44 protein-coding genes and 1 pseudogene are annotated in these 57,102 nt (G+C 64.6%); 33 read left to right on the plus strand and 12 right to left on the minus strand.

What is annotated here, in order from left to right:
* The 5 genes and pseudogenes from OXS49_RS12270 to OXS49_RS12290 all read left to right on the plus strand — a co-directional run.
* Nucleotides 1-347, plus strand: a pseudogene (locus OXS49_RS12270) (prolyl oligopeptidase family serine peptidase); the annotation flags it as partial.
* 138 nt (nucleotides 348-485) lie between these two features.
* Nucleotides 486-1,958, plus strand: coding sequence for a carotenoid oxygenase family protein (locus OXS49_RS12275; protein WP_267424445.1), 1,473 nt, complete (start codon nucleotides 486-488; stop codon nucleotides 1,956-1,958).
* A 291-nt stretch (nucleotides 1,959-2,249) separates the two neighbouring features.
* A complete protein-coding gene (locus tag OXS49_RS12280) occupies nucleotides 2,250-2,768 on the plus strand; it encodes a DUF1993 domain-containing protein (RefSeq protein WP_243999594.1) in 519 nt (172 codons plus the stop codon).
* Between the two features lie 1,081 nt (nucleotides 2,769-3,849).
* The gene (locus OXS49_RS12285) at nucleotides 3,850-5,538 is read left to right on the plus strand and encodes a CHASE3 domain-containing protein (protein ID WP_267424447.1); all 1,689 of its coding nucleotides are present in this window, start codon (nucleotides 3,850-3,852) and stop codon (nucleotides 5,536-5,538) included.
* Between the two features lie 159 nt (nucleotides 5,539-5,697).
* Complete coding sequence (locus tag OXS49_RS12290) at nucleotides 5,698-6,750, plus strand: HD domain-containing phosphohydrolase (RefSeq protein ID WP_267424449.1); 1,053 nt, start codon at nucleotides 5,698-5,700, stop codon at nucleotides 6,748-6,750.
* 408 nt (nucleotides 6,751-7,158) lie between these two features.
* On the opposite strand, the gene OXS49_RS12295 is transcribed toward OXS49_RS12290, so the two are convergent.
* Nucleotides 7,159-7,551, minus strand: coding sequence for a helix-turn-helix domain-containing protein (locus OXS49_RS12295; protein ID WP_267424451.1), 393 nt, complete (start codon nucleotides 7,549-7,551; stop codon nucleotides 7,159-7,161).
* Nucleotides 7,552-7,633: 82 nt separating this feature from the next.
* Between OXS49_RS12295 and OXS49_RS12300 the strand changes: the two genes are divergently transcribed.
* Nucleotides 7,634-8,365, plus strand: a complete 732-nt coding sequence (locus OXS49_RS12300) for an SDR family oxidoreductase (RefSeq protein ID WP_267424452.1) — start codon at nucleotides 7,634-7,636, stop codon at nucleotides 8,363-8,365.
* Nucleotides 8,366-8,508: 143 nt separating this feature from the next.
* Here OXS49_RS12300 and OXS49_RS12305 read toward each other — a convergent pair whose 3' ends face one another.
* The 3 genes from OXS49_RS12305 to OXS49_RS33630 form a co-directional block, all read right to left on the minus strand.
* A complete protein-coding gene (locus tag OXS49_RS12305; RefSeq protein ID WP_267424454.1) occupies nucleotides 8,509-9,456 on the minus strand; it encodes a helix-turn-helix domain-containing protein in 948 nt (315 codons plus the stop codon).
* A 374-nt stretch (nucleotides 9,457-9,830) separates the two neighbouring features.
* Entirely contained in the window at nucleotides 9,831-10,991 is a 1,161-nt protein-coding gene (locus OXS49_RS12310; protein WP_267424456.1) for a PqqD family peptide modification chaperone, read from the minus strand.
* 19 nt (nucleotides 10,992-11,010) lie between these two features.
* The gene (locus OXS49_RS33630; RefSeq protein WP_267424458.1) at nucleotides 11,011-11,220 is read right to left on the minus strand and encodes a hypothetical protein; all 210 of its coding nucleotides are present in this window, start codon (nucleotides 11,218-11,220) and stop codon (nucleotides 11,011-11,013) included.
* 178 nt (nucleotides 11,221-11,398) lie between these two features.
* On the opposite strand from OXS49_RS33630, the gene OXS49_RS12320 reads away from it, so the two are divergent.
* Nucleotides 11,399-11,755 (plus strand): PqqD family protein, encoded by a 357-nt coding sequence (locus OXS49_RS12320; protein WP_267424460.1) that lies wholly within the window; start codon nucleotides 11,399-11,401, stop codon nucleotides 11,753-11,755.
* Between the two features lie 47 nt (nucleotides 11,756-11,802).
* Nucleotides 11,803-12,792 carry a nucleotidyltransferase family protein gene (locus OXS49_RS12325; RefSeq protein ID WP_267424462.1) on the plus strand — a complete coding sequence of 330 codons (990 nt, stop codon included), beginning with the start codon at nucleotides 11,803-11,805 and terminating at the stop codon, nucleotides 12,790-12,792.
* A 117-nt stretch (nucleotides 12,793-12,909) separates the two neighbouring features.
* On the opposite strand, the gene OXS49_RS12330 is transcribed toward OXS49_RS12325, so the two are convergent.
* Nucleotides 12,910-13,161 carry a hypothetical protein gene (locus OXS49_RS12330; RefSeq protein ID WP_267424464.1) on the minus strand — a complete coding sequence of 84 codons (252 nt, stop codon included), beginning with the start codon at nucleotides 13,159-13,161 and terminating at the stop codon, nucleotides 12,910-12,912.
* A gap of 1,415 nt (nucleotides 13,162-14,576) precedes the next feature.
* Between OXS49_RS12330 and OXS49_RS12335 the strand changes: the two genes are divergently transcribed.
* From OXS49_RS12335 to OXS49_RS12345, 3 genes are all read left to right on the plus strand, one after another.
* The gene (locus tag OXS49_RS12335; RefSeq protein WP_267424465.1) at nucleotides 14,577-16,253 is read left to right on the plus strand and encodes a methyl-accepting chemotaxis protein; all 1,677 of its coding nucleotides are present in this window, start codon (nucleotides 14,577-14,579) and stop codon (nucleotides 16,251-16,253) included.
* A gap of 154 nt (nucleotides 16,254-16,407) precedes the next feature.
* Nucleotides 16,408-18,765, plus strand: coding sequence for an EAL domain-containing protein (locus OXS49_RS12340; protein WP_267424466.1), 2,358 nt, complete (start codon nucleotides 16,408-16,410; stop codon nucleotides 18,763-18,765).
* Entirely contained in the window at nucleotides 18,762-19,229 is a 468-nt protein-coding gene (locus tag OXS49_RS12345) for a BLUF domain-containing protein (RefSeq protein WP_244001028.1), read from the plus strand. Before OXS49_RS12340 ends, OXS49_RS12345 begins: the two co-directional genes overlap by 4 nt.
* 1,020 nt (nucleotides 19,230-20,249) lie before the next feature.
* Here the strand turns inward: OXS49_RS12345 and OXS49_RS12350 are convergent.
* Nucleotides 20,250-21,977: a sensor domain-containing diguanylate cyclase gene (locus OXS49_RS12350; RefSeq protein WP_267424467.1), complete on the minus strand. Its 1,728-nt coding sequence runs from the start codon at nucleotides 21,975-21,977 to the stop codon at nucleotides 20,250-20,252.
* Between the two features lie 500 nt (nucleotides 21,978-22,477).
* Between OXS49_RS12350 and OXS49_RS12355 the strand changes: the two genes are divergently transcribed.
* From OXS49_RS12355 to OXS49_RS12370, 4 genes are all read left to right on the plus strand, one after another.
* The gene (locus OXS49_RS12355) at nucleotides 22,478-23,287 is read left to right on the plus strand and encodes an EAL domain-containing protein (protein WP_244001032.1); all 810 of its coding nucleotides are present in this window, start codon (nucleotides 22,478-22,480) and stop codon (nucleotides 23,285-23,287) included.
* Between the two features lie 30 nt (nucleotides 23,288-23,317).
* Complete coding sequence (locus OXS49_RS12360; protein ID WP_267424468.1) at nucleotides 23,318-23,674, plus strand: hypothetical protein; 357 nt, start codon at nucleotides 23,318-23,320, stop codon at nucleotides 23,672-23,674.
* Between the two features lie 11 nt (nucleotides 23,675-23,685).
* Nucleotides 23,686-24,972, plus strand: coding sequence for a sensor domain-containing diguanylate cyclase (locus OXS49_RS12365; protein WP_267424469.1), 1,287 nt, complete (start codon nucleotides 23,686-23,688; stop codon nucleotides 24,970-24,972).
* Between the two features lie 206 nt (nucleotides 24,973-25,178).
* Entirely contained in the window at nucleotides 25,179-26,198 is a 1,020-nt protein-coding gene (locus OXS49_RS12370; RefSeq protein ID WP_244001038.1) for an AMP-binding protein, read from the plus strand.
* A gap of 661 nt (nucleotides 26,199-26,859) precedes the next feature.
* On the opposite strand, the gene OXS49_RS12375 is transcribed toward OXS49_RS12370, so the two are convergent.
* Nucleotides 26,860-27,783 carry a LysR family transcriptional regulator gene (locus OXS49_RS12375; RefSeq protein ID WP_267424470.1) on the minus strand — a complete coding sequence of 308 codons (924 nt, stop codon included), beginning with the start codon at nucleotides 27,781-27,783 and terminating at the stop codon, nucleotides 26,860-26,862.
* A 122-nt stretch (nucleotides 27,784-27,905) separates the two neighbouring features.
* On the opposite strand from OXS49_RS12375, the gene OXS49_RS12380 reads away from it, so the two are divergent.
* From OXS49_RS12380 to solA, 7 genes are all read left to right on the plus strand, one after another.
* Nucleotides 27,906-28,610, plus strand: coding sequence for an isochorismatase family protein (locus tag OXS49_RS12380; RefSeq protein ID WP_267424471.1), 705 nt, complete (start codon nucleotides 27,906-27,908; stop codon nucleotides 28,608-28,610).
* A gap of 67 nt (nucleotides 28,611-28,677) precedes the next feature.
* Nucleotides 28,678-29,742, plus strand: a complete 1,065-nt coding sequence (locus OXS49_RS12385) for an extracellular solute-binding protein (protein ID WP_267424472.1) — start codon at nucleotides 28,678-28,680, stop codon at nucleotides 29,740-29,742.
* Between the two features lie 4 nt (nucleotides 29,743-29,746).
* On the plus strand, nucleotides 29,747-30,652 hold the full coding sequence (locus OXS49_RS12390) for an ABC transporter permease (protein ID WP_244001046.1): 906 nt from the start codon (nucleotides 29,747-29,749) through the stop codon (nucleotides 30,650-30,652).
* A 4-nt stretch (nucleotides 30,653-30,656) separates the two neighbouring features.
* Nucleotides 30,657-31,463: an ABC transporter permease gene (locus tag OXS49_RS12395; RefSeq protein WP_244001048.1), complete on the plus strand. Its 807-nt coding sequence runs from the start codon at nucleotides 30,657-30,659 to the stop codon at nucleotides 31,461-31,463.
* 31 nt (nucleotides 31,464-31,494) lie between these two features.
* Entirely contained in the window at nucleotides 31,495-32,568 is a 1,074-nt protein-coding gene (locus OXS49_RS12400) for an ABC transporter ATP-binding protein (RefSeq protein ID WP_267424473.1), read from the plus strand.
* Nucleotides 32,569-32,579: 11 nt separating this feature from the next.
* The gene (locus tag OXS49_RS12405; protein ID WP_244001052.1) at nucleotides 32,580-33,551 is read left to right on the plus strand and encodes a dipeptidase; all 972 of its coding nucleotides are present in this window, start codon (nucleotides 32,580-32,582) and stop codon (nucleotides 33,549-33,551) included.
* A gap of 31 nt (nucleotides 33,552-33,582) precedes the next feature.
* Nucleotides 33,583-34,752 (plus strand): N-methyl-L-tryptophan oxidase, encoded by a 1,170-nt coding sequence (solA, locus tag OXS49_RS12410; protein WP_267424474.1) that lies wholly within the window; start codon nucleotides 33,583-33,585, stop codon nucleotides 34,750-34,752.
* 269 nt (nucleotides 34,753-35,021) lie between these two features.
* On the opposite strand, the gene OXS49_RS12415 is transcribed toward solA, so the two are convergent.
* Nucleotides 35,022-35,837: a DUF3658 domain-containing protein gene (locus tag OXS49_RS12415; protein WP_267424475.1), complete on the minus strand. Its 816-nt coding sequence runs from the start codon at nucleotides 35,835-35,837 to the stop codon at nucleotides 35,022-35,024.
* A 1,044-nt stretch (nucleotides 35,838-36,881) separates the two neighbouring features.
* Between OXS49_RS12415 and OXS49_RS12420 the strand changes: the two genes are divergently transcribed.
* Nucleotides 36,882-39,155, plus strand: coding sequence for an EAL domain-containing protein (locus tag OXS49_RS12420; RefSeq protein ID WP_267424476.1), 2,274 nt, complete (start codon nucleotides 36,882-36,884; stop codon nucleotides 39,153-39,155).
* Between the two features lie 565 nt (nucleotides 39,156-39,720).
* Here the strand turns inward: OXS49_RS12420 and OXS49_RS12425 are convergent.
* Nucleotides 39,721-41,262 carry an amidohydrolase family protein gene (locus OXS49_RS12425; protein ID WP_267424477.1) on the minus strand — a complete coding sequence of 514 codons (1,542 nt, stop codon included), beginning with the start codon at nucleotides 41,260-41,262 and terminating at the stop codon, nucleotides 39,721-39,723.
* Between the two features lie 28 nt (nucleotides 41,263-41,290).
* Here OXS49_RS12425 and OXS49_RS12430 point away from each other — a divergent pair, with 28 nt between their 5' ends.
* Nucleotides 41,291-42,223 (plus strand): TAXI family TRAP transporter solute-binding subunit, encoded by a 933-nt coding sequence (locus OXS49_RS12430; RefSeq protein WP_267424488.1) that lies wholly within the window; start codon nucleotides 41,291-41,293, stop codon nucleotides 42,221-42,223.
* Between the two features lie 98 nt (nucleotides 42,224-42,321).
* A complete protein-coding gene (locus OXS49_RS12435) occupies nucleotides 42,322-43,461 on the plus strand; it encodes a peptidyl-alpha-hydroxyglycine alpha-amidating lyase family protein (protein WP_267424478.1) in 1,140 nt (379 codons plus the stop codon).
* A gap of 311 nt (nucleotides 43,462-43,772) precedes the next feature.
* Here the strand turns inward: OXS49_RS12435 and OXS49_RS12440 are convergent, their stop codons facing one another.
* The 3 genes from OXS49_RS12440 to OXS49_RS12450 all read right to left on the minus strand — a co-directional run bounded on the left by OXS49_RS12440 (nucleotide 43,773) and on the right by OXS49_RS12450 (nucleotide 46,628).
* Nucleotides 43,773-44,600, minus strand: coding sequence for an aldo/keto reductase (locus OXS49_RS12440; RefSeq protein ID WP_267424479.1), 828 nt, complete (start codon nucleotides 44,598-44,600; stop codon nucleotides 43,773-43,775).
* A gap of 97 nt (nucleotides 44,601-44,697) precedes the next feature.
* Nucleotides 44,698-45,732: an alpha/beta fold hydrolase gene (locus OXS49_RS12445; protein ID WP_267424480.1), complete on the minus strand. Its 1,035-nt coding sequence runs from the start codon at nucleotides 45,730-45,732 to the stop codon at nucleotides 44,698-44,700.
* Nucleotides 45,729-46,628 carry a fatty acid desaturase gene (locus tag OXS49_RS12450; RefSeq protein ID WP_267424481.1) on the minus strand — a complete coding sequence of 300 codons (900 nt, stop codon included), beginning with the start codon at nucleotides 46,626-46,628 and terminating at the stop codon, nucleotides 45,729-45,731. The genes OXS49_RS12445 and OXS49_RS12450 overlap by 4 nt, the downstream gene beginning before the upstream one ends.
* A 139-nt stretch (nucleotides 46,629-46,767) precedes the next feature.
* On the opposite strand from OXS49_RS12450, the gene OXS49_RS12455 reads away from it, so the two are divergent.
* The 8 genes from OXS49_RS12455 to OXS49_RS12490 all read left to right on the plus strand — a co-directional run bounded on the left by OXS49_RS12455 (nucleotide 46,768) and on the right by OXS49_RS12490 (nucleotide 56,940).
* Nucleotides 46,768-48,327 (plus strand): ABC transporter substrate-binding protein, encoded by a 1,560-nt coding sequence (locus OXS49_RS12455; RefSeq protein ID WP_267424482.1) that lies wholly within the window; start codon nucleotides 46,768-46,770, stop codon nucleotides 48,325-48,327.
* On the plus strand, nucleotides 48,324-49,907 hold the full coding sequence (locus tag OXS49_RS12460) for a GMC family oxidoreductase (protein WP_244001089.1): 1,584 nt from the start codon (nucleotides 48,324-48,326) through the stop codon (nucleotides 49,905-49,907). The genes OXS49_RS12455 and OXS49_RS12460 overlap by 4 nt, the downstream gene beginning before the upstream one ends.
* Before the next feature lie 417 nt (nucleotides 49,908-50,324).
* Entirely contained in the window at nucleotides 50,325-51,944 is a 1,620-nt protein-coding gene (locus OXS49_RS12465) for an ABC transporter substrate-binding protein (protein WP_267424483.1), read from the plus strand.
* A gap of 4 nt (nucleotides 51,945-51,948) precedes the next feature.
* Nucleotides 51,949-52,920, plus strand: a complete 972-nt coding sequence (locus OXS49_RS12470; RefSeq protein WP_267424484.1) for an ABC transporter permease — start codon at nucleotides 51,949-51,951, stop codon at nucleotides 52,918-52,920.
* Between the two features lie 2 nt (nucleotides 52,921-52,922).
* A complete protein-coding gene (locus OXS49_RS12475; protein ID WP_244001095.1) occupies nucleotides 52,923-53,750 on the plus strand; it encodes an ABC transporter permease in 828 nt (275 codons plus the stop codon).
* Nucleotides 53,747-55,363, plus strand: coding sequence for an ABC transporter ATP-binding protein (locus tag OXS49_RS12480; RefSeq protein ID WP_267424485.1), 1,617 nt, complete (start codon nucleotides 53,747-53,749; stop codon nucleotides 55,361-55,363). Before OXS49_RS12475 ends, OXS49_RS12480 begins: the two co-directional genes overlap by 4 nt.
* On the plus strand, nucleotides 55,360-56,541 hold the full coding sequence (locus OXS49_RS12485; RefSeq protein ID WP_267424486.1) for an amidase: 1,182 nt from the start codon (nucleotides 55,360-55,362) through the stop codon (nucleotides 56,539-56,541). Before OXS49_RS12480 ends, OXS49_RS12485 begins: the two co-directional genes overlap by 4 nt.
* Nucleotides 56,542-56,940, plus strand: coding sequence for an AtzH-like domain-containing protein (locus OXS49_RS12490; RefSeq protein WP_267424487.1), 399 nt, complete (start codon nucleotides 56,542-56,544; stop codon nucleotides 56,938-56,940).
* Nucleotides 56,941-57,102: the final 162 nt, after the last annotated feature.

Consider the following 57,102-nt stretch of genomic DNA (forward strand, 5'->3'; position numbering starts at 1 on the left):
GTCTGGCGGGAGCGAGCTGGATCGCGGAGTACGGCGATCCATCCGATCCGGCCGACTGAGCCTACCTCGCCGGTATCTCGGCCTATCACGTTGCGGAGGAGGGGCGTCCCTATCCGCCGATCCTGCTGGCCACGAGCCGCCGCGACGATCGGGTCCATCCCGGTCACGCACGCAAAATGGCGGCGAAGCTACACGCACTGGGATACGCGGCGTCGTTCTACGAGCCTGCGGCCGGGGGGCACGGCTATAGCAAGGACAACGCCGAGACGGCTGCGTTCATGGCGTTGGGTTTGAACTTCCTGAGGGGGTCGATCGGCTGGGGCGAGCTGGATGCAGTGGAAATCTGAACGACAGCTCGCTGTTAGGCGGGGGCGATGTTCCGGCTGCGATCCAAGACGGTCACTGCCGAAGGATGTAGGCATCCTTCGGAACGGGTTCGCTGCGATAACGTCTTCGCCCGCCATCTGATCTTTGGAGTGCTGCTAATGCCGAACCGGGTCAAGTCGGCCATCCGCGCGGCGGCCGAGGCCGGCGTCGGCTTGTGGGCGGCCTGCAACCGGCTGCGCTTACCCAGCACGGTGAACCCCTTCGTCGTCGGCGTCCATGAGCCGATGCGGGAGGAGTTGGCACTGGAGAACTTGCCGGTCACCGGATCGATCCCGCCGGGGCTCGACGGCCTTTACCTCAAGATGGGCGCCAATCCCGTCCGCCCGGCGACGCGGGGTCACGACTGGTTCCTCGGCGACGGGATGGTGCACGGCCTCGCAATCGAGGCCGGTAAGGCGCTTTGGTACCGCAACCGCTGGATCGATTCACGCTCGGCTGCCGCGACGCTCAAGCGCCCTGCGGCGCCGGGGCCGCGGCGGGGCGGCAACGACACCGTCAACACCAACGTCGTCGCGATCGGCGGCCGGATCTTCGCCGTCGTGGAGGCCGGCAGCTTCCCCGTCGAACTGTCACGGACGCTGGATGAGCAGCGCTACAACCCGTTCGACGGCACGCTCACCGGGTCCTTCACCGGACACCCGCACCACGATCCGCTGACCGGCGAGACCCACGCGATCGCCTACGACGGCCGCGTCTGGGACAGCGTCCGCCACGTCGTCGTCGCGCCGACCGGACGGGTCGTGCGGGACGTTCCGATTGCGGTCGAGCACGGGCCCTGTATTCACGACTGCGCGTTCACGGCGCGCTTCGTGATCGTGCTCGACCTGCCCGTCACGTTCTCGTTCGCGGCGATCCTCGCCGGCTACCGATTCCCGTTCCGCTGGAATGACAGCCACAGGGCTCGGGTGGGCCTCCTCCCCCGACAGGGCGACGGCGGCGACATCCTCTGGTGCGAGGTCGAGCCCTGCTTCGTGTTCCACGTCGCCAACGCCTACGACGACTCAGACGGGCGCGTGACCCTCGATGTCATCGCCTATGAGACGGTGTTCGCCTCGGTCGGAGGCGGCCTCGACCGTCCAGGTCAGCTCGAACGCTGGACGGTCGATTACGCGACGCGGCGGGTCGTGCGGCGGGTGCTCGACCCCGGGGCGCAGGAGTTCCCCCGCATCGATGAGCGGCTTCTCGGACAGCGCCACCGCTACCTCTACACCGTCAGCGTCCCCGCCGACGGCAACACCCAGCTTGCTGGTGCGACGCAGCTCTACAAGCACGACTTGGAGACGGGCGAGCGCCACGTGCACGAGTTCGGCCCCGACCGTATCCCTGGGGAGTTCGTCTTCGTACCGGCGTGCCTCGGAGCAGGCGAGGACGAAGGCTGGCTCGTCGGGCTCGTCATCGACACCGCGCGTGACACGACGGACTTCGCCATCCTCGACGCGCGATCGTTTGCAGCGCCACCCATCGCCACGGTCCATCTCGGGCATCGGATCCCGCCGGGCTTCCACGGCAACTGGTTCCCGGCGTGCGACTTGAGCGAGACAGGCAGGGATGGCGCCGATTCAACATCGTGATGCGCGAGCTGTCGCCAGGGCGATCAGCCTCTGCGCTTCCGCGCGAGTCCTTTGTCGCATTCGACCGCCGCCGAGCACGTCGGACCTCGGCGATCCGCCCGATCACCGTTGTCTCGGAACTGCCGGGAATGCGGATGTTCTGCTGACGACCCAACCCAGCCGCCCGAACCGCTCCCGTCGCTTCTCCAAAGCGGATGTTCGTCCGCGGTTTGGCAACTCCGTTCGACGCAGCCTTAGACGGTGTGCGCTTTCGCACCGTGTCTTTGAAAGCAGGTGCTTTAGCCAGCTCAGATGAGCATCAGCATCCACGACGTCAGCGTCCCCGTCTTCGTCAACGCGCTTCGCAACATGAGCACGTGGCTCGACAAGGCGGCATCGGAAAAGCCGGAGGCCGAGTTGCTCATCCGGCGGCTGGCTCCGGACATGAGGCCACTGCCTGCCCAGTACCAAATGGCGTCCGACAGCGCGAAGAACGCGGTGGCACGGCTCGCTGGGATCGAAGCGCCCTCGATGCCCGACGTCGAGGCGACCTTCGCTGAACTCAAGGAGCGCTGTGCCAGGACGATTACCTTCGTTGAAGGCATTGATCCGGCGGCGTTGGCCTCAGGCGCGGAGCGGGAAATCGAGCTGAAGTTTCCGAACGGCATGGGATACCGCTTCAACGGGCAGGCCTATCTCACCGGCTTCGCGCTTCCGAACTTCTTCTTCCACGTGACCACAGCCTACGGGATCCTCCGCGGCGCTGGAGTGAGCCTCGGCAAGCCGGATTTTCTGCAGCATCTCGGGCCGCCGAACATTCACGCCGCGTAGTAGTCGCTCCGGCTCCCCCCAAGTCCAAAGCCGACCTGCCGGATCAGGTGAACGCGCGCATGACGCCTTCGCCGCGGCAGTTTCTATGTCGTGGACCGAGCCAAACCGCTGCAGGTGCGTCCTGGGTGCGGCTGAGTGTGACCAAGTAAATGATGCAGGATCTCGCCGTCCGCTCTCATGCCTCAGTTTCGCGCAAGCAGACGGTCAGAGATCCACCCATCTCAGGCGCTCACGCGGGCCCTGAGCGGTGACCAGGATTGGCCGAAAGCAATCGGTCCGTTTCGGAGCAGGGCCGCCGGAAAAGCGGACAGGCTCCTACCGACCCAACCCAGAAACCCGGACCGCAATCGGCAGTTCTCCAAAGCGGCCGTTCGTCAGCCCTCCGGCAACTTCGGCTCGGGGCGGGGAGCAAAAGTCGCTCATTCGCCTCGAAGCAGATGTTCCGCACCCGACCCAGCCCAGTCGTTTTAAAATCTTATTGCGATGCCAGAAGACAGATATTGCTCAAATCACCCTTTGAGGACTGCAGCCCATCCGCTTCAAAGCAGGAACATCGAAAAAACACATTGAACCCGACGCACACAAACTAGTTGCCTTCGAGAATTTACTGGCCTGTTAAGCGACCGATCCGCTTGCAGATACCATTCGTCCCCGTTCGACGGCAAAGCCTTGTCCGACATAAATCCGAATCTTGACCATCGCTAATTTTGATCCCGGCCATATATCCCTGAAAGGACAATTCCCATACCAAGCATGTTCGGAATTAGCGACCTATACAACCATAAATATGCGCCATATGTCGCAATCGATATGCAGTGCTTAGGAGCACAGGCTGCACCGGTTGGGCGCACCAATGGATTTTGACGAGCGGTTTATCTGCGAAAAACTGGCTCGGCACCCAGATTTACAGCTATTTGGCTCGCGGTGAAAATCTGCACGCAGCATGTACCAGTGGTTGTATTTTATTCAGAAGCTAATCCAGATTATATTTTCCAAAGACCGCTTTCGCCGATTTTAACTGATCATATGACAATTTAGCTCAATTCAAGACGCACATTGCGCTTTGCAAAGGGTCGACGAAATGCGCTTTATTGCTGATCTCAAGATTACGACTAAGATGACGGCCGCCTTTATGTCGCTTGCCGCGGTCACGCTTGGTATCAGCGCGCTGGGCTACGGCCGGCTTAAAGCGATCGATGCAAACATCCAAATGACCGAACACACGTTTCATGTCTTACGGTCGCTCGATGCTGTAACGAACGCCATGGTCAACCAAGAGACCGGTGTGCGCGGCTATTTGATCTCAGGCGATCCCAAGTTCCTGGCGCCCTATAAAACAGGTCAGGCTGAGTTCCGCGAGAGTTTTGAACGTATTAGGCAACTCACCTCGGACAATCCCAACCAACAGAGCCGGCTCGCTACTCTGAAACAGGCCGCTGACGCATGGTCGGACGGTGTTGCTGCCCGGGAGATCGCCAACGTAGAAGCTGGGCATCTCGACAAAGCCCGGGAGATCGAGGTGAGCGGAGCCGGCAAGGCTTCTATGGATGCCCTACGCGTGCGTGCTGCGGAGATCGCACAGACGGAACAAGACCTCCTGGCCCACCGAAGTGCCGAACAGCGGCAAGCGTTCGACACGGCGTATTTCACGAGCATCGCCGGCAGCATCGCCAGCGTCGTAATTGCGCTGCTGTTGTCGGTCCTGGTCTTCGGCTTGATCGCCCGGCCGTTGAGCCGTCTCGTGTCAGTTTTGCAGCGGATGGCGCAGGGAGAGACCGATGCGCCCATCGTCGAAGCCCAGCGCGGTGACGAGATCGGCGCGGTAGGTAAAGCCGTTGAAGGCATCAAAGCCATGGTCGCCAAGACCGCATCCGAGCAGGCCGACCTGCAACGCAGCGCTGACGCGGCGGCGGCGGCGGAACGACGCCGGACGATGATCGAACTCGCCGACAGCTTCGATCGCGCCGTGGGGGGCATCGTCGGAATGGTTTCGTCGTCCGCGACCGAACTGCAGGCCACCGCACAATCGATGACTGCGACGGCCACGGAAACCGCAAACCAGTCGACGACGGTAGCGGCAGCGGCGGAGGAAGCGGCGTCGAACGTCAATACGGTTGCCGCGGCAGCGGAAGAACTCGGCTCATCGGTACAGGAGATTGGACGTCAGGTGAACGGATCGGCCGAACTTGCGCGTCTGGCAGTAGGGGAAGCGGATCAGACCGGCATGCTCGTCCGTGAACTGAGCACGTCGGTGGGCGAGATCGGCGATGTCGTCGGCCTGATTTCGAGTATCGCCAGCCAAACCAACCTCCTGGCGCTCAATGCGACGATCGAGGCGGCACGGGCGGGTGTCGCCGGCAAGGGCTTCGCCGTCGTCGCATCCGAGGTCAAAGCACTCGCTGAGCAGACCGCCAAGGCGACGCGCGACATATCCGGGCAGATCACGAAGATCCAAAACTCGACGGGTCAGGCCGTTGCGTCGATCGGCGAGATCACGGGCCGGATCCGCGAGATCAGCGGCGTCGCAACCTCAATCGCCGCCGCCGTCGAGGAACAGGGGGCTGCGACGCAGGAAATCGTTCGCAACGTCAGCCAAGCCTCCGCGGGGACTGCAGAGGTGACAAGCAACATCAGCGGCGTCGCTGGCGCCGCCGAGGAAACCGGCGCGGCGGCCAGTCAGGTCTTGAACGCGGCCTCAGAGTTGTCTCGTCAGTCCGAGAGTCTAAACGCCGAGGTCACCCGCTTTCTCTCTACCGTACGTGCGGCATGATGGATCATGGGAGAAATCATTTTTCTCCCATTTGGACCGTGTTGCTTGGGGCAGTGGTTTTGGCTCCCAGCAGATCTGGCTGACGCAGCACGGGGCCTCCGCACAAGATCTGAGCGTACTGACGCTCATACATCAGACATGAGAACATTGGAGGGCAGCTTGCACAGGCTGTTGTTGATCTCCGACGATCTGTCTCGGACCAAACGTCTCGAGCGATCCCTCGGCGCGACCCGGATCTATGCGATCCATGATCTCTATGACAGCGCCGTGCCGCTGGACCCGCCCGACCTAATTGTGGGCGATGTCGCCCATCTCACTTCGGAGGCCATTGTGCGTCTGCGGCGGATATTGGAACCGCTCCGTGCTGCCGGCGCCCCTTTCCTGTTCCTGACCCACGGTAACACCGCTCGTGCCGAGGCGCAGGCCCGCCTCCTCGATCCGACCGAAACGCTTCCTGCCCAATCGGCGCGTGATCGACTCCTCGACCGTATCGAATGGCTCCAAGAAGCCGGCGGCTCCGCTGCTACAGCCAAGATAGCCGAGGAAGCCCGGCGGTTTTTCGTCCAGACTGTTTTATCCCCCCATACGGTTACCCCCGAGTGTGCGGACATCGGGACAGTTCTGATCGCCCGGGCTGTGCAGCAGTGTGGTGTCCGTGACTGGATCCGCGCCGTGCAACGCTTTGATGAAGCCACACATCGGCACTGTCTATTGGTTACGGGCTTAGCAGCGGCGTTCGCAACCAAGCTCGGCCTTGCCGGTCTCGACAGCTATCGATTGACGAAAGCGGCGCTGTTGCACGACGTTGGCAAAATCCAGGTACCACCAGCGATTTTGAATAAACCCGGCAAGCTCACCGACCCAGAGATGGCGGTCATGCGCACCCATGCAGCGCTGGGATACGACATGCTGTTGGGCGGCGGTTTCTCAGAGGATGTACTGCAGGTCGTGCGCTCGCACCACGAGATGCTGGATGGATCCGGCTATCCAGACGGTCTGCAGGCTGCTGAAATCCCCGATCTGGTGCGGCTGGTGACGATCTGTGACATCTACGGTGCGTTGATTGAGCGGAGGCCGTATCGAGCACCCATGACAGGTGTAAAAGCTTATAGCGTCCTGCGCTCCATGACCAGCCGTCTGGACGCCGATCTTACCGAAGCGTTTCGCCCAATTATGATCGCGTTTGATCCGGCCGGCGCTAGTCCAGCCTAACTGACGGGTCCCAAGTGGGGCCGTTTGCCAGGAGTTCGCCGTAGCTGCCAATGGCAAGTCCTGACCATTTAGAAGACATTTTCATGAACGGATATGATGATCTTTGCGAACAGGCTGCCCCAGAGCAGGCCCCTGCAAGCGAATGGATGCTAGTAAAAGTGGTAGTTAGCTCTGATTTGGTGTGTCGCATGCTCTGAAGCAGACCGTCCGACACACAATCAGCCTAGACGTGATCCATCCTCGACCTTTCGTTGCGAAGCGGACCTTCAAGGGGTCCAAGAAGGGTCGTGAGCGGGCGCGGTGGTGATGTCTGCTCTTATGCATGGCCGCCCGAAAGCGGACCGGCGGAAATCCACCCTGCTGAGACACAACGGTTCAACATTTGGCGAACCGAAAGCTGACGCGCTCTCACAGCTTCGTCTTGAGGTTGTCATGCTTCTGATTGGCTGCCTCGATCGCCGCACCGTTGGTGAGCGCCCAAGCGCAGAGCGCCTCGAAGGGCTGTCGCAGCGAATGCCCGAGCGGGGTGATCGCATATTCGACACCGATCGGTGCGGTCGGCAGCACTGTTCGGGTCACCAGTCCGTTGCGCTCCAGCCGCTTCAACGCGTCCGCCAGCGCCTTGTGCGTGATGCCGTCGAGCCGGCGCTTGATCGCGTTGAACCGTGAAGGCCGCGGGCAGAGCACCGTGAGGATTAGGACCGTCCACTTGTCGGCGATCTTGTCCAGCACCGGGCGGACCCGCGCCATGTGGGCGAGCGCGCACTCGGACGCGGCATCGAGATCGGTATCGTCAGCCATATCTAGGCTATCCTAGGTGCGTTCTTGATAGCAGATATACGATCTGTACCTTCGGAGCCATCGTGGTTGAAGGGAAGCTTCGATGGCTCGCATGATGGACAAGGTTGCGCTCGTGGTCGGCGGGGCGAAAGGCATCGGCCTTGCGGTCGCCGAGCGGCTGGCGGTCGAGGGGGCAACGGTCGTCTTCACCGGACGGCGCACCGACGAGGTCGAGGCCGCCGCTGCGAAGATCGGGCGCGGTGTGCAGGGGCTCGTCGCGGACGCAGCTCGACAGGAGGATCTGCACCGCGTCGTGGCGACGGTGCGGGAGACGCATGGCCGGATCGACGCGCTGGTCCTCAACGCGGGTATCTCGGAACCGGCGACCCTGCGCCAGGGGACACCCGAGCATTTCGACCGGCACTTTGCGATCAACGTCCGTGGGGCTGTCTTTGGGTTGCAGGCAGCTCTTGGCGCGATGGGGCACGGTGGGGCCGTCGTGCTGATGGGGTCGATCGCCGACGTCATGGGGGTGACGCCCTACGGAACCTACGCTGCTACGAAGGCGGCGCTGCGTTCCTACGCGCGCACATGGACAGCGGAACTGGCGCCCCAGGGCATCCGCGTGAACGTGGTGGCCCCCGGCCCGACCGATACCGCCATGATGGCGAGCGTGCCGGAGGAGGGGCGAGCCGCGTTGATCGCGCCGATCCCGCTTGGCCGCATGGCGCGTCCGGAGGAAGTGGCTGCGGCCACGCTGTTCCTGCTGAGCGACGAGGCGAGCTTCGTCGCGGGTGCCGAACTGTGCGTCGACGGCGGAATGCGGCAGGTCTGAATTCGCGACGAGCGGTCGGTACCTCAGATCAGGACGCAAGACCATGTGCGCGATGTGTTGCCGCTCCTCCCAGGCGACGCGGCGTTCTGGCCCGGCCGGTGACGCGGTTGGCAGCCGCCCCAGTTCCGGAAGGCCGTCCGCCCTCAGGTGTTCGACGCTTTGAGATCGCGCGGCGCGATTCCGAAGCGCCGACGGAAGGCGGTGCTGAAGCCTGACGCGTTGGTGAAGCCGCACCGGTACATGATGGTCGCGATGCTATCGCCGGCAGGTGCAGGCGCCGATAACTGGCGATACGCTCGGTCGAGGCGCGCGTCGCGGATCGCCGCCGCCACGCCCTCGCCGTCGGCGAAGGCAGCGTAGAGACGGCTGCGGGAGACGCACAACGCCCGGTACAGGGCGGCGGGACCGAATTTCGGATCGTGTAGGCTGCGTTCGATGTGCACCGCGGCCAGTGACCGCAGCGCGTCCGCTGTGACGTCACCCGTGGGAGCGCCCACCAGACTCCGGAACAGGTGGAGGGTGCCCTCGACCGCGATGCCGGCCTCGGCCTCCGTCATGCCCGGCACCAAGGCCGCGTAGGACCGCAGGTAGGTCGCGAACAGAGCATTGAGCGGGCCGTGGCCGATCAGGCGCCCGGCGTAGGCTTCCGGCTCGCCGACGTGGGTCCTGAAGGCTGCGCGCGTCGCGCTCAGCCGGATCTCCTCGTAATCCTCGTAGGCCCCAATCCGGAACGGGCGTCCGGAGTCGGTGACGCTGATGTCGCCGGGAGCCATTCGCCCGCCACGGGTCCCTTGTTCGAAGTACTGAGCACCGCGCAGGACCAGGGCGATTGTGACGGTGTCGCGCCCGTCTTGGCGGACATGGCGCGCCGAGCGCTCGACATCGACCCGCGGGCCTTCGGTGTGCAGCAAGGTGCTGTGAGGCGTGACAGCGACGAGGCGACTGGCTGCGAACGACCGCCGTTCCTCGGCCCCGGCCGTGGAGACGCCGGACATGGCCAGCGCCGTGTCGCGCCAGAACTCGAACGCGCGCTTCGACTCGACCTCGGCCGTGCTCTGCCTCAGCGTTTTGACGCGGTGGCGCTCGGTCAATCTATACTCCCTGGTTCAGACGCCTGGAGATCGGGGCTCGCTCCGTCCGCAAGGTATGTCTGTTTGTAAGATAGCAAGATTTTGAACTTGGTATGCTCAGGCTGCATCTGTACCGCGTGCGGTGTCAGGGTCGGAAGTCAAGCCAAGCCGATGGTTGGATAAGAATCTGCAACGGGAGGTGTCGGAGATAAGCCCAGCTTTCGTCGATCGTCTGTTTCAAAGCAGGTGTACTCCTTTTGGCCAGGAAAGGTCACAAAGCTGGGTCAAGTTGCCGGACAGCGGTACTTCTGAACTTCAGAGAAGGGTTGTGAGTGGGCGGGACCGCGACGTCCGCTCGGATGCCTCTGCCGCGCGGAAGCGGACGTCCCGCTCGCTCATGTCCGGGACGGATCGAGGCCGGCCAGAAGATCGCGCAGGATCCGTTCCGCTGCGTCGGTGTCGGGATAGACGATACCGTAGGCCGGTACGCGAACCAGCCAAGCCAGGAAGCGTTCGACGGCTTCAGCCGTCACCGGATAGCCCAGGAACAGGCGATCCTCGAGCAGCCGGACGAGGGCGTCCATCGGCGTGATGCGGGTGGCTGCCCGGGTCGCGGTCGCCTCGTAGCGGGGAAACACCAGCAGGGTCGCGGGGACCGGAGGGTGGTCCCAGGCGGCAGGATCGGCGGCGATCAGGCGGAGATCGCGGCCGACATGCGTGTGGATCGGCTGACGCTCGATCTCGGGATAGGCGTCCGCCAGGGCCGGCCAGCAGCCGCGCTTCAGGCTGTGCGGCGCGGGCCAGGGTACGATCGCCCCGTCCGGCGCGGAGAGGGCAACCATGTCGTCGGCGTGATAAGCGAAGCCCCGTCGCGCCAGGGCGGCGGTCAGGGTGCTCTTGCCGCTGCCGCTGGCTGCGGACAGCACGATGCCGCGGCCGTGGAGGGATAAGCTGGCGCCGTGCAGGATCCCGAGCCAGCGCACGTCGGGATGCATGAGTTCCAGGATGGCTTGGAACACGGCGCCGATCGCTTCTTCGGCCAGATCGAAGGCCCGGGGCAATCCATCGTCGACCGTCAGGACGAACGGGTGGCGATCGTGCCCACCGCCGATGCGGATGGCGATCGCGCCGGTAACGTCGGCTGTCCGATGTGGGGATAGAACGGTGGCGATGTGGTGCGTGACCTCTGTGGGAGGCCCGATGACGGCGACACGGATGCCGCCGAGATCGTAGAAGGCCGCCGCTTGGAGCGTGTCATCTGCCGGATTCGAGGCCGCCGGGGCAACGTCCGGGCAACTGGCTCGACGGCCTTCAGCAATCCAGCGGGCCACCTGATCGACGTCGGCCCGTGCCCGGTCGCGCCCGATAGCGTAAGTTTCCGCGATGAAGTCCGTCGCCTCGGATACGTCGAGCCCGGTGCCCAAGGCCTTCCAGATCGCGCCGGCCGTTCCGTTCAGGGCTTGAAGCTCGCCCGTTGTACGGTTGAGGACCACCACACCATCACCCAGGTCAAAACCAAGGGCGTGGAGATTGGCCGATTGGTTCTCATTGGACACGCCGAGCCAATGCGTCTGATCAAGCGTCTGCGAACGGGTTCCGGTACGGCTGACCGCCCCCACCACCGGCACTGCCGGATGCACGCGCGGCCTTGGTCGGGATTGACGTCGCCAGCAGCACCGGAGCGGTGTAGGCCGCCACGACGCCCATGGTCTTGAGCGCGGCGCGACGCCCTTCGAACTTGCGCTGCTCATCGCTCTTCGGATTGGCGTTTGCAGGATCCGACACGTTCACCCTCCCCCTTGTTGCTTTGCTGTATCGGCGGCTCTACGCATGTGCAGACAGGTCGTCAACTACGTGGAAATTCGGGTTTACTATATTGAGTGAGGTATCTCGACACACAACGGGCCCAGTAGTGCAATCTAATCGCGGCGACAAAGCAAGACCGAGCGGCCAAAACAATCCCATGATCCCTTCACCGCAGCCGGGTCAGCAGGATGGGCAGAACCAGTCGCGCGATCCCAGCAACGACGAATATACGGTTTCTCAAAATCCTCCGGGCATCAGGCTGGCGCGGTCACCAGCAGCCATGCATTCGTGTTTTCGCCATGGAGTCTCGATCGTCAATCTGAGCACGGGCACGTATTTCCGGCTCGAAGCAATGGGCTTTGAGATCTGGAAGATCCTGGCTCAGCCCACCACGATCGAGGAGATCAGGGCGGATCTGAGCGCCAACTGCACGACGGAACCGGATAATGCGCACACGACGATCGTCGCGTTCGTCGACAGCTTGAAGCAGGCCGGGCTGGTGGTTGCCATATGACACCTTCGGACACGCTGCGGGAGGCGGTTGCGCGCGCGGTGTTGCTGATGCGTGACTACGCAGGCCGCGGCGTCCAGGCCGACCGCGGCGATACGGTGACGCCCGCCGCGTGGCGCGTGCTGGAAGACAACCGGCTTCTCAACCTGTGCGATCCGGCCGATCGAACCGACATCGACAGGCACCGGGAAGCGATCTGGTCGATGAACGCACCCGCCCTGTACACGATCGCGCAGCTCTCGCGACGCCTTGCGGCGGACGAGATCCCGCACGTCTTCATCAAGAGTCCGCTTCTGACGCACGCGCTGCACGGCGACCCCTTCTTCCGGATGTCCACAGACGTCGATGTTCTGGTCTCGGCCGCCGATCGCACCAGGGCTTTGCGCGTGCTGGATGCGCTGGGCTTCCAATTGAGCGCGGCGTGCCGGACGCTGTTCTGGCGGACCTTCATGGGTGAGCAGCATCTGGACCCGACGCGGCCGGACTTTCTCACGGTCGATCTTCACACAATGGCCCGGCATCCGGCGGGCTACGCGCCCGGTCTGACGCGCAGCATCCTCGCCGGCCGGATGATGACGGCCCTCGGTGATGGGCATGTTCCCGTGCCGAACCCATCGGACGCATTCCTGCTGGGGGCAGTCTACCTGCTCAAGTCCCTGCTGAAATACGAGCCGGCTGGCAGCCACCTGCTTGACCTTGCCGTGATGCACGGCCGGCTGGATCCGGAGCGGCAACAATCCATCACCGCCCTGGCTGCAGCGCGCGGGCTCAAGCGGACGACGGCCTTCGCGAGGGATGCCGTTAGGATGTTGCTGGAACCCGAGATCGGAACGGCGTCGCGGGATGCTGCACCGCTCCGGCGTGCCTTGAGCGGCGATGAGTTCTGGATCCGGTTCCTCGCCCCGTCCGAGTGCGGGCCGCTTGGGCGGGTTCGATGCATTGCGGCGTCCTGCGACCGGCCGTCCGACACCCTCAAAGCCGTCGGTTGGGATACTGGGCGCTGGCTCGCGCGGCACGCCGCGGACGCCGGGCTGTTCTGATCCCGAAGGTCGTCCCCTGGTGACCGGATCGACGGATCATCCGGGCTACGTGTCAGCCCGACGCGCTATCGCTCCCGGCCGATACCGTGCGCAGGCTGAACGCCTCGCATCGCGCCTTCAAACGCGACCGACCTGCGCCATCGTCCGCACGACTTGAATGCTGCGATGCCGCGTCTCGGCGTCCTCAATCGCGAGATAGGCCCGCATCAGACTGAACACCGCGGCGGCCTCTTCTCCGCGGCCTTCTGGTACGCCACGGATCAGGTGGGGATCGTAGAACTCGGTGATCGGCACATCGAGTAGCTCGGCTATTTGGGCGAGCAGGCCTGCTCGCGATGTCACGGCTCGCTGATGGGCGTCATTAATCATCGCGCGCTCACGATTACACTAGCTACGGTGATCGCGAGCGTAACTTACAACCTAGAGCGGCACAATCTCACTCAAGGGTTGTTTTATGCTGTTCAACCAATGGTGCGCGACGGCAACATCGGCGGAGCACGATCCCCTTCACCTGACGGTATGTGTGAGGTTCAGGGATCGCCAGCGGTACTCGCGGGGGGGGGCAGACCGAAGCGATCCTTGAACCTGCGGCTGTTGCCATAACCCGTGTGTACCTACGCTGGCTGCGTCCACGGCAGGATAGCAGGCGTACTACGACTGGGCCTTGGGCCGGCGCTTACGGTCTCCAGTTCCGCCGCGCTGCGCCGACCCTCACGAGACCGCCCGGCCAAGGCGTCACGGGCGAGCCCGGCGAACTGGACCGGATGCGCCTGTCGTCAAGTGCTTACCCGCCGCTGGCCGTGTGGTGTCGCCAACACCTCGGGCACGTCTGCGAGAAGGATGAGCGCTGTGGCAGCTGCACAGGGCGGTGTCGCCGCGTCGGCCTGAGATCAGCCCTCGGCTCTAACGCGACTTCGCCGGCGAGGCTGCCCCGAGACCGAGGGGTATCAGGCCCCGGTGCTGCTCTTCCGGCGCGCGACCGAAGCCGATCACCGAGGGTATGGTGGCGCGGGGGTGTTGACGGATCCTGTACGTGAGCCCGAACCGCTGTGGTTCTTCTGTAAAGCGGCCTTTCGTCAGCCCGACGGCAACTTCGGCTCAAAGTATAGCCGGACCTTGGCCCATCGTCCCGAGACAGATGTTCTTCTTCCAGCCCACGGGTGGCGGTGGACATCTAGGAGGGTCAACTTTGACGCTCACGTCCATCGGCTCAAGGCGCGATACCGAAGTGAACAAAGAAACCGTCAAGGTCTTGGGATCCCACACTGGTGCTGAACATGCTCGGCAAAGCGTCCCGCCCCATGAACGCTGCAGCGGGCGTCAGAGCTGCAAAGCCAGCGACTAGTGCTCTGACGCATTCACTTCGTTCATGCGAGTGAGCACTAATTCTCTGGGTTTGCATCAATTTTTGCGGACTCGGCTGACGCCTCCGTCTGGATCGATGCACTGGAGCCAAGGCGAGAAGGGCTTGAAGGTTGCGCATGATTGGACTGGTTTGTGTGTGACCCGATCGTGACAGCCGACCCTAAACGCCCGCACCAAACCAATCTCGAAAATTTGAAGGTTCTTCCTGAAAAGACCGATGTTCTCTGCCTATTATTGTCAAAAATGATTACAACCGAGAGGTGTAGAAATATTATTAACCGCTATAGGCGATAGAGCGCTTTCAGCATCATACAATTAGCCACCGGCGGTTACATCACACGTTAGGCCGCGGACTGAGCGAGACGCGCCCTGGCACGAATGCCCATCCTCCGGCTTGGTGCAGCTCACAGCGGGAACTCATGACTTTCCACGTCGGCGCCCGCATACAGCTCATCACGCTGACTGCTCTGGCAGGCATGGCGGTACCGATCGGGCTGGCGGGATGGGATATGTCTCAAACAGTCACGGAGGCGCGTGAGTTGAAGACGCGCGATCTCGTCGAGACCGCACAAGGGGTTCTTGCCTACTTCGAGGGCGAGGAGCGCGCCGGCCGGATGAGCCGCGATGCCGCTCAGCAAGCGGCCGTAGGGGCGGTTCGGGGTCTACATTACGCGGGCAGCGAGTACTTCTGGATCCAGGACATGCATCCGCGCATGGTGCTGCATCCCAAAGCCGACTTGATTGGCAAGGACATCAGCGGGATCGTCGATCCGACTGGCAAGCACCTTTTCGTGGATATGGTCGAGCGGGTAAAGCAGTCGGGCGCGGGCTTCGTCCCATACCTGTGGCCGAAGCCCGGCCTGGATCAGCCGGTGGCAAAGATCTCTTACGTAAAAGGCTTCGCGCCTTGGGGATGGATCATCGGATCAGGCATCTATGCGGATGACACGGCAGCGCAGATGCGTCCGACACTGATGCGTCTGCTTGGCGGCGCGGCCATCGTTGCGATGATCATCGGTCTTCTGGCTACCCTCATAGGGCGTAGCGTGGCGCGACCGGTGCGGGCCATGACGGCGTTCATGACGGGTCTCGCTGCGGGGGACTTGACCCAAGAGGTACCAGGCGCGCAGCGCCGTGACGAGATCGGTGCGATGGCGTCGTCCGTACAGGTGTTCAAGGACGGCCTGATCCGCATGAAGGCTTTGGAGGCGGAGACCGCGCAGGCGCGCTTGGCCGCCGAGGAGCAGCGCAAGGCCGGCATGCGCCAGATGGCCGACGGCTTCGAGTCCGCGGTCGGCGGCATCATCGGCATGGTGTCGTCTTCCGCTACCGAGCTGCAGATTACCGCCCAGGCGATGACTGCCACAGCTACCGAGACAGCCACCCAGTCTACCACGGTTGCGGCGGCCGCCGAGGAAGCCGCTTCCAACGTCAACACGGTTGCGGCGGCCGCCGAGGAGCTTGGCTCGTCCGTTCAGGAGATTGGACGCCAAGTCGCAGGCTCGGCCGAACTGGCGCAGCGGGCCGTGCACGAAGCCGATCAGACCGTCGCCATGGTGCAAGAATTGAACGTTGCCGTATCCCGGATCGGTGACGTGGTCTCACTGATCTCTGGCATCGCCGGCCAGACCAACCTGCTAGCGCTGAACGCCACCATAGAGGCAGCGCGCGCGGGTGCGGCGGGCAAAGGCTTTGCGGTGGTAGCCTCCGAGGTGAAGGCGCTGGCCGAGCAGACCGCCAAGGCGACAAGCGAAATCTCCGGACAGATCGCGCAAATCCAGGCCTCGACCGGCCATGCCGTGAAGTCGATCGCCGGCATCACCGGACGGATCCGCGAGATCGATGAGGTCGCCACCTCAATCGCGGCTGCGGTCGAGGAGCAGGGGGCTGCTACCCAGGAGATCGTCCGCAACGTGACGCAGGCGGCGATAGGCACGCGTGAGGTTACGAGCAACATCTCGGGTGTTGCGGGTGCGGCTGAAGGGACGGGCGCGGCGGCGAGCCAGATGCTGGGAGCTGCCTCGGAGCTGTCGCGCCAGTCCGAGCACCTCGCAGCCGAGGTCGGAGGCTTCCTCGCCACCGTGCGCGCGGCATGAGGCGAACCTGTGGATGATCGGAGAACGAGGTACCACTTCACAGACCCATTCACGTTGAATGCCGTACTCTCGTTTCAATATATAAGGTATTCCTGAAGCTTCATTGTCATAAATTAACCACCTGAGTTCAAACCGTATGCCTCGGAGTTTTGGCATGCAGTCTGTCTATACGTGCCTCACGCAGGCGCACGATCACCAGCTGATCGTGCTGGCCGCAGGGATCTGCATCGTCGGCGTTTACGGCTCGTTCTCGGTCGCGACACACGCAGCGCGCTCCGAAGGCCGGTCCGCCACGCTCTGGGCTGGCGCTAGCATCGTCGCTTCAGGCTGCACCGCCTGGGCCACCCACATGATCGGGCTCCTGGCATTTCGTCCTGGCATGCCCGCCGGGTTCGACCCCTATCTCACCGCCCTATCGCTCCTGACCGCCATCGCCGGCATTGGGGTCAGCGTCAGCCTCGCGATCGGTCAGCGCAGGCGGACCCAGCGCTTCCTCATCGGTCTCCTTCTCGGCGGTAGCATCGGCGCGTTGCACTACCTCGGCGAGGCTTCGTATGTCGTCGCCGGTGCCGTCACGTGGGATCCGCTCCTCTTGGCCGTGTCCATACCGACCAGCCTGCTCATGTTCGGCGTGGCCATGGTCGTGACCGGGGAGCGCCGCCGCGATCTTCGACGCACCGGGGCACCCCTGTTGGTCGCGGCAATCGGTGTCCTGCACTTCGGTGGCATGACGGCGATGACGCTGACCTTTGATCCCGCTATTTTGCTCCCTTCCCAGGCCGTTCCGCCCGATGTGATCGCGCCGATCGTAGCAGGCGTGTCCCTCGGCCTTCTGATCCTGGCGGTGGTCGGGCTGCGTCTGACCCTGAACGCTCGCGCCCAGGCGCGGCGGGATCAGGAGCGCCTGCGCGAACTTGCCAACCTCGCCGTCGAGGGGCTCGCGGTCTGCGACGGCGAGATGATCAAGACCGGCAACCGGAGCCTGGAGCGGCTCGTGGGGGTCGGCGCGGGCGCGCTCAGCGGCCGTCGTCTATCGGATCTCCTGCCCGGCCTCGTCGTCTCGACGCTGCCCGAGCGCGAGGAACGGGAGGCGGACCTCATCGGCGCCGACGGGCAGCGGGTACCGGTGCGTGTCCTGCGCAACGAGGTCCCCCTCGGTAGCGGCCGTCAGACCGTACTGGCCGTCCGCGACCAGCGCGAGCGCCTGCAGACCGAGTCTCAGATGCGCACGCTCGCCTACTCGGACGGGCTGACCGGCCTGCCCAACCGCGCCCGCTTCCACGATCTGCTGACGCGCCATGCCGCCTCTTACGGGGTGGACGACCGCACCTTCGCGATCCTCGTCCTCGACCTCGACCGGTTCAAGCTGGTGAACGACACCCTCGGGCACGGACTGGGTGACACGTTGCTGTGCAAGGTTGCCCAGCGCCTCATCAAGGCTCTGGGAGAGCGCGACATGGTCGCCCGCCTCGGCGGCGACGAATTCGCGATCCTGCAGGTCGATCCCGTGGGGCCAGAGGCGGTGGAGGCGCTCGCCGCCCGCATCGTCGAGCTGATCGGCCGGCCGTTCCTGATCGACAGGCAGCTTGTCAATATCGGCGCCTCTGTCGGGGCCGCCCTCGCGCCGGCGGACGGCACCGAGACCAGCGCGCTGCTGCGCAACGCCGACCTAGCGCTCTACAAGGCCAAGGCCGATGGCAAAGGCACGTTCCGCCGGTTCGAGCCCGTGCTCGACGCACGCGTCCAAGCCCGGCGCGGCCTGGAGGTGGATCTGCGCCGGGCGATCGCGGTCCAGGAATTCGAGCTGCATTACCAGCCCCTCGTCGATGCGCGTACCGGCCGGATCACCGCCGCGGAGGCGCTGGTGCGCTGGCGCCATCCCGAGCGCGGCCTGGTCTCGCCCGCCGACTTCATCCCGCTTGCCGAGGAGACGGGCCTGATCGGGCCGCTCGGCCAGTGGGTCCTGCGCACGGCCTGCCTCCAAGCGGCCCGCTGGCCGTCGCACATCCGGGTGGCGGTCAACCTCTCGCCCGTCCAGTTCCGCGACCTGAGCCTCGCCGAGACCGTGAAGGCGGCGCTCGCAGCTTCCGGGCTCGCCGCCGACCGGCTGGAGCTGGAGATCACCGAGGGCGTGCTGCTGGCCGACGAGGAGCGAACGATGGCCACCCTGACCCGGCTCCGGGCCGCCGGGGTCGGCATCTCGATGGACGATTTCGGGACCGGCTATTCCTCGCTCAGCTACCTGCGCCGCTTCCCCTTCAACAAGCTCAAGGTCGACCAGTCCTTCGTGCGCCAGCTTCCGGGCGATCCAGAGAGCGCCGCCATCGTCCGGGCGATCATCACCATGGGCACCTGCCTCGGCATGACGATCACGGTCGAGGGCGTCGAGACCGCGGAGCAGTTCGCTTTCACGGCCGCCTCGGGCTGTGATCAGGTGCAGGGCTACCATATCAGCCGGCCGCTGCCCGTGGCGGAATTCCTGTCGTTCGTCGAAGCGCGAGAAGCCGCATGACCGAGCCGGACCACACCGACCTGTTCCGGCTCGTCTACCGAAGCCGCAGCGCCATTGGTGGCGATGCTGAAGAGGTTCATCGGCAGGTTGATAAGATACTCACCGTGTCTCGCAGCCGAAATGGGCAGGCCGGCGTTACGGGCGCTTTGATGTTCACGGGCCTGTTCTTCGTGCAGGCCCTAGAGGGTCCGGCCACTGCCGTGGAGGCGGCCTTCGACCGGATCTGTTGTGATCTGCGCCATACCGGCATCGAGGTCGTCGAGTGCGGCCCCGTCCTTGAGCCGGCCTTCGGTGAGTGGTCGATGAGCCACTTGGTGCCTACAGCGGATGCCGGGGCTCTGCTCAATCGCGTCGAGCACGACACTGAGTTGGCCGACGCCGCGGTAGCGGCGATGAAGCTCATGATCGCCCTGATCCGATTCGAACCACATGCCATCGGACCAACGCGGCAGCTCGTGGTTTAAATTCAATCGGATCCGTCGAATGTGCGTTCGGCAAACTTTCCGGCGTCAGACCGTCACCGCACACCTTGACTGCCGGGCCGTGCAAGGCCTCCCGTCAGCGCAGTTACATTGGGGGGCTCGATACAGCTGCCGGGCCAATAGACCGTGAGATCCAGAGTTCCGCGCCGTCAGCTGCACGGGCGCGTCCTTGTGCCGGAATAGGCTGCGCACCAATCGGAAGGGCAGGCGCACCAGCTTTTAGACGGCGTGAGCGGTCATGACCGCGGGGAGGCAACAACCTCCAAGATAGTGTTGGATATCGCAAGTACTTTCGGCGGCGTGTTCACAATGGGCCGCCACTGCCATTACCGTCAGGAGGTGCGGTGATCAGGGCGGCAGTGTCCTGGCCTTGGCCGGACCCGGACACGAAGTACCAGCCTGGACCCAATCTGTGTACACTCACAGCGGTTCGCGACATCAGGCTCGCAGATAATGCGGGGCGTCGCGTCGGCGGTTAGGGAGCCGACCGGGCGTCGGACGTCCATGCGAAGCCCCAGTCGCTCCAACCGGTCGAGGAGCCACCACTCGGCACCGACGGTCCGAACTGTTGCGACGGTGCGAGGCCGGCGAGTAGATCTAGTGCATCGATCCAGACGGAGGCGTCAGCCGAGTCTGGAAAATTGATGCAAACCCAAAGAACTAGTGCTCACTCGCATGAACGAAGTGAATGCGTCAGAGCACTATGTGCATGTCGTTTCTTCGTTAGGGCAGCTCGCACCCCGGTTCGGTCTAAGTATGCGGATCGAAATTGGCGCGGTCGGTCTGCCGTGGGGCGCCTTCTTCAGACCGGCACTCAAGGCTGCTTACGACCCGCACCAGCCGCTCCGACCATCGCCGTCGCCTCTCCAAAGCGGCCTTTCGTCAGGCACCTTGCATCTTCGGCTCGGGGTAAAGGGCTGTCGTTGACCGATCGCTCAGCAGTCGTCCCAGCAGCAATAGAACGAGACTTCCGGTGTGATGCGTTTCGCCCTCATGACCGCACTACGCGGCCGCTCGAAGGTCTTTCGATGCTGTCGCCTCGAGTGATCGCACACAGTTGCGACCGCCCGACTTGGCTGCATAGAGCGCGCGGTCTGCGCGTTCGATCGTGTGGTCGACGTCGCCATCACCGAACCCGGCCTCGGCCATGCCGATGCTGATCGTTGCTCTGAGGCACGGCCCCTCGGGCTCGAACACGGTGTTTGCTACCGTCTGTCGGATGCGGTCTGCAAAGACGGCCGCGCCTTTCAGATCAGTCTCGCGGAGCAGAACCACGAACTCCTCGCCACCGAAGCGCGCCACCTTGTCAGTGGTTCGGACTGCGTTGCTGATGATGCACCCAACCTGGCGGATCACCTCGTCACCTGCGGCATGGCCGTAAAGGTCGTTGACGCGTTTGAAGTGGTCGATATCGATCATCAGAATGCAGATCGAACGCCGGTAGCGCTTGAAGTAGCTCATCGCGTCGTTGGCCAAGGGCAGGAACGCGCGGCGGTTGAGCAGGCCTGTCAGCGCATCGGTGTCGGCCAGAACCTGCATCGCATGCAGATCGGCTCCGAGACGTCTGACCCGGTCCTCCGCGGCTTCAACCGCGTGCGAGGCCTCCGCCTCGACGAGGCGCGCATCCGCCTCAGCAGTGCCGACGCGTCGCAGAAGCGATCTGACCGAAGCAGATAGGCGCAGGACTTCGGGAGAGCCGTGCACATGGCGCGTCATTCGCGCGTTCGGCTCGCGGCCGATGCGGTCGACCGCCGCTGTCAGCTGCGCCAAGGGCCGGGTCAGGCGTGCCGCGACCCACCAGATTGCGACGACGCCGAGTACAGCCGTCGCGAGCCCGAGCAGGAGGATCAGTCTGGTCAGACGATTTGCCCCCGCCAGTGCGGTGTCGATCGGCTGCAGCGCGACGACAATCCAACCCAGGCCCTGATACTCACCCCGTCCGCGCGTGGCTGCGGCAGCGGCGAGACGATCGCCCTCAGCGCGGTGAACGACGAAATGGCCGGATGTAAGCTCTGCAGCCGTGTACGGCGTGGCTCCGAGATCGGACCCGAGCAGGACCCGGCCAGCGCGATCGATAACGACGACATCCTCTTTCATCTCGGGCCTGCGAGACGACAGGACTTCGCGCCGGACGACGTCGGCCCAGCGCCAGCTGAGATGAGCCCCGAGAACACCGATGACCTGACCTGAAGTGTCGTCCACTGGAACGGCCACATCCACGAACCGGAACGGCGTTCCGTCGCTGTAGGGCGGGAGCTTGGACGCCAGCAATGCCGCCGCGTGCACGTCCTCGACCGCGGCCTGCCGAAGTCCGTTTATGAACCAGGGGCGCTGGCTGACGCTCGCTCCTTCGAGAACGCCCGCTGTGGCGGCACGGACCTGGCCGTCGTGATCGGCAAACCCGATCCAGGCGTAATCCGGCAGCGTCCTCTGCATCGTCTCAAGCACTCTGCGCAGGCCGCCGGTGTCCTCCATCCAGTGAGGTCGGAGTGGTTCGAGCGCTCCGACGTTGCGGATTTCCCGCAGGCGCTCGGCCATGTCCTGATCGAGCCGATCGGCCATCGACCGGGCGACCTGCAGGAGGGCGTTCTGCGCCATATCGGTGGCCTGCCCGCGCGCCAGCAGAGCTGATCCGATTGTGGTCACGCCGACGATCGCTAGACCGATGGCGCCTGCGAGCAGGCTGATCTGACGCCGCAATGAAACGCGGTCCGCAAGCCGCTTGAACATCTTGAACGATCCTCAATCGGGGCGGATTATGCGGATCAATCCGTGACAGCGAATGAAATTTATTCGTAAACAACTCGCTCCGACACGGTTTGGTGGCAGCCGCGCACCCACCCGTGTCGGATGAAGTTCGTGTCTCACGAAGACACACTTACAAGCAGATATTCCATGCCTTCGCGAAGGAACAAAAGCAGGCGCGGCGGCGACGTCTGCTTCAATGCATTGCCGTCCGGAAGCAGACAAACAAAAATCCACACATCTGAGACGTCCGGGCGGGCGTTTGGTGGCGGCAGATGCTGGCCGAAAGCCGCCGCTCCGCTTCGGGGAAAATCGAGCGGCCAAGCAGACAGCTCGTTACCGACCTGACTCTGGCGTGCAGCCTTGCGAGCGCGCCCCGAAAGCGAACCTTCGCTCGGGTCTTAATTCTCATTGGAAATTCACGTCAGCGAAACCGTCAAGCTGTTAGCTTGGTTCGATCAACGCCGATATGAGAAGCTCGAGCTATGAAAAGGGGATGCCAGGGTTGCCAGGGTGGTGAGCCGCTGCCCTTTGAGTTCACAATGGCGTTCCATCCCATCCTCGACCTCCAACGACATGGCGTCTGGGGCTATGAGGCGTTAGTCAGGGGCGTCTCGGGTCAGGGCGCCGGCCAGATCCTCGCAATGGTCGATGAGGCAAACCGCTACAAGTTCGATCAGGCCTGTCGTGTGAAGGCGATTGAGCTAGCGAGCTCCTTGTTCGTCGAACCAGATACCCGTCTGTCCATCAACTTCATGCCCAACGCCGTCTATGAGCCATCCGCATGCATCCGGGCGACGCTGGAGGCGGCGCGTCGGGTCGGCTTCGCACATCAGCAGATCATGTTCGAGTTCACCGAGAACGAGCGCATGGCCGATGTCGCTCACGTCCAGCGCATCGTCACCGAATATCGCAAGCAGGGCTTTGCCACCGCCCTCGACGATTTCGGTGCAGGGTACGCCGGGCTCAACCTGCTCGCGAGCTTTCAGCCTGATTTCATAAAGCTCGACATGGAGATGATCCGCGGCATCGGAGCGTCGCACGCTCGCCAGACCATCGTCGTGGGTGTGGTTGCGATAGCACGTCAGCTCGGCATCGCGGTGATCGCCGAGGGCGTGGAGACAGAAAACGAGCTCGACACTCTGCGTGCGGCCGGCATTCACCTGTTCCAGGGCTACCTCTTTGCTAAACCTGCCGTGGCGAGCTTGCCGGCTACCTGGCTCCCACAGCGAGGCTCCACTGGGTTAAGAACGGAGACTGGTGTGGATGCTGGGCTTGGCATGAGCGCCGCCTGAGCATCCCCGGACCGACATGCGAGGCCTGCTGTGCTCACTTTCGAAGCCATCTCTCTCGACATGCTCCTCACCCTTGAGGCGGATCGGCTCGACGCCCTGCCGTTCGGGGTGGTCGGACTGTCATCGGCGGGCATCGTCGAGATTTACAACGTCACAGAGGCGCAGCTGGCTGGTCTCCAACGGGAGACCGTCCTCGGCACGCACTACTTCTCCGTGACCGCGCAGTGCATGAACAACTTCATGGTGGCGCAGCGCTTCGAGGACGAGGCGGAGATCGACGCGATCATCGACTATGTGCTCACCCTCCGCATGCGCCCCACGCCCGTGCGGTTGCGGCTGCTGAAGGCGCCGCAGACCGATCGCCGCTACATCCTCATCCAGCGCTGAGCGAGGCCGCCGTGACGACTGACCTCGAAGCTGAGAATGCGGCCCTGCTGCAGTTCCTCTACGCCTGCCCGGCTGGTCTCGTGGAGTTCTCGGCGGCTGGTGCCATTGGCATGGTCAACCCGGCCGCGATGGGCCTTCTCATGCCGATCGCGGGGCGTCCGTTCGTTATCAACCTGTTCGACGTCATGGACGGCTGCGCGCCGGAACTGCGCAACATGATCCACAACTTCGCTCCACCGCAGGGGACGGTCTGCGACGGCCATCGCATCGTGACCGGACGCGGGGAGCGGTCGACCATCCTGGCCTGCACCATCGTGAAGCTCACCGAGGATCGCTACGTCGCGACCCTTTCCGATGTAACCGAGCAGGTCGCCCGCGAGCGGCGGTTGAAGCAAGCCGAGACATGGTTTGCCTCCCTGCTCGACGGCGTCGATGATGTCGCTGTGCTCTCGCTGGACGCGAATGGCTGCGTTGACGCGGTCACGCCCTCAGCGACGCGCCAGACCGGTTTCACGGAAGCCGAACTCCTCGGCAGACCTTTTGAATGGTTCGACCGCCCGGACCGCGCCACGGCGATGCCGCTGCCCGGTGAGGCGATCGCCGTGGCGCGACGGGACGGCTGGTACCTTCACGAGGGCTGGCACGCCCTGGCCGACGGTGGGCGCTACTGGTGCCAGCGGCTGGTTGCCGTGCGCGACGAGGCAGCGGGGGCTGCTGCGGGATATACCCTGGTCATACGAGCGGTGACCCGCCAAGGGCGTGACACGGCCGATTTGCGCAGGATGCTGACGCGCGACCATCTCACGGGTGCGAGCAACCGGGCCCACTTCTTCGAGACGGCGGAACGCCAACATGTACGGGCACTCCGGGATGCGGGATCGTTGGCTCTCGTGGTCCTCGATGTCGATCACTTCAAGCGCGTGAACGACGAGCACGGGCATGCGGCGGGTGACGTGGTGCTGCGCGAAGTCGCGCGCCGCTGCGAAGCGGAGTTGCGTCCTGAGGATATCTTCGCCCGTTTGGGGGGGGAGGAGTTCGTGGTGCTCCTGCCAAACACCTCGCTGATGAAGGCCTCTGCCGTCGCCGAATGCTTGCGCACCTCGCTCGCACGTGAGCCGATCGTCGCGGGCGGGATCGAGCTGCGCATCACCGCGAGCTTTGGCTGCTCTGCGTTGGATACGGATCCGGCCGCATCACTGGCTGGCCTGCTCGCGGCTGCGGACAACGCGCTGTACAATGCTAAGCGTTCGGGCCGTGACCGGGTTGAGCTATCCCACCCAGATCAGGCCGCGGCCTGAACGCTGGTCATCCCGTGATGCTTTCGCGAAGCGCCCTTGCTGCGGTCCTACAAAGTCTTCTCACCGCTGAGCTCCTTGACGCGCGTGGCCGCGGGAATCCTGCCGCGCGTCTACCGGCGCACCTGCCACCTGCATGGCCCGAGACCACGCCAATCAGCTCTGGAGCGGGAGAGGGGCTGGGCTGCGACTCGCTGGAGCGGTTGTGGTTGGCCTCTGCGGTCAACGAGATGTTCCACCTCCACGAGGCGGGCGGTGAGGATGGGCTGTTTGCGGACACCACGTTCGGCGCCTGGATCGAGCAGGTCGAGGCCGCCTGGCAGTCCGGTGTCGCTTCGGTCACCTTCACGAGCTCGGGGACGAGTGGGCGACCGAAGCGCTGCGCGCACTCGGCCGATGCTTTAAGCACGGAGATCGCGTTCCTAGCTGAGCTGTTCCGGAACAGGCGACGCGTCGTCTCCCTCGTGCCGCCTCACCACGCCTACGGCTTTCTGTTCGCCGGGCTCCTTCCCGATGCGCTCGGCGTCGACCATGTCGACGCGACGAAGCTCGGCCCTGCCGAGATTGCTCGCAGCCTCGCGCCGGGGGATCTCGTCGTCACGTTTCCCGACCGCTGGCGCTGGCTGGAGCGCTCCCTGCTCAACTGGCCGGAGGACGTCGCTGGCGTGGTCTCGACCGCCCCGTGTCCGCGAGACCTGATCGCCGCGCTCTTCGAACGCGGCCTGGCGGCGATGACGGAGGTGTACGGCTCGTCGGAGACGGCCGGCGTGGCTGTGCGCCGCTGGCCGGAGTTCTCGTATAGCCTCATGCCACACTGGCGTTTCGTCGAGCCGGTCAGCGAGGATGCACCAGAGATCGTCCATCGATCTGGGCGGCGTCTCTTGTTACCGGACCGCGTCCGGCCGCGAGGTGGGGGGCGGTTTGAGCTGGCGGGCCGCCTGGATGGTGCCGTACAAGTCGGCGGCGTCAACGTGTACCCTGATCGGGTCGCGGCGCGCCTCCGTGATCGGCCTGGCGTTAAGGACGCAGCGGTGCGTCTGATGCGCCCGGAGGAGGGCGTCCGTCTGAAAGCCTTTATCGTACCCGAGGTGGGAGCTGATCTGACCGCGTTGCAGATGGAACTCAATGCATGGATCGACAGCGTCTTGCCGACTGCGGAGCGACCGACGGCACTCACATTTGGAGATCGTTTTCCAAGGGGCACGATGGGCAAAAGCGCCGATTGGTAAAGAGCGCAGAGCGGTCATAACGGTAGGCTGACGTGAAAACCCGACTTCGGCCGGCATCAGGAATACGCTCGCAAACTCTGAGGTGTGCTGGGCGCCCCCATGTCTGTATACAGCGGTCTGCCCAGCGTGCTTCCATGACCGCCGCAAGCGCAAACTGGCCGACCGGATCTGGCCGTAAGCGGTCTGTCCGCTTTCGGTTGCACGAGGTGCTGAAGCGGACATCGCAACGTTCTCGCTGCCGGCTGCCGACGGACACGTTTTCTCGACGTTTGAAAGTCCGACGCGGTTTCCCGGCGAAATTTGGCAGCCTTAGTGGCCGCAACGTGCAGGGCGAGTGTTTTTCGGGAAAACGATCGGTTTCCAGGATACAGGCAGTCCCACAAGCGGAATGACCAAGTCGGGTGGCGAGCGGTCATTGGATGGCCGCCCGGAAGCTGGCCTTCGGCTTTGCGCCCATCCCGGTCATTTGTTGCGCCCCAAAGACATTCTCGAAGCGGACATCGGGAAAACTGAATCTACAGGTCGGAGTTGGCAACGCCACGGGACCTTGGATGTCACAGCCCGAGATAGCTTCTTGTTCTCCGAAGGTGGCCCCTAACAAGCATCCAGAGGCGACCTGTGCTTCAGGGAGAGCAGAAGCAGTACGCCCTCGCTCGCGTTCTCAAGACTTTAATGGCGTGTTGCTGCTTGATGGCGCAGCGCCCCACACAGATGCCAGGAAGGTGGTGAAGGCTTCGAGGCTGGTGGATCGAGCCGGCTTCATCCAAGTGGCGTAGGTTGCAATGGTGTCAGGTACGTCGTTGAGGGAGCGGATCACGATCCCACGCCGCTGCACGTTGCGCACACAGCTCGCATAGGTGCTCACGCCGGCTCCCGCTGCCACGAGGCCGAAGATGCCCTCGCTCGACGAAGCCTCCTGGCTGACGGTCGGATGGAAGCCCCGGCGGTGACAGATCGCGAAGAAGGCCTCGCGGTAAGCGCTCCAGCTCCCGCCCGATCCCAGCACGAACGGCTCCCCGGCAAGATCCTTGAGCGTGAGACTGCGTGCATTCGAGAGAGGATGGGTGACCGGCAACAGGGCTACGTAGGAGTCGCGGTCGAACAGCAAGCTCTCGAAGTGCTCGTTCTCGACGACGCTCAGGGTAAAGCCGACGTCGATGCGATCGTTGAGCAAGGCTTCGCGCTGCAGTTGCGAGGGGACGTGCGATAGCTCCAGGCGGATCCCCGGCCGCACTTCGCTAAAGGCGCGGACCAGCTCCGGCAGGCGGCCGTTGATCGCGAAATCCATGTAGGCGACGCGCAGAACACCGGTCATGCCGGTCGCCGTGCGCTGCGCCAGCGTGACGGCCCGCTCCAGATGATCGAGGCCGATCCGGCACTCGGCGAGGAAGGCGCGACCGGCCTCCGTCACCTCGACCGTTCGTGTGGTGCGCCGGAACAGCTTCGCGCCGACCTCCGCCTCAAGTTCGGCGACGAGACGGCTCAGGCCCGGCTGCGTCGTCGCGAGGCGCTGAGCCGCTCGGCCAAAGTGGAGCTCCTGAGCCAGGACAAGGCAACTCGTGACGTGTCGGAGACCAAATCGCATTTGATGCCAAAAATCGTATCAATCGGGGAAAATTCATCATTTCACACCCGGAGCCATCTGCAACATCCTCGTGTCGATCCCGCTGTGGCGGGCTGGAACGAACGATGCAAGGGACGGGACAGATGGCCTTCAACACCGAACTCGATAGCGCCCTTGAGGCCGCATTCGCGGAGGCGCGCGCGCTGTACAAGGAGCGCGGGTTTCAGCGCCGTGTCGGGTTTGGCCGTCGCCCCGCCCTGATCAACGTCGATCTCGCCAATGCCTGGACGCGGCCGGGAAATCCCTTCACCTGCGAGAAGATCGACGACGAGATCATCCCCGGTGTCCAGGCGCTGCTGGCTGCCTGCCGCCGGAACAACCACCCGGTCGTGCACGTCACCACCTGCTATCAGGTCACCGATGTCGACAGTCCCAAGACCGACATGGGCCTGTGGCACCGTAAGATCCCGGTCGAGGTCGTCGACCAGAACAAGCCCGAGCTCTGGGCGATCGATAGCCGCATCGAGCCGGTGCCAGGTGAGCAGGTGCTGGTGAAGAAGCGCGCCAGCGCCTTCCACGGCACCTATCTCGCCGGCTTCCTGCGCGCGAACAACGTCGACACGATCCTGGTCACAGGGGTGACCGCCTCGGCCTGCGTGCGCACCACGCTCTGCGACGGTCTCGCAGAAGGCTTCCGTACCATCGCGGTGCGCGAGTGCATCGGCGACCGCGTGCCCGGCGCCGTCGCCTGGAACCTCTTCGATATCGACGCGAAGTTCGCCGACGTCGAGCCGCTGGAGCGCTGCGTCGCCTATCTCGACGAGGTGGGACTGCGCAACGCCGCCTGATCGCCGGACCGTCCGCGCGCGGCGGTCCGATCCTCCGCCCGCCGACCCTTCGCAGGAGTGTGAGCCGATGCGTGCTGTCCGATCCGACGAGACGTTCTCACCGACGCGCCGGCAGGCGCTCCTCGGCAGTGCGGCGGCAATCCTCACGGCAGGCGCGGTGCACGAGGCGCACGCGGCTGCCGGCACGGTCGTCGTCTCCAATTGGGGCGGCGACTGGAACCAGCGCACGGTGCGGTTCGTCGAGGCGCCCCTCGTGGAGACGCAAGGGCTCACGGTGGTCCGCGATCTCGGCATGGAGCCGGAGCGCAAGGCCAAGCTCCTGGCCGAGCGCCGCCTGCGCCGGGGCAGCATCGACGTGATTCATCTGACCGACTCGGATGGGTTCGAGATGATGAAGCAGGACGTGCTCGCGGATCTGGATCGAGCACGCATCCCGAACTACGGCGACGTGGTGCCGGCCCTGCGGAAGGACTACTTCGTTCCATGGCTCTACAGCGGCGTCGTGATCATCTACAACAAGGACAAGATCAAGGATCCGCCAAAGTCCTACGAGGAACTCTGGGACAAGAAATGGGCTAGCCGGCTCGGGCTGACCAACCAGCTCTACTTCAACTACATGATGATGTCCGGGTTGATCCGGGGCGGCAACATGACGAGCGTCGAGGCCGGCCGCGACCGGCTCGTCGCGCTCAAGGAGATGGTCCAGCCCCGCCTGTACGCCGCCCACCAGCAACTCGGCGCCGCGCTGGCCACCGGCGAGGTCGACATCGCCCTCAACTACAAGGCCCGCGGCCTGCAATGGATCAGCGAGGGCTCGCCGTTGGCCATCCAGTACCCGAAGGAAGGCGCGATCGCGATCACCTTCGGCGCCGGCCTGCCGAAGCGCGCGCCGAACACGGACGGAGCCTACGTCTACCTGAACGCGATGCTCGACCGGAAGGCGATGGCGGAACTCGCCGCGGCAAGCTTCTACGCGCCAGCCAACGGCGCGGCGGAGCTCAGCCCGGACCTGCGCGCCCGGATCGACTTCTCGCCCGAGGAACGCGAGCACCTCAACTTCCCGGACTATGCCTACGTCTCGAAGAACACCGCCGAGTGGCTCGAATGGTGGAACAAGACGATGGCGCGCTGAGCCGATGGCCACCCTCGTACGCTCGGAAGTCCTGGCGCCCGACATCGCGCCCCGGATCCGGCCGCGCGTTCCCGTGGGCATCGGCGGTGTCCTGCCGGGGGCACTGCTGGTCGTCGTGGCCCTCCTCGGGCCGCTCGCCCTGATGTGCCGCTACAGCTTCAACCGGTTCGTACCGGGTGAGCTGATGGTCGAGGGGCTCACCCTCGCCAACTACGCCAAGTTCCTGAACGACGCCTTCTACCGGGACGTCCTGCTGACGACCCTCTGGGTGGCGGCCCTCTCCACGCTGATCTGCCTCGTGCTCGGCTTCCCCGTCGCCTACGCCCTGGTGCGGCAGGTCGGGCCACGCTGGAAGTCGAAGGTCCTGATCCTTATCATCCTGCCGCTCCTCATGGGTAACGCGGTCCGTACCGCCGCCTGGATGGTCATCCTCGGCGACAAGGGCCTTCTCGCTGCCATCCTCGCCGCGGTGGGGCTCACACCACCCCGGCTGATGTACACCCCCACCGCCGTAGTAATCGGCCTCGTCTCTGTGACGCTGCCCTTCATGATCGTGACGCTGCAAAGCGTGATCGAGCGGATCGATCCGGTCCTGGAGGAAGCGGCCGAGAGTCTGGGCGCCGGGCACCTTACGATCCTGCGGCGGGTCGTGCTGCCGCTCGCGCTACCCGGGCTGCTCGCCGGCACGATGCTCTGCTTCATCCTGTCGATGAACGCCTATGCCACGCCGGTGCTGATCGGTGGCCCGCAGTTCCACATGATGGCGCCAGAGGTCTACCAGCAGGTGGCCAAGGCCATGAACTGGCCATTTGGCGCGGCTCTCGCCTTCGTGCTGATGACCGTGACCCTCGTGCTGACCACCACCGCCAACGTCCTCGTGCAGCGTCGCTACCGGCGCTGGTCGGAGTAGGGCCATGTCGCGCACTGGCATCCGCCGGACCTACGGCGCCATCTCGGGCGTGGTCCTCGCCTTCATCGTGCTGCCGCTGGTCGTCATCGTCTGGGTTTCGTTCTTCGCCAACCGTATCCTGGCCTTCCCGGCGAGCGGCTACACCCTCGACTGGTACGCCCGGGCCCTCGACACGGACGCCTTCCGCGAGGGCTTCGTCACCAGCGTAGAGACGGCGCTGTTCGCCATGGCGGCGAGCCTCGCCCTCGGCGTGCCGGCGAGCCTCGGTCTGGTGCGCGGCCGGTTTCCCGGACGCGATGCCGTCCAGGCCCTGCTGCTCGCGCCGATGGTGGTCCCTGGCATCGTCGGCGGAGCCGCCCTGTTCATCGCTTTTATCGAGGTCGAGGCACTCTTCGACATCCGAGTGGCTGGCACGATCGGCGGCCTGCTCGTCGCCCATACGCTGATCGCGCTGCCCTGGACCATCCGGCTCGTCAGCGCCTCGCTCGCCTCGGCCGACCGGGCGATCGAGGACGCAGCCGCGAGCCTTGGCGCCGGGCCGCTCACGGTGCTGCGGCGCGTGACCCTGCCGGCGATCCGGCCTGCCATTATCGCGGCGGGCCTGTTCTCCTTCGTGATCTCATTCATCGATCTGGAGAAGTCGATCTTTCTCGTCGGCCCAGGCCGGACGACCCTGCAGATCGCACTCGTCAACTATCTCGAATGGTACCTCGACGGGACGGTCGCGGCGGTCGCCGCTGTCCAGATCCTGATCGTCGGGACGGCGCTCCTCGTCAGCGACCGCTACGCCCGTCTCGCTCAAGCCTTCTGAGACTGCCTCCCGACAGCCCGGAGAACGGCCCATGTCGACGACTGTCGCCCTTCGCTCCCTGACCAAGCGCTACGGTGGCTTCACAGCCGTGGACGACATCACGCTCGATGTTCCCGAGGGGCAACTCGTTGCCCTGCTCGGCCCCTCGGGCTGCGGTAAGACCACGACGCTTCGGATGATCGGCGGGTTCGTCGAGACGGATGCCGGCAACATCCTGATTGGGGGCCTTGACGTGACCCGTCTGCCGCCGGCCAAGCGCAACATCGGGTTCGGCTTCCAGAGCTACGCCCTATTTCCGCACATGAGCGTCGCCCAGAACGTCGCCTTCGGCCTGGAGATGCGCCGCTTGCCCCGAGCCGAGATCGCGTCCCGCGTCGCCCGGGCGCTCGACCGGGTGCGCCTATCCCCGATGGCGGATCGGTTGCCCAAGCAGCTCTCCGGAGGTCAGCAGCAGCGGGTCTCCCTCGCCCGCGCCCTGGTTATCGAGCCCTCCGTGCTGCTCCTCGACGAGCCGCTCTCGAATCTCGACGCGCAGCTGCGCGGGGAGATGAAGCTCGAGATTCGCCAAATCCAGAAGGCGATGGGCATCACCACGCTCTTCGTCACGCACGATCAGGACGAGGCGCTCTCGATCGCCGACCGCATCGTCGTGATGCGCGCCGGGGGGATCGAGCAGGACGGCAGCCCGGAGGCGGTGTTCGGCGCGCCGTGCTCGCGCTTCGTTGCAGAATTCATGGGTGTGACGAACCTCTTGCCGGGGACGGTCGAGGGACCGGGCACGTTCCGGCTCGCCGACGGCAACGCGATCCGCGTCCCCGGTGCGGTCGCCGGCCGCGAGCCGACGGTCCTCGCGATCCGTCCCGAGCGCCTCCGGATCACCTCCCCCGGCATGGACGCGGAGCCCGATACGCTGGATGCCGAGATCGAGGCGGCGACCTATCGCGGGCTCTCGGTCGAGTACCGGCTGCGGACCACGTCCGGCCTGTGCCTGACGGCCCGCCGGGCTACCCCTGCAACCGGTGGCCCCGCCATGCTCGAACCCGGCGCGCGCGTTTACGTCGCCGTTCCACCGGACGCCTGCCACTTCGTCCCTGCCGAACTCTGAGAGGACGCACCATGACCATCCGGCACGACGACCTGATCGTCATCGACGGGCTGATCGTCTCCGATTTCGGGCCCGAGGTCTTCGCGGACATGCGCCGCGGCGGCGTCACCGCGGCGAACTGCACCTGCTCCGTCTGGGAGGATTTCGCCACGACCATGCGGACGATGGCTCGGTGGCGTCGCTGGTTCCGCGAGCACGCCGATCTCATCGCGCCGGTCCAAGGCGTCGCCGACATCCACCGCGTAAAGGCGGAGTGCCGCACCGGCATCATCCACGGCTGGCAGAACACAAGCGCGATCGAGGACCGGATCGAGTATCTGGAGCTGTTCCACGCGCTCGGTCTGCGGATCGTCCAGCTGACCTACAACACCCAGAACCTCGTCGGCTCGGGCTGCTACGAGTCGCGCGATGGCGGGCTTTCCGATTTCGGCCGCGACGTGCTGGCCGAGATGGACCGGCTCGGCATCCTGTGCGACCTCTCGCATGTCGGCCCGAAGACCAGCGAGGACGCGATCCGCGCCTCGAAGCGGCGCGTTGCTTATACCCACTGCCTACCCGCCGCCCTGAAGGACCACCCGCGTAACAAGACGGACGCGCAGCTGCGCTTCATCGCCGAGCGCGGCGGCTTCGTCGGGGTGACGATGTTTCCGCCGTTCCTGGCCCGGGGGGCAACCTCCACGATCGAGGACTACCTCGACGCCATCGCGTACGTGATCGATCGGGTCGGTGAGGAGAACGCCGGCATCGGCACCGACTTCACGCAGGGCTACGGGCAGCCCTTCTTCGACTACATCACCCACGACAAGGGCGACGGACGCAAGCTCACGGATTTCGGTGAGGTGCGGAATCCCGAAGGCATCCGCACGATCGGCGACTTCCCGAACCTCACCGCCGCGATGGACCGGCGCGGCTGGCCGGCCTCGCGCATCGAGCGCGTGATGGGCGGCAACTGGCTCACCCTGCTCGGCGACGTCTGGGCCTGAGCGCCGCTTGGGCAATCAGAGAGGAAGTCCTATGTCTGCCAACACCTACGACGTCATCGTGCTCGGCGTCGGCGGCATGGGCTCGGCAGCCTGCTGCCACCTCGCCCGCCGCGGCGTGCGGGTGCTCGGGCTCGAGCGCTTCGACATCCCGCATGCCATGGGATCCTCGCACGGCTTCAACCGGATCATCCGCCTCGCGTACTTCGAGGACCCCTCCTACGTGCCGCTGCTCCGCCGGGCCTACGAGAACTGGCGGGACCTGGAGAGACGGTTCGGGGAACAGCTTCTCTTCATCACCGGCTCGATCGATGCGGGGCCCGAAGGCAGCACCATGGTCGAGGGTTCGCTCGCCGCCTGCCGGATGCATGACCTCCCGCACCGTCTGCTTGACGGCGCCGAATTGCGGCGCGCGGCACCCGGCTACAACCTGCCCGAGACGCATCGTGCCGTCCTTCAGCCGGACGGCGGCTTCGTCTCGGCCGAGCGCGCGATCGTTGCGCATGTGGCGATGGCGCAGGCGGGCGGCGCCGAGATCCGGGCGCGGGAGCCAGCGCTGAGCTGGGAGCCGACCGCCTCAGGCGTGCGCGTCAGGACCGAGCGCGGCACCTACGATGCGGGACGCCTCATCCTCTCGGCGGGCTCGTGGATGGGCGAGTTCGTGCCCCAGCTCAAAACCGTCGCCGTGCCCGAGCGGCAGGTGCTCGGCTGGTTCCAGCCGCGGGAGCCGGCGCTGTTCGCCCCGGAACGCTTTCCTGTGTTCAACATGGAGGTCGACGAGGGCAAGTTCTACGGCTTTCCGGTTTGGCATGTCCCGGGCTTCAAGATCGGTCGCTGGCACCATCTCGGTGAGACGGGCGGGGCCGATGCCTTGTCCCGGGAGTGCGGAGCCGAGGACGAGGCGGTGCTGCGCCCCTGCGTCAGCCGCTACTTCCCTCAAGCGAACGGCCCGACCATGGCGATGCGGGCCTGCTTCTTCACAAACACACCAGACGAGCACTTCGTCATCGACACGCTGCCGGACCTACCGCAGGTGGTTGTCGCCTCGCCCTGCTCAGGCCACGGTTACAAATTCTGCAGCGTCGTGGGTGAGGTTCTCGCCGATCTCGCCACAGGCAAGAGGCCAAGTTTTGACCTTAGACTTCATTCGCTTGACCGCTTTACGCCTCGTTTACATGCGAGCACTGAGCAAAGATTTGTGTGACTGGATTTAAAACCCGTTCAGGGCCGAGTCTGTGCGTCTTACCGTGATAAGCCGCACGATGGTAGGTCGGCGCTCAAGGGGGCGTAACGTCTGTCCTCACAACGTGAGCGCCTATGAGCAGACTGGCGGCTTCCGACCAACCCCGGTCGCGTCAAGGGGAACTCGTGAAAGTCTGGTTTGGGTGGTTTGCTGACGGTCCGCTTCCACGGGGCCGAACTGCCGCAGCGGACGTTCACCCGACCGCCACCCAGAAGCGCTTCACCCACGGCTCAGGACGACGAACGGATGGCGGGCCGTCGAACCTCGAACTCACGCATACCCGGTCCCGAACCCTTAACCTCCAAGATCCCAGCTACTCCGAGAGCGAGGACGCGGGCGAACAGGAATTCAGCGCCGGTACCCTGCCCCGGCGGGTCGACCTCGGTGTTCAGATGGTGGAGGGCGCGGCCGATCAGCTTGACGACCAACTCCCAGTCCGGTGTTGCGTGCTTCGTCAAGACGGGGTCGAAGTGCTCCAGAGGAGCCGACACCAATTGGCCGTCGCGTACGACACGGAGCGGCGCATTCTCCCGCTGTAGCTGCGACCAAGCCGCCGAGGCCGCCTCGCTCTCCGCGGGTGTGACCGGACGGCGCTTCGCAAAGAGACCGGAGGCGACGATCTCTTCGGGCCGTAGCAGGCCAAGGGACCAGATCGGCGAGATGCCGCCGACCGTCGTGATGTCGAGCGCCGTCGCGTCGACGATGTCGAAGGGCCGGCCGGCCATGCGCGATGCGAATGCAAGGAAGCTCGCGTGCTCGGCGGCATCGGACAGACAGACCCAGAAGACCGGGTGAACGTCGGGGGCGGTTGCTTCTGTCCAAGGCGCCTCCGGTTCGCAGTAATCGGACGGGTCGTCGTCGCGCAGGTTCTCCCTAGCCCACCCCCGGCGCGCGTCCGGATCCGATGAATCGATCGGGCCGACGCTTAAGCAACTTGGGAGCGCGATGACGCGTGCTTTGCAGCCTCGCAACCGGAGGGCATCACGGATTGCCTCTGCCCGACTGACCCCCCACGCCACATGGATGGCTTCGGCGACAACGAACATTTGCGATCCTCCATCGCTGCACGGCAGTCGATGCAACGTATCGGGGCATCGTCCTCGCGCGACATGGCTACGATGTGAACTTCGAAGACCCTCGCGTAAGATTTTGTCACCGCGCTCTGGCTCTCGTCGCCCCGACGTCTGCCGCGGCAGTGGCCAGACGTCGGGGCGACGTGGAGCACGTTGATGGCCGGCGTGATATCCAGGGGCGCTGACGGATTTTCGTTCGCTCTGATGTCGCGCTGAGGCAAGCGACTGACGCTCATCAGCCGGTGGGCCAGGGGTTGCTCGATGGCATCCTCTCACTCTTTTTCCAAATGCAGAACGTCAACAGATCCGATCCGCTTCAAAGCAAGACTTGATTGCCAGCCCGAGGCACAATTGCCGGATGGTCGACGAATGGCTTTTTACGGACAAGTCGACAGCGTTGCGAGCGGCGGATATCGGCCGCAAGCGGCCGTAAATAGCAGTTGGCGAAAGGCCCACCCACACCGAAGCGCCACCGGCCGATTCATTGGGCATGTTCTCATTGGACCGGTGAAATCAGCTAGGCTAACCGGATCTGCAACTGCTGGCTGGTAAGTGAAAACAGAGATGATCAAGCGCCACTGGAGGTTTACTCGCTTCTCGTTTTTGACAAACTGAAATCGGCAGGTAGTTCCGAAAACAGTCATCCGCTTTCATTCCCGAGCGACCGATAATATGCCGTCGGTTCCCCGCGGGACCAACTCGGAGCATTATGACTAAAACGCCAATTAGTTAGCTATTTTTTAGTGAAAATCGTTGTTATCATAACCGAAAAAGAAACAAGAATAGGCCATTTGAAATCGCAATATTCAATGCTGCAAATGAGAATTCGCAGTGTGAAAAATGTCGATTTGCAAGAGGAAGGGGGATACATGAATATGTTGTCATTTCAATTGAGCATCTCGAAAAAATTCATCACTGTAAATGATTTGCGAGATTACATAAATACCAGAACCGATTTCCAAACAACCGACTTTCCGTAATCCGAAAAATTTTCTGCTACAAAATAAAACAGGCTTGGTGGTTTTTATTGCCGTCGCCTTGGCGGCAAGCAGTAATATTGGCGCAGCTATATTGCTTATGGGGCGTTACGATGGAGAACTACGTGATGCCCACGCATATGTCCGCGTCATTGCCAGCCTTATTTCTATTCAAACAAGCCGAACGTTTCAGGGATTGGAGTTGGTCCATCACAATATTGATGACTATCTTGAGAAGGCAGACGCGTTCAGTTCAAATAATATAAACAACCTTGCTGCGACAAAAAACCTTTATGAGCATCTCAGAATACTCGAGACAATCGTCAGTCCACTTCAGGGTATAATGCTCGCAAATGAGGCTGGCGATATTGTTGCCATTTCAAGGAGTCCAATCCCGCAATCGGGGCCGCGATATAACGTTAAAGATAGATTGTATTTTTCTGAGCTCGCAGATGGTTCAAAAACCAGTCCCTATGTTGATCGACCGCTTCAAAATCGATATGATGGGACTTGGACCATCCCAGTCGCATATCGGCTTCAAGATACATCTGGGAAATTTATAGGTATTGCTAATTGTGCAATTCCGCTGGTCTATTTCGAAGATATATTTCGTGGTATCACGTCCTCCTCAGCCACGGTAGTTCGCCCATATCGTGCTGATGGAGCATTGCTCGCTTCCAGTTTTCCAGAGGAACCCAAGCAGGCTGATCATTCCTTCGACTCTTCTCCTTCGTTCGTTTATCCGGCCTACATTGGAGGGGCAGCCGGTCACCCGGAGCTTCACCAAAACAAAAAACAACATATTTTAGCTGTAAATGAAGTTGCTGGAACTCCACTTTCTGTACAAGTCAGTATATCAAAAGCTTCCGTATTGGCTTTATGGTATAAAGAGCTTCCTATCGCCGTTATCTTATCGCTTGTTCTCGATGGTACTATCGCTTTAGCCGCTATCCTTGCGTTGAGATATATTCGCAGCAGCACGCGGCACGCTTTGGATGAAAGAAACGCCGCTCGCCATGATGCGCTAACAAATTTGCCAAATCGAACCTTCTTTCAAGAAGAAATCGGCCGTTCGTTCCAGCAAGCCAAACAAACAGGTGCGCCGTTTGCGCTATTTCTAATTGATCTGGACTATTTTAAATTGATAAATGACACTTATAATCATCGGACTGGCGACCAATTGTTGCGCATGATTTCTGATCGTTTGTCTATAAATGCAAATCATAACGTATTTTTAGCCCGACTTGGAGGTGATGAGTTTGCTGTCATCCTAAGAGATGCGTGTGATTTGAACCAGGTCCAAGAATTCGGTCAATCTCTCATAAAAGAGTTGCAGAAGCATTTTTATATAGGAGACATTCTTGTCGAGATCGGCGTAAGTATTGGAGTTGCGCTGGCACTTTGCGATGGTATGGACCCCGACACGCTTTTTGATCGAGCAGACCTAGCCCTTTACCAAGCAAAATCAGGCGGACGTGGTGTGTTATGCCGCTATAACGAGAAAATTCATGCGGCTGAGATTGAAAAAATTATATTTATCGATGACCTGAGTCGTGCCGCGGCAACTCAAAAATTTGAAGTTTTTTTTCAGCCGATTGTCAATCTTAAAACACAAACCGTTGATGGCTTTGAGGCGTTGCTACGCTGGAATGATCCCGGACGTGGTGCGATATCACCAGCACGCTTCATTCCCGTAGCAGAAGAGACCGGGCTGATCGGACCGTTGGGGGCTTGGGTGCTTCAAGAGGCGTGTCATCATGCGATCAACTGGCCGGCCGGAATTTATGTTGCGGTCAATCTTTCGCCGGTCCAGCTGCGCATCAGTGACGTGTACGCACAGGTACAAACGGCTCTTGCGAGTTCGATGCTTCCGGCGGGCCGGCTGGTGGTTGAAATAACCGAGACGGTTCAGCTTACGGCCGATGGTGCAGGCGGGATCCTGCGCCGGCTCAGAGATCTCGGTGTGGGCGTTTCGCTCGACGACTTTGGAACTGGCTACGCCTCCCTAAGCTATCTTCGAATTTTCCCGTTTGACCGTATTAAGATTGATCAATCTTTCGTTCGAGAGATGGGCACCTCAAAAGAGTCTGCCGCTATCGTCACAACGATCGTGGAATTAGCATCCCGGTTAGGGTGCTCTGTCACGGGTGAAGGCATCGAGACTCTTGAGCAACTCGAAAGTTTACGGTCAATTGGATGCACTAAAGGTCAGGGATATTTGATCGGTCGCCCGATGCCGGCGAATAAAGTAGCTGAATACCTTGCATCATGGGTTTACCCCATTAGTACGACTGTAGAGTTGGATTGCGCGTAGCAAGCGACCTCAGAGGTGGTTCTATGTGATGCTTACACAGGGTTAGCCGGCCGGGAATCGGGCAAGCTCCCGAAGATCGATGCCGTCCTGTTAGCGGAGCATCACTTCGCCATCGTCCTGCTGTTCATCGACGGCCAGATGCCCGGTACGCGCAACGGCTTCGCAGTCGCTCGTTAGACCGCCCGCCGCTGGCCGCAAATCGCCATCTTAGTCGCATCTGGGCAGGTACAGCCGGGACCCAATGACAGGCGAGCGAAAGCACGCTTCATCGGCGAGCCGTTCACCGCGGGGATGGTGCAGGACCACCTGAAGGAGATGCTGCCGGAGGGACGAAAGCCCGAACTCCTGCGCGACTTGCGGGGAAGGTTTGAGGGCAGACATTTACTAAGCAGTCCTACCGTCCACACCGATCTGAAATCGCCGGAAGAGCGACGCATGTCTGCTTTCGAGGCACGCCCACGCGGCCACCATGCGTTTACCCGGGTGGTTCGTCGCGCTCGGATCGCGTCCCCTGAGCCGACCTCAAAGATATAGGCTCCTTCGGCAGTCTAGGACAAATGCTTCCTCATGGTGATGTGGTCGAAGCTACATCTTGCTGGCGACCAGCTTGCCACACTTCGACGATCCGGGAACTGTTGGCGATGTCCTGGGACGGATCTGCGGCTAGGATAACGAGGTCGGCACGGCGGCCAGCTTCCAGGCTGCCGCGATCAGCCAGATCGAGAAGTGCGGCGGCCCGCGACGTCGCTGTGATCAGGGCCTGCATGGGTGTGAAGCCCGCCTGCACCATCAGCGCCAACTCACGGTGTTCCGCCACGCCGGGGACACGTTCTGGCGCCGCGCCGCTGTCGGTGCCAAACCCGATCCGGACGCCAGCGTCGTCCAGGCGCTTCAGGTTGGCGAGGTTCACTGCTAGCGAGTCGCGGGCAGCTTGTGCTTTGGCGCTCGTACGCGTCTCGCTTTGCCAGGCGGGATCGTCGAACCGAGCCTTGAGTTCGGGCGCGAGCGCCGTCCGAACGAAGGGCGTCTGTGCCCAGCCCGGCGCGTCGGCGTAAGCGAAAGTCGCCTCATCCAGGGCGAGTGTCGCGATGTACCAAGTGTGGTGCGCCTTGAGCACTGCGATGAGATCTGCATCGACCGGCTTGTCGCGCACGCCGTGCGCCAGCACATCCACGCCGGCTTTGGTGACTGCACGCGCGTCCTCCAGGTCGTGTACGTGCGCCGCGACCCGCAAACCAAGCCGATGTGCCTCGTCGATCACGGCGGAGTAGACCGCTGGCTGCATCTTGGCCGGCACGGACCCACCGAAGTCATCGAGCCAGAGCTTCACCATGTCGGTGCCACGCGCCTTCATCGCGCGGACCGCCTCGCGGCCCTCCTCGGCGTTGGCCGGGCGAAGGAGCTGGTCCGCGCTCACGCGGATCATCGCCTGCGGTGGTCCTCCATCTGGTACGCCGATGCCCCGATCGACGCCGAACAGATCGGCACCGGGAATCCGTCCCGCGTGCGCCTCTGCGCGAATCTCAGGCATGATCGCGCCGTTGAGACCGAGCGCCATGACCGTGGTGACGCCCCGTGCCGTGTAGGCCTTGAGCTGGTCGAGAATGTTTTCGCGGGTGTAGTTTTGCGCGCCTACATCGACACCCTTCACGATGCCGACATGGGAGTGGTCGGAGATCAGCCCCGGCATGATCGTGTGGCCGTGCTGTTCCCGGACATCAGCATCGGGCGGCACCGTGATCGCGGTGCGTGGTCCCGCCGCCACGATGCGGTCGCCGTCGATGACCAGCACTGCGTCCTCGACAGGCTGGGCTGATCGACCGTCGATCAGCCGGACTCCCGTGAAGGCCATTGGTTTGGCGTCGGCACTGCCGACGCAAATTAGGCTCATGGCGGTCGCCACGGCCGGCAGCAGAGCGTCCGGTCGCATCACATGTTCCTCCCGATCCAGCGCAAGACATTGGCGGTCGCTATGTTTGGCGTGCGACCTTGGATCCTGCGTATGTTCCAAACGTCGATGTGAGGGCTTTCCGGCTCGGTTGTCGAGGTGTGCCGCCGAGCTCCAGCGGCGCTGGTCCACGGCGAACATCGCGGTGAGGGAGATCATGATGCGGCGGCGTGAACTGCTCCTGGGCATGGCGGGCCTCGCGTGGACCACACCCGCACGAGCTCGACAGCCTGACGCTGCTCTTCGCGTGACACTGGGGACCGCGACGCCGGGCGGTTCGTTCCCAGCCTTCGGCCGAGCGCTCATCGCAGCGGTTCACGAGGTCGACCCAGGGTTGGTGGTCGAGCCACAAATCACGAAGGGCTCGACGGAGAACCTGAAGCTGCTCAAATCGGCTCAGCTCGATCTCGCCCTCGTGCAGGGTGAGTACGCCTACGAGGCTTTATCCAACCAGAGTTCCGACGACGTTGGCTTGAAGGTCGTGGCACCCATCGACGCCTCGCCCGGCATGTTCGTGGTCCTAGCCTCAAGTCGAATTCAGAACGTGCAGGATCTGCGCGGCCGTGCCGTCGCGCTCGGCACACGCGGCTCGGGCTTCACGATCATGGGGCGGACCGTGCTGCAAGGCTCCGGCATCGATCCTGGCCACGACATCAGGCCGATCCTCCTCGATGATGCCGGCGACGGCGCGACACAGGTTCTCGACGGCCGAGCGGCCGCGTTGTGGGGTGCGAGCCTTGGCTGGCCAGGCTTCAAGACCCTCGCCGACGCACCCGGCGGCGCTCGTTTCTTCGGCCCAGCGCCCGAAGCGATCCCGAAAATCCTGGCTCTGCGCGCCTCGATGCGTCGCTTGACTGTCCCGGCCGGCTCCTTCCGCGGACAGGACGCGGCGATCGAGACCGTTGGGTCGTGGAGCTTCATCCTGGCGCGACCCGGCCTCGAGACCGGCAGTGTCACCCGGCTGGTGCGGGCGATCGACCGCGGCCAGAAGACTTTGGCTCGGCTCTATCCCCAGGGACGCGAGAGCGACCCGCGTAATCTGGTCTCGAACGTACCGAGCACATGGCTGCATCCGGCGACTGCAGCCTACCTCCGTGAGGTCGGGGCCGATCTGGATTGATGAGCGAGCTTCGGCAGCTTCCGGACTGCAGCGTTCCGAGCTAAACCGGTGTGGCCAAGCTCGGCGTTCGAACCGACTGGCCCGTGAGGAAGTCCGCGATGATCCGCTCCTTTTGCGTTGCTGTGGGCGCGCTCGCCCTCACGCTGTCGTCGGTCCGCGCTGACGAGGTCAAGCCGGGTGAAGCACCTCCTGTGTCAATGGCGACATCCTCGGTCCCCGCGACGCAGATTCCCGAGATCGCGTTCGACTCGATCCCGGACTTCCTGAAGCTGCCGCCGGACATCCATTTCGGTGAGGTGGCGGGCATTGCTCTGAACTCGAAGGGGCACATCTTCATCCTGTCGCGCGGGGCGACTCAGGGGCCGGCCTACGGCGCCGCTGCAGCCCAACTCTTGGAGTTCAAACCGGATGGCACGTTCATCCGGGAGATCGGCCACGGACTCTACGCGTGGTCCTACGCCCACGTCGTGCGCGTCGATCGCGAGGACAACATCTGGGTCATGGACAAGGGCTCGGATATGGTGGTGAAGTTCACCCCCGAGGGTCGCGTCGCCATGGTCTGGGGTCGCAAGACCGAGGCTGCCGACGATACTGCAGAACCTTGGAAGCACCCCATGCCGCCGTTGCCGCCCGTGCAGGGCCAATTCCGACAGGTCACCGACGTGGCATGGGACAAGGCCGGCAACGCCTACATCAGCGACGGCTATATCAATTCGCGCATTGCCAAGATCGACAAGGACGGCAACTGGGTCGATTCCTACGGCAGCTACGGCACCGAGCCGGGTCAGTTTCGCACCCTGCATTCCATCGCCTCGGACGCGAACGACAACATCTACATCGCCGATCGGGGCAACGCTCGTATCCAGGTCATGGACACCGGCGGACACATCCAGCGGATCATCAAGATCGACGTGCCGTTCGACTACGACAAGGCGCGCGCCATCATTCGCGGCAAACCGGCCAAGGACCGCTCCACGGTCGACCTGTTCACACCGGGCGCACCCTGGGCACTGTGCATCACGCCCGGACCGAAGCAGGTGCTCTTCGTCGCTGATGCCTTTCCGGGGCGGATCTACAAGCTGTCGCTCGATGGCAAGGTACTGGGTGTGCTCGGCGAGACGGGCAAGCAGCTCAAGCAGTTCGGCTGGATCCATGAAATCGCCTGCCCGTCCGAGCACGAGATCTACGTCGGCGAACTGCTGAACTGGCGCCCGCAGAAGCTGGTTCTACACCCCTGATGCGCGTATTCGGCGGCTCTTCAGCCGAAAAGCGGACACTGTCAAATCTACCTATTCAGTCGTTAGGTTCTATTTCACCGAGTGCCTGGAATTGAACCTATCCGGGGTGTGCTTCGGGTCGTGAAAGTGCGTTACAACGACGTCCGCTTTTGCGGTTCCATATCCAGACGCGGGCGGGCTGGAATCGGCCAGACTACGTCACGCCGGCTCGCCATAGCGTGCGGAACCGGACGTTCGGCTTCGCGCCCAATGCGGTCATCAAGCTGACTGTAACAACGTCTCGTAAGCGGACGCTTCAGAAAAGTACATCGTCAATCCTTAACGTCATGGATTTTTGGCATCGCCAAATCAGTTATGGCGCGGCACGGCTGGCTGTGCAGCGGCGCCAGTCGCCCCACCGCGTGAGGTCGACCGCCCCGGCGACGGCCGCCGCCTCTTTCAGGAAGCCTTTCGGCGCAGTCCCGTCGGCGAGTCGCAGATTGCCAATCGCAAGCGGTTCTGGGATGGCGGCCACGAAGGCCACGAAGGCCACAAAGGCCACGAAGGCCACGAAGGCCACGAAGGCCCAGAATGCAGCCGGCGCTAGGGCCCAGACCACCCTCTCGATCGCGCCCCGTCGTCACCGGCCATCCGGAGCAGTCCGGGACGATGCGTCGGGCCTCGCGGCAGGGCGTAGAGGAGGTCTTCTGGTTGAGTCTGCAGGGATCGTCGGGGGCCCGCAGCGTCTCCTCCACGGGCGTTAGCGCGTCGAAGCCGTGCATGAAGTAGACGTCGATATGGTCTGTGCCGAGCCGCTTCAGGCTGGCCTCGCAGGCGCGGATCAGGTGATAACGCGAGGACCCGACCTTGTTCAGCTCGTCGTTGAAGCGGAACGTCGCTTTGGTCGAGATCAGCGCCCGCTGGCGCTTCCCCTTCAGGGCCTGACCCAGGATCTCCTCCGAAGCGCCCGCTGAACAGATGTCGGCCGTGTCAAAGAAGCTGACGCCGGAATCGAGGCACAGATCGACCATGCGGGTCGCCTCGGATACGTCCGTTTGCCCCCAGCGCTGGAAGAACTCGTTCGTCCCCCCGAACGTACCGGTGCCGAAGCTTAGCACCGGCACGGTGAGGCCGGAGCGTCCGAACTGCCTGTAGTCCATGAGATCCTCTGTACGATCGCGCAACGCGCGGTGCGCCCGACCGTCTAACACGCGCACCCAGGTCCGCTTTCCCCGCGACGGGAGATGGGCCCGGTGGTCAAGCCGCGCTCGCCTCGGCTGCGGTCAGAAAAGCCCGCACGGTGTCGCGGAGAAAGGCGGCGTCGGCCGGGTTGGTCGACGGGTTGCCGGCGCGGTGGCCCCAGAGGCTCGGGATCGGCCGCAGGACGGCACCGCGCAGGTGCGGCAGCTCGGCGGCGTTGTCGGCGACGCGGAAGTAGAGATCCGTCTCGCCCGGCATCAGCAGCAGCCGGGCCGTGATCGCGTTGAGCGCCCGGGTCAGATCGCCGCCGTAGCGCGGATCGCGGCTGATATCGCCCGCCTCCCAGGTGCAGAGCTGCGCGTAGAGATCGGCCGCGGGGCGGCGGGCGAAACGCTCCTCCCAGTCGGTTCGCAGGAAAGTGTCGAGGTCCGGGGCGCCGAGCGCGGTGCGGTGGAGATCCGCCCGGTAGAAGTCCTGGCTGAGCGCCCAGCCCGCATAGATGCGCCCGAAGGCCCGGAGGGCGGCGGCCGGCTCGGCCGAGAAGCGGCCCCCGCCGCAATGCTCCGGCGCCGCCTCCAGCACCGCCATGAGACCTTTCAGGAACACGCGGTTGTGGGTGGCGGTGCGGGCGCTGCCGCAGTTGATCACCGCGCGTTCCACGTGATCGGGGAACAGGGCTGCCCAGTGATAGGCCTGCTGCGCGCCCATGGACCAGCCATAGACGGCGTGCAGGTGCGCGATCCCCCACACCTCGGCGAGCAGACGGCGCTGCGCGTGGACGTTGTCCCAGGCGGTGACGGGGGCGGGCCAGTCCGGCGTGTTCGACGGGCTCGACGACAGCCCGTTGCCGAACATGTCGGGGATGACGATGAACCAGCGGCCGGGATCCAGCACCCCGTCGGGGCCGATCAGCCATTCGAGGTCCGGATGCTGGGCCCCGTAGCTCGTCGGGTAGAGCACGACATTGTCGCGCCTGGGCGACAGGGTGCCGTGCGTCTTCCAGCGCAGCTGCGCGCCGGGCAGCACCGCCCCCGATTGAAGCGTCAAGTCGCCGAGTGCGAAGGTTCCGGTGGCCGTCGCCCAGCCGCTCACGGACGCAGCGTCCGCACGAAGCCGACATGCCAGCGGGCGTAGCCCCGCTGCAGCACGCCAAGCCGCGCGCGCAGCGCGGTATGGGCGTCCGGAAGGCGGTGGAACGGGATCGACGGGTAGAGGTGGTGCTCGGTGTGGAAGGGCATGTTCCACATGAGGAGCCGCGTAAGGCCGTTGGTTAAGGTCGTGCGCGTGTTGGTCAGGCCGTTGTCGTCCATCGTACAGAGCGTGTGCTCGGTGAGGAGGTAGAGCCGAAGGAACGGCTGCCCGAGGAGCTGCGGCCCGATCCAGAAGATCAGGGGCGCCCACCAGCCGACCAGAACCACGGCGAGGGCTGTCCCGGCGAGCAGGAACGCACACATCGACCGGATCGAGCGGATGATGCGGGGTGCGGCGCGATCGGTGATGAACGGGTAGGCAGATAGATCGCCGCGCAGGCCGGCTGAGGCCACCTGCAGGCGGGTTCGCCAGTAGGGCAGCGCCAGCACGCGCCAGACATAGGCGTCCAGGGTGGAGGGCGGCATCAGCGCGAGTTCCGGATCCCGCTCGGGATCCTGGGTGTGGCGATGGTGCGCGAGATGGAAGGCCGTATAGAAGTGCCAGTTCAGCAGCGACGGACAGGCCACCAGCCAGCCGACGACCGCATTGGCCCTACGCGAGCGGAAAGCGGTCAGGTGGACGGTCTCGTGGATGGGCGCGAACAGGGCCGATTGCGCGATGCCCAGCAACAGCATGGCGGGCAGCAGCGTCCAGGACCCCGATTGCCAGACCAGCCAGCCGGCCCCGGCCAGCATCAGGAGATGCGCGCCGAGGCGGATGGCGCCGCGCCGATCCGAGCGCAGCGACAGCACCTTCACCTCGGTACCTGTGAGAAACCGTCCACTTGCGGAGGCCATTCGTTTCCCTGGACTGTTTGAGCGCCTCGGAGACGCATGGGCTTTGCAGCATCCATGCCGGTACCTAAGCGCATGCCCCAGGCGCGCGATCGGCTTGGTATCCCGCTTGCCTCCGGGGGTGGGCGAAGGGTGAATATGCATGAGACGATTCTGGTTTTCCGGCCTGCTCGCGGCCGCGGCGCTGCTTGCGCCGATCTCCGGCCGCGCGGAAACGACGGTGAAGGCGGTTCTGGAGGCCGAGATCGTCACCCTCGACCCCTACTTCACCACGGCCTATATCACGCGGACCTTCGGCTACATGGTCTACGACACCCTGTTCGCGCCGGACGCGACGGGCGTGTTCCGGCCGCAGATGGTCGACACGTGGTCGGTGTCGGATGACCGTCTGACTTGGCGCTTCACCCTGCGCGACGGGTTGCGCTTCCACGACGGCGCGCTGGTCCGGGCCGCCGACTGCGTCGCCTCGCTGCGGCGCTGGGCGGCCCGCAGCGCGCTAGGCGGCCGGCTCATGGACGTGACCGCCGGCCTCGAGGCCGTGGACGACCGGACTGTTGTGCTGACGCTGCGGGAGCCCTACGGTCTCGTCCTCGACACGCTCGGCACGACGTCGAGCCCCGCGCCCTTCATCATGCCGGCGCGGCTCGCCGCGACGCCCCCCACGACGCAGCTCTCTGAGGTCGTGGGATCCGGTCCGTTCGTGTACGACCGCACCGCCCACATCCCCGGCGACCACATGCTGCTGCGCCGGAACCCCGATTATCGGCCGCGTCCCGAGCCGACCGACTTCCTGGCCGGCGGCAAGGTCGTGAAGGTCGACGCCCTCGACATCCGCGTCATCCCCGACGGGGCGACGGCGACGGGCGCCCTCGGCGCTGGCGAGATCGACTACATGCAATACGCGCCCTTCGATCTGGTCGGTCAGATCGAGGCCAACAAAAACCTGGCGGTGATGAACTTCACCGGCCCGCACAGATTCACGGGTCACTATCGCATCAACACGGCGTCCAAGCCCTTCGACGACCCGGCGATCCGGCGCGTCCTGTTGCGGCTCGTCGATCAGCGCGAGGTTCTGGACGGGTTCGGCCTCGATCCGCGCTTCTCGCAGACCTGCGACGCCTTCTTCATCTGCGGCTCGCCCTACGAGACCCATGTGGCGACGGCACTCCTGCACGACCCCTCGGTGGCGGCGGCCCAGGCTGCCCTGAAGGCGACCGCCTACAAGGGCGAGCCGGTGATCGTGATGGTGGCCAACGATCTCGAGGCGGCGCGCGTGTCCTCGACCATCCTGGCCGACCGGCTGAAGCAGGCCGGCTTCACTGTTGATCTGCAGGTTATGGATTGGGCAGCCCTGCTCGCCCGGCGCACCAAGAAGGTCGGCTGGAGCGTTTTCGGCATCCATGCACTCGGGCTCGATCTCAGCTCGCCGCTGACGAACTCCGCGATCAACTTCAACTGCAAGGACGCGGCGAGTTCCGGGTTCATGTGCGACCCGCGCATGGTCGCCCTGTTCGACCGCTTCGCCCGCGAGCCCGATCTGGACACGCGGCGCGCCATCGCGGGCGAGATCCAGGCGATCATTTACGGCGAGGGGCTGGTCGTGCCCTTCGGCCAGTTCGCGCAGCCCGCCGCCTACCGGACCTCACTCACCGGTCTGATCCCCTCCGCCATCCCGCTCTTCTGGAACGTCGCGAAGCCATGAGCCCAGCCCCGTACGATGTCATCGTGGTCGGTGCCGGCTCCGCCGGAGCGGCTTTGGCGGCCCGCCTCTCGGAGGATCCGCGCCGCCGGGTGCTCCTGCTGGAAGCCGGACGCGCGTGGCGCTCCGCCGATGCGCCGCCGGCGCTGCGCTCGGCGAACATTATCCCGTTCATGTATGACCCGGCCCATCAGGCGGACTGGCAGTGGCCGGGACTGATGAGCCGGCGGACCCGTGCGCAGGAGCCCCGCTTCTACTGGCGCGGTCGCGCGCTCGGCGGCAGTTCGACGGTCAACGCACAGATCGCGATCCGGGGCGTGCCCGCGGCCTTCGACGCGTGGGCGGAGCAGGGCTGCACCGGCTGGTCGGCCGGGGATGTGCTGCCCCTCTTCGACTGGATCGAGGACGATGACGACTTCGGCACCGCAGACGGCGCCCGGCGCGGCGGTCCGCTCCCGGTCTACCGCGCGAAGCCGGAGGCCTGGGGCGCGGTCGATCTGGGGCTTCGCGCCGCTGCCCTGGCGGCCGGCCATCCCTGGAAGGCGGACCTCAACGCGCCGTCCGGCGAGGGGGTCTCGTGCAACCCGATCAACAGCCGCGGCGGTCACCGTGTCACCACCAATGACGGCTATCTGGAACCGGCGCGCGACCGGCCGAATCTGGAGATCCGCTGCGAGGCCCTGGTCGACCGCGTCCTGTTCGAGGGACGACGGGCGGTCGGCCTGCGCGTGCGCTTCGGTACGGAGCCCTGGACCGAGATCCAGGGCCGCGAGATCGTTCTGTGCGCCGGCGCCGTCCACTCCCCGGCCATCCTGATGCGTTCCGGGATCGGACCGGCCGAGCCGCTCCGCGCCCTCGGCATCCCCGTCCGACAGGCGCACGACGCGGTCGGCCGCAACTTCATGGACCACCCGATCCTACGGGCGACCATCGATCTGAAGCCGGAACACCGGGCCCTCGGTCCGGATGCGCGCCACACCAATTGCTGCGTCACCTATTCGAGCGGCCTCGCGGGCGGCGGGGAGCGCGACATGATCTTCGTCGCCTACAACCACCGGACGCTGACCGGGCCGGCACCGACGCCGCAGGGCGCGATCGGCGTCGGCCTCTACGACGTGTTCTCGCGCGGGACGCTGCACCTCACCGCGGCCGATCCGGAAGCCAACCCGGTCATCGACGAGAACATGCTTGATGACCCGCGCGATCGCCTGCGGATGCGCGACGCGGTGCGCCGCCTCGCGGGCCTGTCGGAGAACCCGGCCCTGGCCGGTCTCGCGACGGCGATCCGGTTCGGCGAAAGCCCACTCTCGATCGGCGACGCCGCACACCTCCCGGACGACGAACTCGATGCCCTCATGCTCGTTGAGGCCGGGGACATCCAGCACGCGGCCGGCACATGCCGCATGACCGGCTGGCAGGACGCATCCGGTGTCGTCGATCCCAATCTCAAGGTCCGAGGACTCGACGGGCTGCGGGTTTGCGACGCCTCGATCATGCCGAGCGATTGCCGGGCCAACCTGCACTTCACCTGCGTGATGATCGGCGAGAACCTTGCGCGGCGGATGCGCGAGGAGAGGACTTGACCGTCGTGGAGGCGTGGCGATGGCGTTTCCCCGGTTCCTAGTGCATCGATCCAGACGGAGGCGTCAGCCGAGTCTGGAAAAATTGATGCAAAACCAAAGAACTAGTGCTCACTCGCATGAACGAAGTGAATGCGTCGGAGCACTAGGCATGCGCCTTTCTCGCATTCCGATGCGTGCCACCTGATCGTCGTGGGGCTGTCGTGATGGCGCTGTGCCGGCCTGCCACTGATCCGTCGAGCTGGCCATCATAACGCCCGTATCGGGTGAAGTCGGCGCGATGATGTGCCTGATCTTTCAGCGCAAGCGACTGTTGCGTGAAATAATACCCTCACTCTTGCGGCGTAATGGATCCATCTACGTCGCATCTGTATGGCACGCGTGTTGCGAAAGGGCTGGACGCTTCAGGAGTCTTCTGGCTTGTCTCGCACGTCCGACGTGACCAATCTTTCCCGCCGCACGGTTCTGGCGCTTCCCCTCGGCCTCGCGGCCGCCGCGAGCGGCGCGCAGGCCGCCGAGCCGAAGCGCGGTGGCACGATGGTCATGATCGTCCATCCCGAGCCCTCGACCCTGGCCCATTACGCGGTGTCGGCGGGCAACATCCCGCCGATCGCCACGCAGGTCTACGAAGGGTTGTGCACCTACGACTGGGACCAGAACCCACAGCCGAACCTCGCGAAGTCGTGGGAGGTCACGCCCGACGGCAAGACCATCACATTCAAGCTCCAGGATGGCGTGACCTTCCACAACGGCAAGCCGTTCACCAGTGCCGACGTGCAGTATTCCCTCATGGAGATTTTGAAGAAGTACAATCCGATCGCGCCGGTCATGCTTGCGGAGCTGGTGGCCGTCGATACGCCGGACCCGATGACCGCAATCCTGCGGCTCGCCAATCCGGCACCCTACCTCATGAAGGCGCTCTCCGGGCGCGACCTGCCGATCCTGTGCCGCTCGGTCTTCGAGGGCACGGACGTCCTGCAGAATCCCAGCGCCAACAAGCCGATCGGGACCGGCCCGTTCAAGTTCGCGAGCTGGGAGCGCGGTCAGTTCGTCCGCCTCGATCGCAACGAGACGTACTGGAAGCCCGGCTTGCCGTATCTCAACCGGATCGTCGCCCGTTTCATCCCGGACGCCGCCACCCGCTCGGCCGCCATGGAGGCGGGGGAAGCGCATTTCGCCGGGTACAGCGCGGTGAACTACGCCGACCTCGCGCGCATGAAGACCAACCCGATCCTCGATCTGACGACCAAGGGCTACGAGATGACGCCGGCCCAGAGCGTCCTGGAGCTGAATGGCCGTCACCCGCATCTCCAGAAGAAGGAAGTGCGCCAGGCAATCGCCTACGCCATCGACCGCAAGGTCATCCTCAAGGACGTGATGTTCGGCTACGGCCTGCCCGCCACCGGCCCGCTCAGCCGCAAGTTCAAGACCGCCGGCCTCTACACCGACGACGTGCGCCACTACGACGTGCCGGACCGGCTGGACATCGCCAACAAGCTGCTCGACGAGGCCGGCGCCCCGCGCGGCGCGGACGGGACCCGCTTCGCCCTGCATCTGGAGGTCAATTCCTTCGGTGAGCAGTGGCTGCGGCAAGCCGAGTACCTGAAGCAGGCGCTCGCCATCGTGGGCATCGCCGTGACGCTGCGCTCGGAGGACACCGCGACCTGGCTGCGGCGCGTCTACACCAACTACGATTACGACCTGAACGAGCCGTTCCTCAGCCAAGGCGTCGACCCGGTCTACGGGCTGAACAAGCAGTTCCTCACCAGCCAGATCCGCAAGGGCGTGACCTTCGTCAACGACACTTTCTATTCGAATCCCGACGTCGACCGCATGCTCGGCGAGGGCGCGCGCGAGCCGGACGCGGAGAAGCGCGCCGCGCTCTACAAGACGGTCCAGCAGGTGCTGGCGGAGGACAGCCCGATGATCTGGCTCATCGACGTGCAGTACGTCAGCGTCTTCAACCGACGCCTCAAGGACCACACGACCGGCCCGCTCGGAACCCAACAAGCCTTCGAACGGGCCTGGATGGACAAGTAGTCCCGTGCGGCTCGCGCGGTTCCTCGGTTACCGGCTGCTGCTGGCGATCCCGGTGGTGCTCGGCATCGTCGTGCTCAACTTCTTCCTGATCCACCTCGCCCCCGGCGACGCGGCCTCCGTGCTGGCGGGCGAGAGCGGCGCGGCGAGCCCCGAATACATGGAGCAGCTGCGCCACAAGTTCGGCCTCGACCAGCCGCTGGCCACGCAGTTCGGCGTCTACCTGCTGAACATGCTCCACCTCGATCTCGGCTACTCGTTCCGCAACGACAGCCCGGTCGGGAGCCTGATCGTCGACCGGCTCTGGCCGACCGGGCTGCTGATGCTGACCGCCTTCGCGGCCGCGTTGCTGATCGGCACGCTCCTCGGCCTCGTGGCGGCGACCGGGCGCAATTCATGGCGTGACGCGGTCATCTCCCTGGTCAGCCTCGTGGCCTACGCGACTCCGGGCTTCTGGCTCGGGCTGATGATGATCGTCGTCTTCGCGATCCGCCTCGGCTGGCTGCCCACCAGCGGCTACGATACGGTCGGCGCCGACAACGAGGGCTGGGACGCGGTCTGGGATGTCGGTCGCCACCTCGTCATGCCGGCCGTCGCGCTCGCGCTGTTCTACCTCGCGGTTTACGCGCGGGTGATGCGCGCCTCCGTGCTGGAGCAGGTCGGCATGGACTACGTCACCACCGCCCGCGCCAAGGGCCAGACCGAGGCGCGAGTGATGGCTGGGCACGTCCTGCGCAACGCGCTGCTGCCGGTGGTCACCATGGCGGGCGTTCAGGCCGGCAACCTGATCGGTGGCTCCATCGTGGTCGAGACGGTCTTCGGCTGGCCCGGGGTCGGCACGCTGGCCTTCAACGCGCTTCAGTCGCGCGACCTCAACCTGCTCCTCGGCATCTTCTTCGTCTCGGCCTGCCTCGTCGTCGTGATCAACCTCGCGGTCGACCTCGTCTATGTCTGCCTCGATCCGCGGTTGGAGCTCTAGCGATGCGCACGGGCTTGGCGCGGTTCGCGCGCAACCGCCTCGCGCTCGCGGGCGCGGCGGTGCTCCTCGGGCTGATCGTCCTCGTGGCGCTCACGCCGCTCCTCTATCCGGGCGATCCGTTCCGGCTCGTGGGCCCCGCCCTCCAGCCGCCGGGTGGCCCGTTTCTGCTCGGCACCGACACGCTGGGCCGGGACGTCGCCGCCGAGATCGCGTACGGCGCCCGCACCTCCCTGATCATCGGCCTCAGCGCCACCGGGGCGGCGATCCTGCTCGGGACCCTGATCGGCGGGCTGGCCGGCTACTACCGGGGCGGCGTCGAGGTCGCGCTGATGCGGCTCACGGAGTTCTTCCAGACGATCCCCGCCTTCGTGCTGGCGATCCTGATCGTGGCGATCCTGTCGCCGTCGCTCTTCAGCGAGGTTGTGGCCATCGTGGCCGTCTCCTGGCCGGGCATCGCCCGCCTCGTCCGGGGTGAGTTCGTGGCGCTCGGCGGCCGCGAGTTCGTGCTGGCCTGCGACGGCCTGGGGGCGGGCGATGCCCGCATCGTCTTCCGCCACATGCTGCCGAACTGCACCGCGGCGATCATCGCGGTCGGCACCCTCTTGATCGGCACCGCGGTCCTGATCGAGGCGGGGCTCGCCTTCCTGGGCCTCGGCGATCCCAACGTCATGAGCTGGGGCCTGATCATCAGTTCGGGCCGCGCGGTCCTCCGGTCGGCGTGGTGGATCTGCACGTTCCCCGGGATGGCCATCCTGCTGACCGTCCTCGCCATCAACCTCGTCGGGGACGGCCTGAACGAGGTCCTGAACCCGAGGCTCCGTGAGCGATGAGCGACGCCGTCCTCGAGATCGAGAAGCTGACGATCACGCTGCCGCCCGGCGCGGACCGGCCGAATGCCGTCTCCGACCTCGACCTCGTCCTGCGGCCCGGCGCGGTCACCTGCCTGATCGGCGAGAGCGGATCGGGCAAGTCGATGGTGGCGCGCGCGATCCTCGGGTTGCTCCCGGGGCCGCGCGTGCGCGTGTCGGGCGGGCGCATCCTATTCGAGGGCGCGGATCTCGCCGCGATCCCACCGCGTCAGATGCGGCGCGTCCGGGGCGCGCGCATCGCGATGATCTTCCAGGAGCCCATGACGGCTCTGAACCCGCTCCACACGATCGGACGGCAGATCGACGAGGTCCTGCGGATCCACACGACGCTCGGGCGCGCAGACCGCCGGACGCGCATCCTCGCGCTCCTCGAGAGCGTCCACCTCCCGGACCCGGCGCAGCTCCTGCGCTCCTACCCGCACCAGCTTTCGGGCGGTCAGCGCCAGCGGGCGATGATCGCCATGGCGCTGGCGCTGAATCCGCGGCTGCTCATTGCCGACGAACCGACCACGGCGCTCGACGTCACCACGCAAGCGCAGATCCTCCATCTGATCCGCGAGCTGCAGCGCGAGCACGGGACGAGCGTCCTGTTCATCACGCACGATTTCGGCGTCGTGGCCGACATCGCCGACACGGTGGCGGTCTTGCAGAAGGGCGTCCTGATCGAGCAGGGATTCGCGGCCTCTGTCCTTGGGGCGCCGAAGCATCCCTACACGCGCGCCCTTATCGCCGCCGTGCCGAAGCTCGTGCCGCCGCCGCGGCGCGCCGCCAGCACCGCCTCCCTGGTGGTGGAGGCTAAGCGGCTCGAGAAGACCTACGGCGCCCGCGGCCTGTTCGCCGGTCGTGTCACCCGGGCCCTCGACGGCGTGGACGTCCTGCTCCGGCGGGGCGAGACCCTGGGTCTCGTCGGCGAGAGCGGATCGGGCAAGAGCACGCTCGCGCGGGCGATCACCCGGCTGATGCCCATCGATGGCGGCGAGATCATCCTCGCCGGGCACAGCGTCGCCGATCTGAGCCGCCGCCAGATGCGTCCGCATCGCCGGCGCGTGCAGATGGTGTTCCAGGACCCCTACGGATCCCTCGATCCGCGCCAGCGCGTGGTCGACATCGTCGCCGAGGGGCCGATCATCCACGGCACCGAACCCAGGATCGCGCGTGTCCAGGCGTGCGAGATGCTGGCGCTGGTCGGCCTCGACCCCGCGGCGGCGCAGCGCTTTCCGCACGAATTCAGCGGCGGCCAGCGCCAGCGGATCGGCATCGCCCGGGCGCTCGCCATGAAGCCCGAGATCCTGGTGGCCGACGAGCCGGTCTCGGCATTGGACGTCTCGGTCCAGGCGCAGGTCCTGGCGCTGCTCGCCGACATCAAGGCGCGGCTGCACCTCAGCATGCTGTTCGTGACCCACGATCTGCGGGTCGCGCTGCAGGTCTGCGACCGGATCGCGGTGATGCGGGCTGGTCAGGTGGTCGAGGTCGCGCCGACGTCCGAGATCTTCTACGCGCCGAAGCACCCCTACACGAAGGCGCTGTTCGCCGCCGTGCCTGGCGCACAATGGCAGGAACCGATCCCCGCATGACAGCCGAGCAGCCCCTCTCGACGGACCCGTTCCTACCTGGACCACGCGTCCGCGTCGCCGGATCCGCGACGGGGCCGCTCGCCGGCCTCGCCTTCGCCGTCAAGGATCTGATCGACGTCGCGGACACCCCCACGGGGGGCGGCAACCCGGACTGGCCGCGCGTCTACCCGACGCCGACCCGCCATGCCGGCGTGGTGCAGACGCTGCTCGATGCAGGCGCCTCGGTCGTCGGCAAGACGGTCACCGACGAGGTCTCGCTGGGGATCCTCGGCGAGAACGCCCACGACGGCACGCCGCTCAATCCCGCGATGCCGGACCGGGTGCCCGGCGGCTCGTCAAGCGGCTCGGCCTCCGCGGTGGCCGCGGGCGCCTGCGACTTCGCGCTGGGCACGGATACCGGCGGCTCCGTGCGCGTGCCGGCGAGCTTTTGCGGCCTCTACGGCATCCGGCCGACGCACGGCCGCATCGACTTTTCCGGGATCTGCGTCCAGGCGCCGAGTTCGGATACCTGTGGCTGGTTTGCCCGGGACGCGGTGACCTTCGCGCGGGTCGGCGCGATGCTGTTCGGCCAAGCGCTGCCGGACCGTCTGCCGCGGACGTTGCTCGTGGCCGCCGACGCGCTCGGCTTCGCCGATGCCGCGGTTCAGGAGGCGCTAGCCCCGCAGATCGACCGCTTGGCCGCCCTGATCGGCAACCGGCGCGACGTGACCCTGGCGCCGCAGGGCTTGTCCGTGTGGCAGCGGGCGCAGCGCGTCCTGCAGAGCAGCGAGGCGTGGCAGACCTTCGAGCCCTGGCTCGATGCCTGCAATCCACGCATGGCCTTCTCGGTCGCCCGCTCGCTGATCCAAGGCTCGATGATGACCGATGCCGAGCGCAGCGCCGCGAGCCTGATGCGGATCGAGGCAAGGGCCCGCCTCGCGCGGCTCCTGGCCCCCGGCACGATCCTGTGCCTCCCGACGACGCCGTTCCCGGCGCCCCTGCGCGGGCTGCCGCTCGGCGCGCTGCATCCGCTGCGCGAGCGCATCGCCTGCCTGACGAGCCACGGCGGGCTCACCGGCGTCCCGCAGGTCAATCTGCCGGGCGCCCACGTCGATGGCGCGCCGGTCGGCTTGTCGATCATCGGTGCGCGCGGGACCGACCTCGATCTGATCCGCCTAGCGGTCGCTCTGGAGGGTTGAATGGACGTGACGGTGAACCGCCCGGAGATCGTGGCCGAGATCGCGGCTCTGTTCGAGCGCTACGAGCAGGCGCTCGTCGAGAAGGATGTCGCCGTCCTCGACGCGACCTTCCGGGACAGTCCGCACACGATCCGCTACGCGCTGACCGAGAACTGCTACGGATTCGCCGAGATCCACGCCGCCCGCGTGGCGGCTGATCCGCCACTGGGCGGTACCAAGGAGGCACGGATCCGGCTGGAGATCCTGACGCTGGGGAGCGACTTCGCCACCGTCAATTTCGAGTTCAAGCCGCGCGGTAAGACCGGCATCGGGCGTCAGAGCCAGACCTGGATGCGCTTGCCCGGTCTCGGATGGAAGGTGGTGTCCGCCCACGTGTCCATTCTGCCGATCGGGTCGTGAAACATCATCGCCAGGCGCGGAGGACTGGACACATCTAGTGCTCTGACGCATTCACTTCGTTCATGCGAGTGAGCACTAGTTCTTTGGTTTTGCATCAATTTTTCCAGACTCGGCTGACGCCCCCGTCTGGATCGATGCACTAGCTCCCAGATCGCGCTACTC

The organism is Methylobacterium sp. GC_Met_2, assembly GCF_026540795.1.
Classification (GTDB): Bacteria; Pseudomonadota; Alphaproteobacteria; order Rhizobiales; family Beijerinckiaceae; genus Methylobacterium.

Coding starts and splice junctions, on each gene's coding strand:
- OXS49_RS12330 (WP_267424464.1), bottom strand. CDS start 13,161: ATGATTAATGACGCCCATCAGCGAGCCGTGACATCGCGAGCAGGCCTG.
- OXS49_RS12440 (WP_267424479.1), bottom strand. CDS start 44,600: ATGGACTACAGGCAGTTCGGACGCTCCGGCCTCACCGTGCCGGTGCTA.
- OXS49_RS12415 (WP_267424475.1), bottom strand. CDS start 35,837: ATGTTCGTTGTCGCCGAAGCCATCCATGTGGCGTGGGGGGTCAGTCGG.
- OXS49_RS12455 (WP_267424482.1), top strand. CDS start 46,768: ATGAGACGATTCTGGTTTTCCGGCCTGCTCGCGGCCGCGGCGCTGCTT.
- OXS49_RS12285 (WP_267424447.1), top strand. CDS start 3,850: ATGCGCTTTATTGCTGATCTCAAGATTACGACTAAGATGACGGCCGCC.
- OXS49_RS12405 (WP_244001052.1), top strand. CDS start 32,580: ATGACCATCCGGCACGACGACCTGATCGTCATCGACGGGCTGATCGTC.
- OXS49_RS12320 (WP_267424460.1), top strand. CDS start 11,399: ATGATCCCTTCACCGCAGCCGGGTCAGCAGGATGGGCAGAACCAGTCG.
- OXS49_RS12400 (WP_267424473.1), top strand. CDS start 31,495: ATGTCGACGACTGTCGCCCTTCGCTCCCTGACCAAGCGCTACGGTGGC.
- OXS49_RS12390 (WP_244001046.1), top strand. CDS start 29,747: ATGGCCACCCTCGTACGCTCGGAAGTCCTGGCGCCCGACATCGCGCCC.
- OXS49_RS12325 (WP_267424462.1), top strand. CDS start 11,803: ATGCGTGACTACGCAGGCCGCGGCGTCCAGGCCGACCGCGGCGATACG.
- OXS49_RS12485 (WP_267424486.1), top strand. CDS start 55,360: ATGACAGCCGAGCAGCCCCTCTCGACGGACCCGTTCCTACCTGGACCA.
- OXS49_RS12335 (WP_267424465.1), top strand. CDS start 14,577: ATGACTTTCCACGTCGGCGCCCGCATACAGCTCATCACGCTGACTGCT.
- OXS49_RS12395 (WP_244001048.1), top strand. CDS start 30,657: ATGTCGCGCACTGGCATCCGCCGGACCTACGGCGCCATCTCGGGCGTG.
- OXS49_RS12380 (WP_267424471.1), top strand. CDS start 27,906: ATGGCCTTCAACACCGAACTCGATAGCGCCCTTGAGGCCGCATTCGCG.
- OXS49_RS12300 (WP_267424452.1), top strand. CDS start 7,634: ATGGCTCGCATGATGGACAAGGTTGCGCTCGTGGTCGGCGGGGCGAAA.
- OXS49_RS12275 (WP_267424445.1), top strand. CDS start 486: ATGCCGAACCGGGTCAAGTCGGCCATCCGCGCGGCGGCCGAGGCCGGC.
- OXS49_RS12280 (WP_243999594.1), top strand. CDS start 2,250: ATGAGCATCAGCATCCACGACGTCAGCGTCCCCGTCTTCGTCAACGCG.
- OXS49_RS12345 (WP_244001028.1), top strand. CDS start 18,762: ATGACCGAGCCGGACCACACCGACCTGTTCCGGCTCGTCTACCGAAGC.
- OXS49_RS12430 (WP_267424488.1), top strand. CDS start 41,291: ATGGCGGGCCTCGCGTGGACCACACCCGCACGAGCTCGACAGCCTGAC.
- OXS49_RS12460 (WP_244001089.1), top strand. CDS start 48,324: ATGAGCCCAGCCCCGTACGATGTCATCGTGGTCGGTGCCGGCTCCGCC.
- OXS49_RS12450 (WP_267424481.1), bottom strand. CDS start 46,628: ATGGCCTCCGCAAGTGGACGGTTTCTCACAGGTACCGAGGTGAAGGTG.
- OXS49_RS12435 (WP_267424478.1), top strand. CDS start 42,322: ATGATCCGCTCCTTTTGCGTTGCTGTGGGCGCGCTCGCCCTCACGCTG.
- OXS49_RS12475 (WP_244001095.1), top strand. CDS start 52,923: ATGCGCACGGGCTTGGCGCGGTTCGCGCGCAACCGCCTCGCGCTCGCG.
- OXS49_RS12385 (WP_267424472.1), top strand. CDS start 28,678: ATGCGTGCTGTCCGATCCGACGAGACGTTCTCACCGACGCGCCGGCAG.
- OXS49_RS12350 (WP_267424467.1), bottom strand. CDS start 21,977: ATGTTCAAGCGGCTTGCGGACCGCGTTTCATTGCGGCGTCAGATCAGC.
- OXS49_RS12480 (WP_267424485.1), top strand. CDS start 53,747: ATGAGCGACGCCGTCCTCGAGATCGAGAAGCTGACGATCACGCTGCCG.
- OXS49_RS12375 (WP_267424470.1), bottom strand. CDS start 27,783: ATGCGATTTGGTCTCCGACACGTCACGAGTTGCCTTGTCCTGGCTCAG.
- OXS49_RS12425 (WP_267424477.1), bottom strand. CDS start 41,262: ATGATCTCCCTCACCGCGATGTTCGCCGTGGACCAGCGCCGCTGGAGC.
- OXS49_RS12340 (WP_267424466.1), top strand. CDS start 16,408: ATGCAGTCTGTCTATACGTGCCTCACGCAGGCGCACGATCACCAGCTG.
- solA (WP_267424474.1), top strand. CDS start 33,583: ATGTCTGCCAACACCTACGACGTCATCGTGCTCGGCGTCGGCGGCATG.
- OXS49_RS12490 (WP_267424487.1), top strand. CDS start 56,542: ATGGACGTGACGGTGAACCGCCCGGAGATCGTGGCCGAGATCGCGGCT.
- OXS49_RS12295 (WP_267424451.1), bottom strand. CDS start 7,551: ATGGCTGACGATACCGATCTCGATGCCGCGTCCGAGTGCGCGCTCGCC.
- OXS49_RS12355 (WP_244001032.1), top strand. CDS start 22,478: ATGAAAAGGGGATGCCAGGGTTGCCAGGGTGGTGAGCCGCTGCCCTTT.